55 protein-coding genes (1 of these 55 running past the window's edge) are annotated in these 55676 nt (G+C 65.2%); 28 read left to right on the top strand and 27 right to left on the bottom strand.

What is annotated here, in order from left to right:
* The 5 genes from ASE49_RS09625 to ASE49_RS09605 all read left to right on the top strand — a co-directional run.
* Positions 1–845, top strand: partial view of a glycosyl transferase family protein gene (locus ASE49_RS09625; RefSeq protein ID WP_235522920.1) — the 3' portion only. The gene continues 565 nt to the left of window position 1, outside the view; 845 of the gene's 1410 nt are visible here — the last part of the coding sequence; its start codon lies off the left edge, out of view; the stop codon is at positions 843–845.
* A complete protein-coding gene (locus ASE49_RS09620) occupies positions 842–1975 on the top strand; it encodes a hypothetical protein (RefSeq protein ID WP_056771212.1) in 1134 nt (377 codons plus the stop codon). The genes ASE49_RS09625 and ASE49_RS09620 overlap by 4 nt, the downstream gene beginning before the upstream one ends.
* Positions 1976–2023: 48 nt before the next feature.
* Complete coding sequence (locus tag ASE49_RS09615) at positions 2024–2938, top strand: sulfite exporter TauE/SafE family protein (protein ID WP_056771210.1); 915 nt, start codon at positions 2024–2026, stop codon at positions 2936–2938.
* 29 nt (positions 2939–2967) lie between these two features.
* A complete protein-coding gene (locus ASE49_RS09610) occupies positions 2968–3687 on the top strand; it encodes a TIGR02186 family protein (RefSeq protein ID WP_056772257.1) in 720 nt (239 codons plus the stop codon).
* Between the two features lie 103 nt (positions 3688–3790).
* A complete protein-coding gene (locus ASE49_RS09605; protein WP_056771207.1) occupies positions 3791–5449 on the top strand; it encodes an ATP-binding protein in 1659 nt (552 codons plus the stop codon).
* 6 nt (positions 5450–5455) lie between these two features.
* Here ASE49_RS09605 and ASE49_RS09600 read toward each other — a convergent pair whose 3' ends face one another.
* From ASE49_RS09600 to ASE49_RS09590, 3 genes are read right to left on the bottom strand one after another with little or no spacing between them, the layout of a single operon-like run.
* Positions 5456–6895: an MATE family efflux transporter gene (locus ASE49_RS09600; RefSeq protein ID WP_082456387.1), complete on the bottom strand. Its 1440-nt coding sequence runs from the start codon at positions 6893–6895 to the stop codon at positions 5456–5458.
* Positions 6892–7638, bottom strand: a complete 747-nt coding sequence (locus ASE49_RS09595; protein WP_056771204.1) for a 7-carboxy-7-deazaguanine synthase QueE — start codon at positions 7636–7638, stop codon at positions 6892–6894. Before ASE49_RS09595 ends, ASE49_RS09600 begins: the two co-directional genes overlap by 4 nt.
* A 28-nt stretch (positions 7639–7666) precedes the next feature.
* Positions 7667–10477, bottom strand: coding sequence for a valine--tRNA ligase (locus tag ASE49_RS09590; protein ID WP_082456426.1), 2811 nt, complete (start codon positions 10475–10477; stop codon positions 7667–7669).
* A gap of 151 nt (positions 10478–10628) precedes the next feature.
* Here ASE49_RS09590 and ASE49_RS09585 point away from each other — a divergent pair, with 151 nt between their 5' ends.
* From ASE49_RS09585 to ASE49_RS09570, 4 genes are read left to right on the top strand one after another with little or no spacing between them, the layout of a single operon-like run.
* On the top strand, positions 10629–11744 hold the full coding sequence (locus ASE49_RS09585) for an ABC transporter permease (protein WP_056771202.1): 1116 nt from the start codon (positions 10629–10631) through the stop codon (positions 11742–11744).
* Positions 11741–12631 (top strand): ABC transporter ATP-binding protein, encoded by an 891-nt coding sequence (locus ASE49_RS09580; RefSeq protein WP_056771199.1) that lies wholly within the window; start codon positions 11741–11743, stop codon positions 12629–12631. Before ASE49_RS09585 ends, ASE49_RS09580 begins: the two co-directional genes overlap by 4 nt.
* A gap of 10 nt (positions 12632–12641) precedes the next feature.
* Positions 12642–13580 carry an MlaD family protein gene (locus tag ASE49_RS09575; RefSeq protein ID WP_056771196.1) on the top strand — a complete coding sequence of 313 codons (939 nt, stop codon included), beginning with the start codon at positions 12642–12644 and terminating at the stop codon, positions 13578–13580.
* Positions 13581–13603: 23 nt separating this feature from the next.
* Positions 13604–14218, top strand: coding sequence for an ABC-type transport auxiliary lipoprotein family protein (locus tag ASE49_RS09570; RefSeq protein WP_235522919.1), 615 nt, complete (start codon positions 13604–13606; stop codon positions 14216–14218).
* A gap of 22 nt (positions 14219–14240) precedes the next feature.
* On the opposite strand, the gene ASE49_RS09565 is transcribed toward ASE49_RS09570, so the two are convergent.
* Genes ASE49_RS09565 through crcB form a run of 5 tightly spaced genes read right to left on the bottom strand, consistent with a single transcriptional unit; the run spans position 14241 to position 17515 of the window.
* Positions 14241–14933, bottom strand: a complete 693-nt coding sequence (locus ASE49_RS09565; protein ID WP_056772245.1) for an ATP12 family chaperone protein — start codon at positions 14931–14933, stop codon at positions 14241–14243.
* Positions 14930–15145, bottom strand: a complete 216-nt coding sequence (locus ASE49_RS09560; protein ID WP_056771194.1) for a hypothetical protein — start codon at positions 15143–15145, stop codon at positions 14930–14932. Before ASE49_RS09560 ends, ASE49_RS09565 begins: the two co-directional genes overlap by 4 nt.
* Positions 15142–15792 carry an HAD-IA family hydrolase gene (locus ASE49_RS09555; RefSeq protein ID WP_056771191.1) on the bottom strand — a complete coding sequence of 217 codons (651 nt, stop codon included), beginning with the start codon at positions 15790–15792 and terminating at the stop codon, positions 15142–15144. The genes ASE49_RS09560 and ASE49_RS09555 overlap by 4 nt, the downstream gene beginning before the upstream one ends.
* Positions 15789–17111, bottom strand: coding sequence for an RluA family pseudouridine synthase (locus ASE49_RS09550; protein ID WP_056771189.1), 1323 nt, complete (start codon positions 17109–17111; stop codon positions 15789–15791). The genes ASE49_RS09555 and ASE49_RS09550 overlap by 4 nt, the downstream gene beginning before the upstream one ends.
* The gene (gene crcB / locus ASE49_RS09545; RefSeq protein WP_056771187.1) at positions 17108–17515 is read right to left on the bottom strand and encodes a fluoride efflux transporter CrcB; all 408 of its coding nucleotides are present in this window, start codon (positions 17513–17515) and stop codon (positions 17108–17110) included. Before crcB ends, ASE49_RS09550 begins: the two co-directional genes overlap by 4 nt.
* Before the next feature lie 282 nt (positions 17516–17797).
* On the opposite strand from crcB, the gene rpsU reads away from it, so the two are divergent.
* The 6 genes from rpsU (at position 17798) to gatB (ending at position 22727) form a co-directional block, all read left to right on the top strand.
* A complete protein-coding gene (gene rpsU, locus ASE49_RS09540) occupies positions 17798–18004 on the top strand; it encodes a 30S ribosomal protein S21 (protein WP_028641935.1) in 207 nt (68 codons plus the stop codon).
* Positions 18005–18173: 169 nt separating this feature from the next.
* Positions 18174–18746 (top strand): FKBP-type peptidyl-prolyl cis-trans isomerase, encoded by a 573-nt coding sequence (locus ASE49_RS09535; protein ID WP_056771183.1) that lies wholly within the window; start codon positions 18174–18176, stop codon positions 18744–18746.
* A 2-nt stretch (positions 18747–18748) separates the two neighbouring features.
* Positions 18749–19273, top strand: coding sequence for an FKBP-type peptidyl-prolyl cis-trans isomerase (locus tag ASE49_RS09530; RefSeq protein WP_082456425.1), 525 nt, complete (start codon positions 18749–18751; stop codon positions 19271–19273).
* 101 nt (positions 19274–19374) lie between these two features.
* A complete protein-coding gene (gene gatC / locus ASE49_RS09525; RefSeq protein WP_056771181.1) occupies positions 19375–19677 on the top strand; it encodes an Asp-tRNA(Asn)/Glu-tRNA(Gln) amidotransferase subunit GatC in 303 nt (100 codons plus the stop codon).
* A gap of 67 nt (positions 19678–19744) precedes the next feature.
* Positions 19745–21229: an Asp-tRNA(Asn)/Glu-tRNA(Gln) amidotransferase subunit GatA gene (gene gatA, locus ASE49_RS09520; protein ID WP_056771178.1), complete on the top strand. Its 1485-nt coding sequence runs from the start codon at positions 19745–19747 to the stop codon at positions 21227–21229.
* Between the two features lies 1 nt (position 21230).
* A complete protein-coding gene (gene gatB, locus ASE49_RS09515) occupies positions 21231–22727 on the top strand; it encodes an Asp-tRNA(Asn)/Glu-tRNA(Gln) amidotransferase subunit GatB (RefSeq protein WP_056771175.1) in 1497 nt (498 codons plus the stop codon).
* Positions 22728–22950: 223 nt separating this feature from the next.
* Here gatB and ASE49_RS09510 read toward each other — a convergent pair whose 3' ends face one another.
* Entirely contained in the window at positions 22951–23256 is a 306-nt protein-coding gene (locus ASE49_RS09510; RefSeq protein WP_056771172.1) for a hypothetical protein, read from the bottom strand.
* Positions 23257–23271: 15 nt separating this feature from the next.
* Complete coding sequence (locus tag ASE49_RS09505; protein WP_056771169.1) at positions 23272–26154, bottom strand: M16 family metallopeptidase; 2883 nt, start codon at positions 26152–26154, stop codon at positions 23272–23274.
* Between the two features lie 229 nt (positions 26155–26383).
* On the opposite strand from ASE49_RS09505, the gene clpB reads away from it, so the two are divergent.
* Positions 26384–28963 carry an ATP-dependent chaperone ClpB gene (clpB, locus tag ASE49_RS09500; RefSeq protein ID WP_056771167.1) on the top strand — a complete coding sequence of 860 codons (2580 nt, stop codon included), beginning with the start codon at positions 26384–26386 and terminating at the stop codon, positions 28961–28963.
* A gap of 121 nt (positions 28964–29084) precedes the next feature.
* On the opposite strand, the gene ASE49_RS09495 is transcribed toward clpB, so the two are convergent.
* Positions 29085–32078 (bottom strand): TonB-dependent receptor plug domain-containing protein, encoded by a 2994-nt coding sequence (locus tag ASE49_RS09495; RefSeq protein WP_056771164.1) that lies wholly within the window; start codon positions 32076–32078, stop codon positions 29085–29087.
* Positions 32079–32537: 459 nt separating this feature from the next.
* Between ASE49_RS09495 and ASE49_RS09490 the strand changes: the two genes are divergently transcribed.
* From ASE49_RS09490 to ASE49_RS09475, 4 genes are all read left to right on the top strand, one after another.
* Complete coding sequence (locus ASE49_RS09490; RefSeq protein ID WP_056771161.1) at positions 32538–33323, top strand: SDR family NAD(P)-dependent oxidoreductase; 786 nt, start codon at positions 32538–32540, stop codon at positions 33321–33323.
* A gap of 10 nt (positions 33324–33333) precedes the next feature.
* Entirely contained in the window at positions 33334–33981 is a 648-nt protein-coding gene (locus ASE49_RS09485; RefSeq protein ID WP_056771159.1) for a TetR family transcriptional regulator, read from the top strand.
* A 7-nt stretch (positions 33982–33988) separates the two neighbouring features.
* Positions 33989–34249, top strand: coding sequence for a hypothetical protein (locus tag ASE49_RS09480; protein WP_056771156.1), 261 nt, complete (start codon positions 33989–33991; stop codon positions 34247–34249).
* 152 nt (positions 34250–34401) lie between these two features.
* On the top strand, positions 34402–34782 hold the full coding sequence (locus ASE49_RS09475; protein ID WP_056771153.1) for a hypothetical protein: 381 nt from the start codon (positions 34402–34404) through the stop codon (positions 34780–34782).
* Positions 34783–34807: 25 nt separating this feature from the next.
* Here ASE49_RS09475 and ASE49_RS09470 read toward each other — a convergent pair whose 3' ends face one another.
* The 6 genes from ASE49_RS09470 to ASE49_RS09445 are packed head-to-tail and all read right to left on the bottom strand — an operon-like array spanning position 34808 to position 38790.
* On the bottom strand, positions 34808–35425 hold the full coding sequence (locus ASE49_RS09470) for a riboflavin synthase (RefSeq protein WP_056771148.1): 618 nt from the start codon (positions 35423–35425) through the stop codon (positions 34808–34810).
* Positions 35426–35438: 13 nt separating this feature from the next.
* Positions 35439–36407, bottom strand: a complete 969-nt coding sequence (gene ribD / locus ASE49_RS09465) for a bifunctional diaminohydroxyphosphoribosylaminopyrimidine deaminase/5-amino-6-(5-phosphoribosylamino)uracil reductase RibD (RefSeq protein WP_056771145.1) — start codon at positions 36405–36407, stop codon at positions 35439–35441.
* Positions 36408–36417: 10 nt separating this feature from the next.
* Positions 36418–36909 carry a hypothetical protein gene (locus ASE49_RS09460; protein ID WP_056771143.1) on the bottom strand — a complete coding sequence of 164 codons (492 nt, stop codon included), beginning with the start codon at positions 36907–36909 and terminating at the stop codon, positions 36418–36420.
* 32 nt (positions 36910–36941) lie between these two features.
* On the bottom strand, positions 36942–37667 hold the full coding sequence (locus ASE49_RS09455; protein WP_056771140.1) for a M48 family metallopeptidase: 726 nt from the start codon (positions 37665–37667) through the stop codon (positions 36942–36944).
* On the bottom strand, positions 37667–38182 hold the full coding sequence (locus tag ASE49_RS09450) for a YcgN family cysteine cluster protein (RefSeq protein ID WP_056771137.1): 516 nt from the start codon (positions 38180–38182) through the stop codon (positions 37667–37669). The genes ASE49_RS09455 and ASE49_RS09450 overlap by 1 nt, the downstream gene beginning before the upstream one ends.
* Positions 38170–38790 (bottom strand): SCO family protein, encoded by a 621-nt coding sequence (locus tag ASE49_RS09445; RefSeq protein ID WP_056771136.1) that lies wholly within the window; start codon positions 38788–38790, stop codon positions 38170–38172. The genes ASE49_RS09450 and ASE49_RS09445 overlap by 13 nt, the downstream gene beginning before the upstream one ends.
* A gap of 75 nt (positions 38791–38865) precedes the next feature.
* On the opposite strand from ASE49_RS09445, the gene ASE49_RS09440 reads away from it, so the two are divergent.
* The 5 genes from ASE49_RS09440 (at position 38866) to ssb (ending at position 43028) form a co-directional block, all read left to right on the top strand.
* Complete coding sequence (locus tag ASE49_RS09440) at positions 38866–39510, top strand: ankyrin repeat domain-containing protein (RefSeq protein ID WP_082456424.1); 645 nt, start codon at positions 38866–38868, stop codon at positions 39508–39510.
* A 10-nt stretch (positions 39511–39520) separates the two neighbouring features.
* Positions 39521–40177, top strand: coding sequence for a COQ9 family protein (locus ASE49_RS09435; RefSeq protein WP_056771133.1), 657 nt, complete (start codon positions 39521–39523; stop codon positions 40175–40177).
* Positions 40178–40271: 94 nt separating this feature from the next.
* Positions 40272–40511, top strand: coding sequence for a FeoA family protein (locus tag ASE49_RS09430; RefSeq protein ID WP_056771130.1), 240 nt, complete (start codon positions 40272–40274; stop codon positions 40509–40511).
* Positions 40508–42352, top strand: coding sequence for a ferrous iron transporter B (gene feoB / locus ASE49_RS09425; protein WP_056771125.1), 1845 nt, complete (start codon positions 40508–40510; stop codon positions 42350–42352). The genes ASE49_RS09430 and feoB overlap by 4 nt, the downstream gene beginning before the upstream one ends.
* A gap of 88 nt (positions 42353–42440) precedes the next feature.
* The gene (gene ssb / locus ASE49_RS09420) at positions 42441–43028 is read left to right on the top strand and encodes a single-stranded DNA-binding protein (protein WP_056771122.1); all 588 of its coding nucleotides are present in this window, start codon (positions 42441–42443) and stop codon (positions 43026–43028) included.
* 76 nt (positions 43029–43104) lie between these two features.
* Here ssb and ASE49_RS09415 read toward each other — a convergent pair whose 3' ends face one another.
* From ASE49_RS09415 to ASE49_RS09390, 6 genes are all read right to left on the bottom strand, one after another.
* Entirely contained in the window at positions 43105–43305 is a 201-nt protein-coding gene (locus ASE49_RS09415) for a DUF1737 domain-containing protein (RefSeq protein WP_056771120.1), read from the bottom strand.
* A 22-nt stretch (positions 43306–43327) separates the two neighbouring features.
* Positions 43328–43876, bottom strand: coding sequence for a phytanoyl-CoA dioxygenase family protein (locus ASE49_RS09410; protein WP_156370251.1), 549 nt, complete (start codon positions 43874–43876; stop codon positions 43328–43330).
* Between the two features lie 143 nt (positions 43877–44019).
* On the bottom strand, positions 44020–44418 hold the full coding sequence (locus ASE49_RS09405; protein WP_056771116.1) for a GFA family protein: 399 nt from the start codon (positions 44416–44418) through the stop codon (positions 44020–44022).
* Between the two features lie 59 nt (positions 44419–44477).
* Complete coding sequence (gene hslU / locus ASE49_RS09400) at positions 44478–45776, bottom strand: ATP-dependent protease ATPase subunit HslU (RefSeq protein ID WP_056771113.1); 1299 nt, start codon at positions 45774–45776, stop codon at positions 44478–44480.
* A gap of 10 nt (positions 45777–45786) precedes the next feature.
* Complete coding sequence (gene hslV / locus ASE49_RS09395; RefSeq protein WP_056771112.1) at positions 45787–46347, bottom strand: ATP-dependent protease subunit HslV; 561 nt, start codon at positions 46345–46347, stop codon at positions 45787–45789.
* Between the two features lie 70 nt (positions 46348–46417).
* Positions 46418–46924, bottom strand: coding sequence for an outer membrane protein assembly factor BamE (locus tag ASE49_RS09390; protein WP_056771109.1), 507 nt, complete (start codon positions 46922–46924; stop codon positions 46418–46420).
* A gap of 167 nt (positions 46925–47091) precedes the next feature.
* Here ASE49_RS09390 and ASE49_RS09385 point away from each other — a divergent pair, with 167 nt between their 5' ends.
* From ASE49_RS09385 to ASE49_RS09375, 3 genes are all read left to right on the top strand, one after another.
* A complete protein-coding gene (locus ASE49_RS09385; RefSeq protein ID WP_056772232.1) occupies positions 47092–47619 on the top strand; it encodes a ubiquinol-cytochrome C chaperone family protein in 528 nt (175 codons plus the stop codon).
* Positions 47616–48143: a YceD family protein gene (locus ASE49_RS09380; protein WP_056771106.1), complete on the top strand. Its 528-nt coding sequence runs from the start codon at positions 47616–47618 to the stop codon at positions 48141–48143. Before ASE49_RS09385 ends, ASE49_RS09380 begins: the two co-directional genes overlap by 4 nt.
* Positions 48144–48233: 90 nt before the next feature.
* A complete protein-coding gene (locus tag ASE49_RS09375; protein ID WP_056771104.1) occupies positions 48234–49580 on the top strand; it encodes an Hsp70 family protein in 1347 nt (448 codons plus the stop codon).
* A 13-nt stretch (positions 49581–49593) separates the two neighbouring features.
* Here ASE49_RS09375 and ASE49_RS09370 read toward each other — a convergent pair whose 3' ends face one another.
* Genes ASE49_RS09370 through ASE49_RS09355 form a run of 4 tightly spaced genes read right to left on the bottom strand, consistent with a single transcriptional unit; the run spans position 49594 to position 55082 of the window.
* The gene (locus tag ASE49_RS09370) at positions 49594–51414 is read right to left on the bottom strand and encodes an ABCB family ABC transporter ATP-binding protein/permease (protein ID WP_056771100.1); all 1821 of its coding nucleotides are present in this window, start codon (positions 51412–51414) and stop codon (positions 49594–49596) included.
* Positions 51415–51454: 40 nt separating this feature from the next.
* On the bottom strand, positions 51455–52600 hold the full coding sequence (locus tag ASE49_RS09365) for a hypothetical protein (RefSeq protein WP_056771097.1): 1146 nt from the start codon (positions 52598–52600) through the stop codon (positions 51455–51457).
* Positions 52597–54090, bottom strand: a complete 1494-nt coding sequence (locus ASE49_RS09360; protein WP_235522918.1) for an oligosaccharide flippase family protein — start codon at positions 54088–54090, stop codon at positions 52597–52599. The genes ASE49_RS09365 and ASE49_RS09360 overlap by 4 nt, the downstream gene beginning before the upstream one ends.
* Complete coding sequence (locus ASE49_RS09355) at positions 54087–55082, bottom strand: glycosyltransferase (RefSeq protein ID WP_056771090.1); 996 nt, start codon at positions 55080–55082, stop codon at positions 54087–54089. The genes ASE49_RS09360 and ASE49_RS09355 overlap by 4 nt, the downstream gene beginning before the upstream one ends.
* Between the last annotated feature and the right edge of the window lie 594 nt (positions 55083–55676).

Below are 55676 nucleotides of genomic sequence, written 5' to 3'. Positions count from 1 at the left end.
ATTTCGTGCAACTGCCGGTGCGGCCCGAATTGCAGCCGGCCTCGCCGTGGGTGGGCAATCATTATGCCGATGAGTTCGCCGAATCGCATGGCAAGGGGCTTGTCGTGCGCGATGCGTTGGGGGCGGCGATCCCGGCGGCGGGGGTCGGCTGCGGTTTCTCGCGTGAGATGGTCGCGCGTATCGCCCGGCGGCGCGGGGGCGAAGGCGCACCGTTTTCCGCAGAGTGCCTGACCGAGGATTACGAACTGGGGCTGCTGGTCCGGCGCGAAGGTGGCAGCGCCCGGTTTCTGCGGGTCCGGGACGAGGCGGGGGCGCTGGTCGCGACGCGGGCCTATTTCCCCGCAAGCATCGACACTGCGGTGCGCCAGAAATCACGCTGGATCCATGGCATCGCCTTTCAGGGCTGGGACCGCATGGGGTGGGGCCGCGGATATGCCGACTTGTGGATGGCGCTGCGCGATCGGCGCGGGCCGCTCACCGCATTGGTGCTGACCTGTGGTTATCTGCTGGTGGTGATCGAGGGTATTCTGGCGCTCGCCGGGTTTGCTGGCGCCCATGCGCAACTGGCCGCATCGCCGGGTTTGCGCGCAATGGTGCATGCGTGCGCCGCCGCGCTGCTGTGGCGCTGCGTGATGCGCTTCGCTTTTACGACGCGGGACTACGGGGTAGTCGAAGGGCTTGGTGCGCTGATGCGCATCCCCGTCGCCAATTTCATCGCCATCCTGGCAGGCCGACGGGCCTTGTGGGGGTATCTGGCCACGTTGCGCGGCGATCCGGTCACCTGGGAGAAAACCCGGCACGATCATCACCCCGCGCAAGCGGCCAGCAGCGGCGGCGTGCGATGAGCGCAGGCGTCATCTCGCGCGGGCATCCCGTCGTCGCGCTGCTGGCGCTGATCCTGGGGTGGGCGGGCGGGCGTGCGGCCACCTGGGACGCGCCGCTGGCCGCTGTGCGCCCGGCCTTGGTGCAAAACGAGGGACCGCAATCGCTACCCGGATCGCAGCCGCTCGATACGGCAGACCTGTATGCTGAAGGGGTGACGATGGCGGGTGCCGCGCCACCGTTGTACGTGCGCGGGTCGCCGCCGCCTTACGGTCGATACCGACCCGCATATCGCCCTGCTCAATGGTGGGAGCCGCAGGCGGGATTTGCGGCACGCGATGCCGGCGGCCCTGCGGCGCGCTATGCGCCGCACCTTGCGGGCGAATTCGCGCCATACGGCAATGTCCCGCGCTTTTACGCGCCGGATGCCGCTCCGTCCGCCGTCGCCCCGGTATCGACCGGTGTGCCGAGCGCCGAGCGCCCGGCCCGGCTGCGGCGCTGGTCTATGGATGCCTGGGCGCTGCTGCGCCGGGATGATGCCGGCGCGCCCAATTCCGCTGGCCTGCTTCCCGCGACTTACGGCGCCAGCCAGACCGGCGCGGTGCTGCGGTACCGCATCAAGCCGTCGAGCCGTTATGGTCCCTCGATCTATCTGCGCGCCACGTCCTCGCAAAGCTATGCCGCCGAAACGGCGCTGGCGCTGGGCGTATCGGCGCGTCCGTTTCCCGATCTGCCCGTGATCGCAGCGGTGGAGGGACGGGTCACCGATCAAGGCGGTGAGCGGCGTTATCAGCCGGCGGTCATGGCCATCACCGAATTGCCCCCGTTCGCGCTGCCCGCCGGCTTGCGCGGTGAGTTTTACGGCCAGGCCGGCTATGTGGGCGGACGCTATGCCACGCTGTTCGCCGATGGCCAGTTGCGGGTGGACCGCCCGCTGTTCCGCTTCGGCAAGTTCGATGCGCGCGCCGGTGGCGGCTTGTGGGGCGGGGCGCAAAAGGGCGTGATGCGCATCGATGCCGGGCCTTCGGCGTCGATCTCGATGCCGCTGGGGCGCGGGCTGTTCGGACGGGCGGCGGTGGACTGGCGCTTTCGCATGGCCGGCGATGCGGTGCCGCGTTCCGGGCCGGCGCTGACGCTATCTGCAGGTTTTTGATTAGGCGCTTTTCGCGAACGCCTGCCTGCGGTAGCGAGCAAGGCAGCAATGGACGTTTATCTTCCTATCGCCAACCTTTCGGTCAACGGCATCATCATCGTCCTGCTGGGCGCGGTGACCGGGCTGCTGTCAGGCATGTTCGGCGTGGGCGGCGGGTTCCTGACCACGCCTCTGATGATCTTTTACGGCATCCCTCCCACGGTCGCCGCCGCATCTGCTGCCAGCCAGGTGACGGGCGCCAGCGTTTCCGGCGTCTTCGCACATACCCGGCGCGGCGGCGTGGATTACCAGATGGGCGGCGTGATGGTGGCCGGCGGCATCATCGGCACCGGATTGGGCGCGGTGCTGTTCAACCTGCTCGAACGGCTGGGCCAGATCGATACGGTAATCAACATCCTGTATGTTGTGCTGCTGGGCTCGATCGGATCGGTGATGGCCCGCGAAAGCATCCAGTCGATTCGGGCTGAGCGTTCGGGCGTACCTACTCCAGCGCGCAAACGGCGGCATCACCCGATGGTGGCCAGCCTGCCAATGCGCTGGCGGTTCTACCGCTCGGGCCTGTATATCTCGCCGCTCGCCCCGCTGCTGCTGGGCATCGGCACCGGCATCCTGACAATGCTGATGGGGATCGGCGGCGGCTTCATCCTGGTGCCCGCGATGCTGTATATCCTGGGCATGAGCGCGAACGTGGTGGTGGGCACATCGCTGTTCCAGATCCTGTTCGTGACGATGGCGACCACGATGATGCATGCGCTGACCACCCATGCAGTGGATCTGGTGTTGGCATCGCTGCTGCTGCTGGGCTCGGTCACCGGGGCGCAAGTGGGGGCGCAGTTCGCGCAGAAGGCCAGCCCGGTCAAGCTGCGCCTGCTGCTGGCGGTGATCGTGCTGCTGGTGGCGGGGCGCATGGCGCTGGGCCTCGGCTATCGCCCGGACGATATATACACCGTGGCGCCCCTGTGAGGGTGCTGCTGGCCCTGATCGCGTTGACGATGCTGACCGGCGCGCGCGATCCCATTCTGGTGCCCGAAGTCTCGCAGCACGAAGTCGCCCTCCAGCAGGGGTTTACCGGCACCGAACTGCTGCTGTTCGGCGCGATCCTCAGCCCCGAAGGCTCACGCGCGGCGCAGGATTACGACATCGTCGTGGTGCTGCGTGGGCCCACCCAGTCGGTGGTGCTGCGCGAAAAGCAGAAAGTCGCCGGCTTGTGGATCAACGCAGCCAGCACGCAGCTGCGCTCGGCGCCCGGATACTATGCCATCGCCTCCAGCCGCCCCATCGCTGACATCGTGGATGACAAGACGGCTGCCATCTACGAGCTGGGGCTCAAGTGGCTGCAACTCTCGCCCATCGGGGCGATCGACCCGGACGAACAGGCGCGCTTTGCCGCCGGGCTGGTCGATCTCAATCGCCGCAATGGCCTGTACCGTGAGGAGGAGGGCGGCGTTAAGATCAACGAGCAAGTGTTGTACCAGGCGCGGATCGGCCTGCCCTCGCGCGTGCCGACCGGCACGTACACCGCAGAGACATACGCCATTTCCAAGGGCCGGGTGGTCGCATCGGCCACCAGCCAGGTCGAAGTGCGCAAGCTGGGCGTGGAACGCGCCATCGCCGATTTCAGCGCCAACTACGGCTTCGCATACGGCTTGCTCGCCGTCGCCATTTCCGTGGCGATGGGCTGGCTGGCCGGCAGGCTTTTCGCACTGATCTAGCGGTGGCGGCACCCAGAACGGGTGCATCGGGAAACGCTTTTAGCCGGAAATTAACCGGATCGCCCTATCGCCGCGTATCGAAGGGGCAGCGGTTCAACACTCCATGCAGATCGAAGCAACAGGTCAGTTTCAGCCGTCGCAGTCGGCATCAGCGCCCCCGCCGCTGCCGATCGAGCCGATCGGCGTCGTATTGGAGATCAGCGGCGCCGGCAGCCGCATCGCCTTCGATCTTGAGCGCCTGAACGATATCGCCGGCGATGCCGATCCGTCTGTCGCGCTGTCCGGCCAGGTCAGCAGCCAGGTCAAGATCCGTGCGGGCACCGGCTGGCTGCTGGCAAGCATCCGCAACCAGAAGCAGGATGGCCGGGTCGCCGGGGTACTGTCGGACGCCGATTTTCTGGGGGAAGGGCTGGAGGAACGCGGCACCGGGCGCATCCACGGTTTCCGGCGCGGGGTCACCCGCTTCCCGATACCGGGCGCGCTGGTCTATCCCGCCACCAGCGACGACTTGCGCCAGATCTACGCCAGCGACGGCCGATCCGCGATTCAGGTCGGCAATGTCTATCCGACGCGTGACATTCGCGCCGGGCTTTACGTCGATGCGCTGCTGGGCAAGCATTTCGCGCTGCTGGGCTCCACCGGCACCGGCAAGTCCACCAGCGCGGCGCTGATCCTGCACCGTATCTGCGAGCATGCGCCCGAAGGCCATATCATCATGGTCGATCCGCACGGCGAGTATGCCGCCGCATTCCGCGACACCGGCGTCATCCTCGACGTATCGAATCTGCAGATGCCCTACTGGTTGATGAACTTCGAGGAACACTGCGAAATCCTGCTGACCTCGCGCGGGGACGAGCGCCAACTGGATGCCGAGATCCTGGGTCGGGCGCTGCTCGAAGCGCGCTCCAAGAACCGGCTGGCCGAGCAGATGGGCAGGATCACGGTGGATTCGCCGATCCCCTATCTGCTCTCGGACCTGGGCATGATCCTCAACAACGCGATGGGCAAGCTGGACAAGGGCCATACCAGTGCGCCGTACTTGCGCATCCGCAACAAGCTGGACGAGATGAAGTCCGACCCGCGCTACCAGTTCATGTTTTCAGGCATGCTGGTGGGCGATGTGATGGCCGATTTCATCTCGCGCATATTCCGCCTGCCATCGCGGGGCCGGCCGATCTCGATCATTGACGTGTCCGGCGTGCCGACGGAAATCACCTCCACCGTGGTGGCGGTTCTCAGCCGGATGGTGTTCGATTTTGCGATCTGGGCGCGCGAAGAACGCACCCGGCCGATCCTGTTGGTGTGCGAGGAAGCGCACCGCTACGTGCCCAACGAGAAGAACGCAGATGGCTCGTCGGTCGGGCGCATCCTGTCGCGCATCGCCAAGGAAGGGCGCAAGTACGGGATTTCGCTGGGCCTGATCACCCAGCGCCCGTCAGATCTTGCCGAAGGCGTGCTGTCGCAGTGCGGCACCATCATTTCCATGCGCCTCAATAACGAGCGCGATCAGGCCTTCGTGCGCGCGGCGATGCCTGAGGGCGCGCGCGGGTTTCTCGATTCGATTCCCGCCCTGCGTAACCGCGAATGCATCATCTGCGGCGAGGGCGTGGCCATTCCCATGCGCGTTTCGTTCGACGATCTGGAAGAGCGCAAGCGCCCCGCCTCCGCCGACCCTTCGTTCACCGAGCTGTGGAACGGTTCGGGCGGCGAGGAGGAAATGGTGCTGCGTACCGTCCAGCGCTGGCGGGCGCAGGGGCGGTAGTGCGAGTCACCGATGAAAGGCGGCGCGCCATTTCCCGAAGCGGTAGTACGCCAGGGTGATGATGACGGTCAGCACCGAGCCTACCGGATAGGCCCACCACACTGCTTCGCTGCCGATATGCGGCTCCGCCAGGGCGTAGAACCCCAGGCGGCCGGGATAAAGGCCTAGGAATAGGATAACCAGAGGCGCAATCACCGCCCCGTACGCCCGCATCGTGCCGGTGAGGATCATCGTAACGGACACGATCACGAACGAAGCGGTGCAGATCAACTGGATATGCTCGGCGATCGGCATGGCCGGGCTGGACCCTCCGAGGAACAGCGCCAGAAGCTGATGATCGAAGCCGACTATGGCTGCGGCAACACTGACGGACATCACCAGGTTGGCGCCCAGCCCGGTCATGGTGACTTTGGCCACGCGCCCGTGATCGCCGGCGCCGATGGATTGCGCCACCATCGCGCTGACCGCCGAGCCCACGGCAAAAGCAGGCATCTGCAGGTAGTTCCACAATTGCAGCGAAGCGCCATACGCGGCGGCGGCGTTCAGGCCTTCGCGATTGACCAGGCTGACCATGACCAGCCCGGCGGACGAGACGATCAGCATCTGCGCGCCCATCGGCAGGCCTTTGGACACCACATAGCGCAGCTCCACGCCGCGCGGCCGCAGGTAGCGCAGTTCCGCGCCGCGCAGGCGCAGCGGCAGATCCTTGCGGTAGATCACCCAGATCTGGAACAGCATGCCCGCGGTGTTGGCCAGCGCGGTAGACAAGGCCGAACCGGTAACGCCCAGCGCGGGCAGCGGACCGGGGCCGATGATCAGCAGCGGGTTGAGCGCGATGTCGATCACCACCGCCAGGATCATCGCATACAGCGGGGTCTTGGAATCGCCCGCGCCGCGCATGCCCATCGACACCATCATGTTCACGGTGGCGAGCGGGATGGTCACGAAGATCACCCGCAGATAGTCCAGTGCATCCACCCGGCTGGCCGCCGGGGTGCCGAGCGCATCGAGCAGGTGGCCTGCGCCAAACCAGCCGATCACGCCGGTGGCGATGGAGATCAGGATGCAAAAGCCAAGGCCGGTGCCGAACGTGCGGCGTGCCGCTTCGATGTCACGCGCGCCGAAATGCTGGCCTACCCGCACGGTGGTCGCCATGCCGAAGCCGAATACGGCGGCGAACACCAGGAACATCACGATATTGGCGTTCGCCGTGGCCGCCAGCGCCGCTTCACCCAGCAGCCGCCCCACCCAGATCGCGTTGACCGAGCCGTTCAACGTTTGCAGCACGTTGGACAGCAGCATAGGGATCGAAAACAGCAGCAGCGTTTTCAGGATCGGCCCGCGCGTAAGATCGCCGCGCATGGCGGGCCGGGCGGCGGCTTCGTCCTGCGGACGGTCCGCCGAAGCGGTGTCTTCGCACAGCGGGATAGGCGATGCTTCGTTCATGTGCCCCTCGTGTCCCCCCACAAGTGGATATGCAAGCGATCCGTGAACCGAAGCCCGTTCGCCGCGCAAGTATCCGCCAGCCAGCCAGACCGTTCCCGCAATACCGCGCTGGATCGCCCCTCCGGCATCAGGAACAGCCGTTCGCCGGCAATGCCGTAAGTGTCCTTCAGCGCCATGACTTCGGCAACGTCGGCGGGATCGGCGATCACGAACTTGAAGAACGCGCGCGGCTCATCGGCCCAGGCGGCCAGGCGACCGGGCACGAGGGCGAGCTCCGCTGGATTGCCGCTGTGGGCCAGCTTGGGGCTGACGTTGTACTGGTTCACGCGGGCATCGAGGGTGTGGTGCGGCGCGACGGTGCCGTTGGTTTCGATTTCTACGTGCATACCGGAGCGCACGGCGTCCAGCGCGGCGAGCATCCGGGCCAGCGCCGGTCCTTGCAGCAGCGGCTCGCCGCCGGTGATGACGAGGCGATCGGGCGCCAGCGCGGCGATGGCTTGCGCGACGCCTACCTCGTCCATCGTGACCTGGTTGGCCTCGCGTTCGAACGTCACGCCGTCACGGTGCGGGCGGTTGTCGCCATCAAAGCGCCAGGTGTAGGCGGTGTCGCACCACGCGCAGGCCAGGTTGCAGCGCGACAGGCGCACGAACGTGCTAGGCCGCCCGATGGACGGCCCTTCGCCCTGCAGGGACGCGAAAATCTCCGCCTCGCCGGGCGTGGTGGTGGCGAGGGTTATCGGCATGGTCGCCCCGCCGCCGGCTGGGTGCGCATCACCCCAACCGGGCCAGCGCCGCGCCCAGCCGCTCGGCTTCGGCGGCGTGCGCGGCGTGATCGGCGCGCGCCTTGTCTACCGCTTCGGGCTTGGCTTTCTGGGCGAACGCCGGGTTGTCCAGCCGCTTGGCGAGCGCATCGCGCTCCTTGATCGCGGCGGCTTGCGCTTTTTCCAGACGCGCCTTTTCGGCGGCTATGTCGATCACGCCGTCAAGCGGGATGGCCAGCATCGCATCACCCGCACCTACTTGCATCGCGGGGCCTGCGGGCGCCGGCTCGAAGCGGATCGCATCAAGGCGGGCAAGCCGGTCGATCGCGCGGGCGTTGCGCGCGATGATCGCGCTTGTAGCCTCGGACGGCTGGGCAAGGAACGCGGTCAGCCGGGCGCCGGGCGCAATGCCAAGTTCGGACTTGGCAGCGCGCAAATTGCCCACCAGCGCGATCAGCCATTCGACCTCGACCTTGGCCGCCGGGTCCACGCTGGCCTGAGGGTCGGGCCATGCCGAGACGATCAGTTCGCGTTCGCGTGTGCCGGTCTTGCTCCACAATTCTTCGGTGACGAAGGGCATGAAGGGGTGGAGCATCACCAGGATCTGGTCGAGCACCCAGCCGGCAACGGCTTTGGTTTCCGCGCCCAGGTCGGGATCGTCGAATTGGCCCTTGATCAGTTCGATGTACCAGTCGCAGAACTGGTTCCACACGAAGTGGTAGATTGCGTTGGCGGCGGCATCGAAGCGCAAGTCGGCCATCGCCTTGTCCAGCGCGACCACGGTTTCCACCACTTCGCCGATGATCCAGCGGTTGACGGCGGAGGTGGCGGCGGGCGCAGCGATCGACGTGCTGCCGACGCTGCCGTTGGCCTGGCAGAAGCGCGCGGCGTTCCACAGCTTCGTAGCGAAGTTGCGATACCCCTCGACGCGCTTTTCATCCATCTTCACATCGCGCCCCTGGCTTTCCATGGCGGTCATGAAAAAGCGCAGCGCGTCGGCGCCGTACTGGTCGATCAGGCCCAGCGGATCGACGACGTTGCCCTTGGACTTGGACATCTTCTGCCCGTCGGCAGCGCGCACCAGCCCATGCAGGTAGAGCCGCTTCCACGGCACCTCTTTCATGAAATGGATGCCCTGCATCGCCATGCGCGCATCCCAGAAGAACAGGATGTCGAAGCCGGACACGAGCAGGTCGTTGGGGTAGTGCTTGGCGAGCAGCGGCGCGTTCTCGTCCGGCCAACCGAGCGTGGCGAATGGCCAGAGGGCGGAGGAGAACCAGGTGTCTAGGACGTCGGGATCGCGCTCTAGAGTGACAATGTCAGGATCAAGTGACGGCAACTCATTGTTGAAGCATGAGCCCGTCTTCAAATTTCCATAATCTATAAATTCCACGTCTTTGATGGGGCGCCCAGCTGCCGTGTAGTGGTTGATGGCAACTTCACGGGCTTCTTCCTCTGTCTCGGCGACGAAGATCTGGCCATCGCCCGCAAACCACGCCGGAATACGGTGCCCCCACCACAGCTGGCGCGAAACGCACCAAGGCTGGATGTTCTCCAGCCAGTTGAAGAACGTCTTCTCCCAACTTTTGGGCACGATCTCGATCGCGCCGGAGCGCACCGCCTCCAGCGCCGGGCCGGCCAGCGTCTTGGCATCGACATACCACTGGTCGGTCAGCCACGGTTCGATCACCACGCCGCCCCGGTCGCCGTAAGGCGTGGCGATCACCCGGTCCTCGACTTTTTCGAGCAGGCCGTCCTCGTCCAGCAGTTCGATCACGCGGGCGCGCGCCTTGAAGCGGTCTAGCCCCAGAAATTCGTGCGGGATCAGGCCGTCCGCCGTCTGGCACACCTTCGCTTCGGCATCGAGCATGTTGAGCATGTCACGCGCCTCGATCCCGGCGCGCTTGCCCACCTCAAAGTCGTTGAAATCGTGCCCCGGCGTGATCTTCACGGCGCCCGAACCCAGTTCCGGGTCGGCGTGTTCGTCCGCGATGATCGGAATTTCGCGGCCGGTAATCGGCAGCGTCACGGTCGCCTTGCGATCCAGCAGCGACTTGTAGCGCTCGTCCGCCGGGTTCACCGCCACGGCCATATCGGCCAGCATCGTTTCGGGCCGCGTGGTAGCGACGCGGATGAAGCCCGAACCGTCAGACAGCGGATAGCGCAAGTGCCAGAAGTGCCCCTGCACCTCGCGCGTTTCCACTTCCAGATCGCTGATCGCGGTCTTGAGCTTGGGGTCCCAGTTCACCAGTCGCTTGTCGCGGTAGATCAGGCCCTGCTTGTGCAGTTCGACGAACACCTTGACCACCGCCGTGGTGAAGTGCGGGTCCATCGTGAACTGCTCGCGGCTCCAGTCCATCGAACAGCCCAGGCGGCGCAGCTGGCCGGTGATGGTGCCGCCGCTTTCCCGCTTCCAGTCCCACACCTTCTCGATGAAGCCTTCGCGCGTGTAGTTGCTGCGCTTGTCCTGAGACGCCTCAAGCTGGCGTTCCACCACCATCTGCGTGGCGATGCCGGCATGGTCGGTCCCCACCACCCACAGCGCATCCTTGCCGCGCAGCCGCTCATACCGGATCACCACGTCCTGCAGCGTATTGTCCAGCGCGTGGCCGATATGCAGGCTGCCCGTGACGTTAGGCGGCGGGTTGACGATGGTGAAGGGGGTGGCATCAGGCCGTTCGGGCCGGAACAGGCCGTTGCGTTCCCAATGCGAATACCACTGCGCCTCGATCCGCGCGGGGTCGAACGTCTTGTCGAGCGCGGGCTCGCCCGAAGGCGTGGTCGCGGGCGTAGCGGCGGGCTGGGATGCGGTGTCGGTCATGGCGCCGCGCCATGCCAGCGCGCGGGTTTTCACGCAAGGCGGTAGCGTGTCCCGCGCATCTCTGGCTGGTTGCGTTCTTTGCACGCATAACGGCCTGTCGCCATGTCGGAACATCTTGCCGATCCGTGTATTATCGCTCACACGAACGAATATGCGGGAATGGGCTGACTTCACCCTGTCGGAAAACGACCAAGGCGGCGACCATGTGCTCGCGCTGAAGGGGCCGTTGCGCGTTTACTCTCTTGGCGACATCGACAGGAAGATGGGCGCGCTGCACGGCAAGTTCGCCCGCATCGACATGTCCGGCGTCACGGACATCGACACCACCGGTGCCTGGCTGGTTTCCCACTATGCGCGGGAACGCGGGCTGGAAATTACCGGCGAGAGCGACAAGGCGCGCCGCCTGCTCGCCGCCGTCGAAGATATGGACGCCCATGAGGCAGAGCTGGAGCCGGAACCCGCGCTGGCCACCCGCACGCTGGGCGAACTGGGCGATCTGATTACGCAGTGGGGCCACGGCATCGTGCGCATCCTGGGTTTTCTGGGCGAACTGATCTCGGCATTCGGCCAGGTTATCCGCCACCCGTCGCGTCTGCGCGGCACGGCGCTGGTGTTCCACATGCAGTATGTGGGCATCAACTCGCTGTGGATCATCGGCCTGATGAGCTTCCTGATCGGCATTGTCATCGCGCAGCAAGGCGCCGTCCAGCTGGCGCAATTCGGCGCCGAAATTTACACGATCAACCTTACCGGCCGCTTGTCGATGCGCGAACTGGGCATCCTGATGACCGCGATCATGGTTGCCGGGCGTTCGGGTTCGGCGTTCGCGGCGCAGATCGGCACGATGAAGCTGACCGAGGAAGTGGACGCCATGCGCACGATCGGCGTCTCGCCGATGCAGGCGCTGGTGGTGCCGCGCGTGCTGGCCTCGATGCTGATGATGCCGCTGCTGGGCTTTTATTCCACCGCGCTGTCCATCGTGGGCGGGGCGACCATCGCGAATTTCGCGCTCGACATTCCGTTCTGGACGTTCCTGCAGCGCATCAAGGAAGTGGTGCCGATCACGGACGTGTGGGTGGGCCTGATCAAGGCGCCGGTGTTCGCGCTGATCGTCGCGCTTGCCGGGTGCTATCAGGGCATGCAGGTGACGGACAACGCCGAGGAAGTGGGCGCGCGCACCACGCAGGCGGTGGTGACGGCGATCTTCACGGTGATCGTGCTGGACGCGTTCTTCGCGATATTCTTTACGAAGATCGGTTGGGCATGACGGATCTTTCGAGCGATTATGACGGCGAATACCCGATCGTCGTCGAAGGCCTTCGCAACAGCTTTGGCGATCACGTGATCCACGAGGACTTGTCGCTCAAGGTGCGCAAGGGCGAAGTGCTGGGCGTGGTGGGCGGATCGGGCACCGGCAAGTCGGTGCTGATGCGTTCGATCATCGGGCTCCAGCAGCCCACCGCCGGCGAAATTACCGTGCTCGATCACAAGATGGGCGAATCGACTGAGGAAGACTCGATCGACCTGCGCTCGCGCTGGGGCGTGCTGTTCCAGGGCGGTGCGCTGTTTTCCACCCTCACGGTGGGGGAGAACGTCGAAGTGCCGCTGCGGCAGTTCTACCCGGAATTGTCCGACATGCTGCGAAGCGAAATCGCGCGGTTCAAGGTGCGCTTGTCCGGCTTGGCCGAAGAAGCTGCGTTCAAGTACCCCAGCGAGCTGTCGGGCGGCATGAAAAAGCGCGCCGGGCTTGCGCGCGCGCTTGCGCTGGACCCGGAGTTGCTGTTTCTGGACGAGCCGACCGCCGGCCTCGATCCGATAGGTGCGGCTGCGTTCGATGCCTTGACCCGTGAACTGAAGGAAACGCTGGGCCTGACCGTGTTTCTCATCACCCACGATCTCGATACGCTTTACGCGATCTGTGACCGGGTGGCCGTGCTGGCGGACAAGAAGGTGATTGCGGTGGGCACTATTCCCGAGCTTCTGGCGCTGGACCATCCGTGGATCCAAGAATATTTTAACGGCCCGCGTGGCCGGGCGGCGCTTGCCGCGAAAGACGACCCGGCGATCGCGCCGGAGCATGACACTGCGCCACAGGCTGAACGGCCGCTGGCGCCTCAAGGGTCCGGCATGGACACCAGCAGGACAGGGGCATAGGGCGCAGGCCATGGAAACAAGAGCCAATCACGTCTGGGTCGGGGCTGTAACCCTGCTGCTGCTGGCAGCGCTTGCCGCCTGTCTGCTGTGGATCGCCAAGCTAGGCGAGGGGGACCGCAAGGAGTACGACATCTTCTTCACCCAGTCGGTTGACGGTCTGGCGAAGGGATCCGAGGTCGGCTACGCGGGCGTGCCGTCCGGGCAGGTGACGCAGATCGAGCTGTGGCCCAAGGATCCCAGCTTCGTGCGCGTGCGCATCAAGATCGACGACAAGGTGCCGATTACCGTTGGCACCGTTGCCACCATCCAGGCCAGCTTTACCGGCGTATCGGACATCCAGCTGGAAGGCGCCGTGAAGGGCGCACCGCCGTTGACCGAACCCGGCCCCGAAGGCGTGCCGGTGATCCCCACCAAGCGTGGCGGTTTCGGCGAAATCCTGTCCAACGCGCCGTTGCTGCTGGAGCGGCTGGCGACGCTGACCGAAAACCTCAACCAGCTGATGAGCGATGAAAATCGCAAGTCCATCACCGGCATCCTGGCCAACACCAACAAGATGACCAAGGACATGTCGGACGCAACGCCGCAGCTGCGCGCCACGATGGCCGAGCTGCAGGTCACCTTGAAGCAGGGCACGCAGACGCTGGCCGCGTTTGAAGGGGTGGCGAAGAAGGCCGATAACCTCTTGGGTGACCAGGGTAATTCGCTGGCGGACCAGCTGCGCAAGACGCTGGCGTCTGCGCAGAAGTCAATGGACCAGCTGGACAAGACCATGCAGCACGCCCAGCCCGCGCTCGATCAGGTGTCGCAGCAGACGCTTCCGGCTGCCGATGCAGCGATCCGGGATCTGCGGGCCACCAGCAAGGCGCTGCGCAATCTGACCGAGCGTGTCGACGAGCAGGGCGCAGGCGCGCTGCTCAAGGGCCAGAAGCTGCCGGACTACAAGAAATGACAGTCGCGAAAAGGAACGACCGGATGCGCACGATGGTCAGGGGCCAAGCCTGCATCAGCCATGGCCTGCTAGCCGCAGTCGCGGCATTGGCCTTGTCGGGGTGCGTCAGTTTCGGGCCCAAGACGCCGAACGAACTGCTGCGCCTGACGCCGCAGGAAACCGCGCCGGCGGGTGCCACGACCAGCGGCAAGCTGGCAGATGCGATCGTCGTTCTCGATCCCGATGCCGATCGCGGTCTCGATGTGTTGCGCGTGCCGGTGTCGGTCGACAATTCCAGCGTGGCGTATCTGAAGAACGCACTGTGGATCGAAAAGCCCACGCGTCAATTCCGCTCGTTGCTGGCCGAAACGCTGCGTGCCCGCACCGGTCAGCTCGTGGTGGAAGGCGGCGATTTCGAAACGACGGGGCGCACGCTTGTCAGCGGTCGCCTGCTGCAAATGGGCTACGATGCGCAGCGCAGCGCGGTGGTGGTGCGCTTCGATGCCATGCAGACGCACCGCGGCGATGGCCCGGTTCAGACCAAGAGGTTCGAAGCGGTGGTAAACGGCGTAGCTGCCGAAGCCAAGCCGGTTGCTGCAGCACTGAACCAGGCGGCCAACGATGTGGCGCGGCAGGTATCGGACTGGGTGAAGGGCTGATTACGGCCCTTCATCGCGCCCGTTAGCGCGAAAGTTGCGCCAGGCTTATCGCCAGCTGGAAGGCTGAGAATCGCGTCGCGCGTAATTCCGCTGCTTCTGCGTCCTCACCCCACAATTCGACCTGCCAGTCCGCCTCAAGCTCGCAGGCTTGCCACAGGCCTTGCGCGTCTGCTGCCGGTCGGACCGCTTCCAGAGCGATGACGAGCGAAGCACTCAGGCTCGCCAGCATCTTCAACGCAGCGAGCTGGAAGGCATCAGCAGCGTCCAGCTCGCGCCGGAGGGCCACCAGCGTCGCATCGGGCTGCGGCTTGTGAATCACCCCGGATATCCGCACGAAGGTTACGCCCAGCCGCTGTTCTGCCGCTTGCAAAACCGGTTCCCAAACGGCCATCTGGCGCTTGTAGAGCGCCTCGTCCGGGTCGGCCCGGTAGCACAGCGTATCGGTTTCCGCATAAGGCAGCAGTTCGGTTACGGCTGTCTGCGGGGATGGGGTGATGGCATCGATCGCGAAGTCTACAAGGTCGCGGTACGGGAAGGTGGTCGGCGCGATCGTCTCGCCCTGCTGGTCCCATTCGTCCGCGAGCGCCTGGGCCAGAGCGCGTGTCGGCACCACTTGCGGCCGGCCGCCAGCAGTACGCACCGCCCGGCCATCAAGCGTTACCCGCCAGCCGTCGTCCGTCGCCTCTACTGCGACGGTCTTGTAAAAGCGCTTCATCGCGGCGTGCGCCACTTGCGCACCAGGATCGCGGGCAGCACGAGCGCGCCCACCAGCCCGGCGATGAGCAGGATGTAACCCGCCCAGGTGGGCAGGGCGGGCAGGATGCGATGAGTGGAAACCAGCATACCCACGATCACGGCAGCCACGCCGCCCAGGCGCACTGCATTGATCGCGGCAAACCGCGCTGCGGCCGGATCCCTGTCGCTCATGCTAGCAAATGCTCCAGAAGCTGCGCAGGCGTGTCGACCACGATCTCCGCCCCGGCTGCGGTGAGTTCGCTGGGCATGTGATAGCCCCATTCCACGCCGATGCCCCGCACATGGGCCGACTTGGCCATCTGCATGTCGTACACCGTGTCACCGATCATCACCGCCTCGGCAGCCGTCGCGCCGCCTTCGGCAAGCGCCTGCTCCAGCATGGCAGGATGCGGCTTGGACGGGTGGTCGTCAGCGGTTTGCAGGGTGACGAACACGTCGCCGACCCCGTTGGCCGCCAAACAGTGGGCGAGGCCGCGATTGGACATCCCCGTCGCGACGCCCAGCGTCCATCCGGCGGCATGGAGCGCGCGCAAGGTCTGTTCCATGCCCGGAAATAACGGCTGCGCTACGCGGCCCTGCTCGCGTGCGGTGCGGAACGCGGCCTTGTAAGCTTCGGCCATCGCGTTGTGTCGCACCGGGTCGGCGGACGGGAGCAGCTGTGCGATGGCTTGCGGCAATGACAGCCCCACCGCGCGCCGGATCGCCCCGCGTGAGGGTGCGGGGACCGAGAATGCCGCGAAAGCTGCCTCCATCGCCTCGCAGATGGACGCCTGCCCATCGACGAGTGTGCCGTCGCAATCGAAGACGGCCAGTTTCATCGCGCGCCGCCGCGCGGAGCGCCGCGGGGCGACCCAGCCGGCCTGCGCGCCGCGCCCGCCCCGGGACGAGGCCCTGACGGCTTACCGCTTGGCTTGCCAAACGTCTTCGCGGCGGGCTTGCCGAGTGGCTTGCCGCCCAGCTTGCCGGTGGCCTTGCTGCCCGGCTTGGCCGTGGGCTTGCCCGAACGGGTCTGGCCAGACGGGCTCTCGGTCCGCTTGCGGCGCTCGCCCCGGCGTTCCTTGCGGTATTCCTTGGCGTGCTGCTTGGCGGCCTTCTTGCGCTCCTCTTTCGAGAAATCGACCGGCGCCTCGTCGCGCGCTTCGCCTTCCGATTCCTCGAAGCCCAGCTGTTCCAGCGAGTTGGCGAAATGCTCGGGCAGCGGCGCGGTCACGTCCAGCGGCGCGCCGTCGGGATGCTCGATGATCAGGCGGCGGGCATGCAGGTGCATCTTGCGGCTGATCGACCCGGTCAGGAACGCTTCCTGACCACCGTATTTGCCATCGCCCACGATCGGGTGGCCGATCGCGGCCATGTGCACGCGCAGCTGATGGGTCCGCCCGGTCAGTGGATGCAGCTCCACCCAGGCGGCGCGGTTGCCGGCCCGGTCGATCACGCGATAGCGGGTGCGCGCGGTCTGGCCTTCCTTTTCATCGACATGCATCTTCTCGCCCCCGGTGCCGGGCTGCTTGGCCAGCGGCAGTTCGATCAGGCCTTCGTGGATGCCGGGCACGCCCACAACCAGCGCCCAGTAGATCTTGCGGGCGGTGCGCCCGGAGAAACGCTTGGAAAAGAATGCGGCGCTGCCGGGCGTGCGCGCGATCAGCAGGACGCCGGAGGTGTCCTTGTCCAGCCGGTGCACCAGGCGCGGGCGCGGGCCTTTATCCACATAGGCGTCGAGCAGCCCGTCGACATGCTCCTTCATACCCGAGCCGCCTTGCGTGGCAAGGCCGGGCGGCTTGTTGAGCACGATCGCGGCGCGGTCCTGCGTCAGCACCATCGAATCGGCCAGGGCGATCTCGGCCTCGCTCAGTTCGCGGCGCGCGATGATGCCGCCGATGCCGGGCTTGAGTTCGCCGCCCGGCGGCACGCGAAGGACCTGCCCGGTCGCCAGCCGGGTATCGACGTCGGCCCGCTTGCCGTCCACGCGCAGCTGCCCAGTGCGCGCCCAGCGTGACACCATGGCGAAGCTGACTTGCGGCAGGTGGCGCTTGAACCAGCGGTCCAGCCGCACCCCGTCATCATCGCTGCCCACGGTGAACTGGCGCACGGCATCGGCATTGCCGAACCCCGCGCCCTTGATGTGACTTTCAGTGCTCATGCGACGCTCCGCATCATGATAAGGCCCGCAAACAGGCTGGCGAAACCGGCAAGCAGGGTGAGGCCGGTATAGAACGCGGCGGTGCCGATCTGCCCGCGCTCCACCAGCATGGCGAAATCGAGGCCGAACGAGGAAAACGTGGTGAAGCCGCCCAGCACGCCCACGCCCAGCAGCAGGCGGATCGGCTCCCCGCCCGGGCCGAACCGCGCAAGCCAGCCGACGAGGAGGCCCATCGCCAGGCAGCCGAGTACATTGACGGTAAACGTGCCATACGGAAAGACGCCGGCGCGCACCGGGCCAAGCGCCGCGGTCCACGCCCATGCCACCACGAAGCGCAGCCACGAGCCCAGCGCGCCGCCCAGGCCCACGTAAAACGAGGCGGCAAGGAATGAAGGTTGAGGCATGGCGTTCGCCTTAGCCACGAATCGTCGGAAAATCCAACCGCGCGACACGGTAGACAGTGCGGTAGCAGATATATCGGGCAAATCGGCAGGGCGCGGCGTGGCGCGGGCAAACCAAATCGCACGCCAAGCCTTGTCTTGTGGCCATCCTTTTGCTAACGGGCCGGCCATTCGCGCTATTTGTCGCTTTCGGCGATGGCCTGTTCTTTTGAAGATTCGCGGTTCGCCTCGCCAGTCAGGGTGTGGGGCGGGCTTCGTTCGTTTTTTGTGAGGTGTGTCGGTTTTATGCAGATTCTCGTCCGCGACAACAACGTCGATCAGGCTCTTCGGGCGCTCAAGAAGAAGCTGCAGCGTGAAGGCGTGTACCGTGAGATGAAGCTGCGCCGTCACTTCGAGAAGCCGTCGGAAAAGCGCGCTCGCGAAAAGGCTGCTGCCGTGCGCCGCGCCCGCAAGCTTGAGCGCAAGCGCGTTGAGCGCGACGGCGGCAAGTAAGACTTCAGGTTCCTGCGCGATAGCGCAGGGATTTGCGCCAAACTTGCGGCTCGCGGCTTGAACGCTGCGCCGCCTTGAGCCATGAGGGCGTGGAAATTCGCTTTTCCGCGCTCTTCTTGCATCCGCCGTCCGCACGGTTCCTTACCTTTTGTCGAATACGAGGCCAACGATGACCGAGATCACCCGTGTCCCGCTTCAGCCCATCGCCAAGGGCGCCCTATCCAAGCTATGGATCGGCGTGGCTGCTGTTGCGCTGGTTGCCGGCGGCGTTGCCTACGCCGCGCTGCCTGCCACGCCGACCGTCCGCACGCTGACCGCGGGCACCGGCGAATCGCCGACGATGCAGGACGTGGTGCTGATCAACTACAAGGGCATGCTGGAAAACGGCGCGGTGTTCGATCAGAACAAGAACTATCCCAATCCGGTGGCGCAGTTCGTGCCCGGCTTTTCCAAGGCGCTGATGAAGATGCAGCGCGGCGGCAAGTACGATGTCACGATCCCCGCGTCGCTGGCTTATGGCGCCACGCCGCCGCCAGGATCGCCGATCCCCCCGAACGCCGATCTCAAGTTCGAGGTCGAACTGGTGGACTTCAAGAGCCTGGCCGAGATCCAGCAGCAGCAGCGTATTCTCCAGCAATTGCAGCAGATGCAGGCGCAGCAGGGTGGCGCACCGGGTGCGCCCGGTTCAATGCCTGGCGGCATGCCCGGTGAAGCGCCGGGCGCGGTTCCGGGTCAGCCGTGATCATGGTTCGCACGTTCGCGCCGCTGATCGCGCTGGCGGCTGCCGTGTCCGTGCCGGTGTTCGCCATCGTGCACGCCGCGCCGGCCACTGCGCCTGCCGCCCCCGCTATTGCCGAGCCGCAAGTCAAGGTTGAGGCCATCAAGGCCGGCACCGGGGGCAAGCCGCCTGAGCATTCGTATGTGCTGATCAATTACAAGGGCATGCTGCAGAACGGCACCGTCTTCGATCAGGCCGATCGCGTGCCGATGGCGCTGGACGAAGTGGTGCCCGGCTTTGCCAAGGGTCTGGTGCAGATGGAACGGGGCGGACGCTATCGCCTGACCATTCCGCCGCAGCTTGGCTACGGCGATAAGGTGACCGGGCCGATCCCCGCCAACTCCACGCTGGTGTTCGAGATCGACCTGATCGACTTCAAGACGCCGCAGGAACTGTCCGCAATGATGGCGCAGATGCGTGCCCAGCAGCAGGCGCAAGGGCAGGGCGCAGCCTCCGCCGCTCCTGCAACCCCCGCAACGCCCGCGCCCTAGCCGGCAACGCACGTGTGCGGCGCTTGAAGCCGCGCCGCGCCGATGCTAGCTGCGCGGCTGGATCAAGGCCCCGATTGCGGGCCCAATCATGAAGGAAAGCCATGTCGGTCGATACCGCAACCGTGGCGAAGATCGCCAGCCTCGCGCGCATCAAGGTGAGCGATGCCGAGCTTGAGGCGATGGTGCCCGAACTCAACGGCATCCTCGCCTGGGTTGAGCAACTGGGCGAGGTCGACGTGTCCGGCGTTGAGCCGATGACCGCGGTCATCCCCAACACGCTGCGCCTGCGGGACGATGTGATCGGGGCCGATCCGTTGACTGGCGGCGACAGGCGCGACGCGGTGCTGGCGAACGCTCCGGCGGCCGAGCACGGCTTCTTCGGGGTGCCCAAGGTCATCGAATGATCCCCGTAGCCGCGCGTGCCATACTGATTTGCGTTGTCCCCGCACATGCGGGCGAGGATGAAGAAACATGACTGATATCACCGAACTGGGCGTCGCCGCCATTCGCGACGGGGTTGCCGGGGGCACGTTCTCCGCCATCGAAGTGGCGGAGGCGTTCAACGCCAATGTCGCGGCGGCGCAGGATGCGCTGAACGCGTTCATCGTCGCCACGCCCGAAAAGGCGCTGGCAGCGGCCAAGACCACGGATGCGCGCCGTGCCGCCGGCGAACCGCTTGGGCCGATGGCCGGCGTGCCGATCGGCATGAAGGATCTGTTCGCCACCGCCGGCGTGCAGACCACGGCGGCCAGTCACATCCTGGAAGGGTTCGTCCCGCAGTACGAATCGACAGTGTCGCAGAAGTTGTGGGATGCCGGCGCGGGAATGCTGGGCAAGCTCAACCTTGACCAGTTCGCGATGGGGTCCTCCAACGAAACCAGCCATTTCGGCAACGTGATCTCGCCTTGGAAGCGCCCGGGCAGCAACGCGCAACTGGCGCCCGGCGGCTCATCAGGCGGCTCGTCCGCCGCGATCGCCGCGCGTCTTGCGCCTGCGGCCACCGGCACCGACACCGGCGGCTCGATCCGCCAGCCCGCCGCGTTCACCGGCATTAGCGGCATCAAGCCCACCTACGGGCGCTGTTCGCGCTGGGGCGTGGTGGCTTTCGCCAGCTCGCTTGATCAGGCCGGCGCGATGGCCCGCGACGTGACCGATTGCGCGATCATGCTTGAGGCGATGGCGGGCTTCGATCCCAAGGATTCCACCAGCCTCGACCTGCCGGTGCCGGCGTGGACGGCGGGGCTTTCTGCCAACATGAAGGGCAAGACGGTCGGCATCCCCAAGGAATACCGGGTCGATGGCATGCCGCCTGAGATCGACGCGATCTGGGAGCAGGGCATCGCTTGGCTCAAGGATGCTGGCGCGAACGTGGTCGAAGTGTCACTGCCGCATACGCGCTATGCGCTGCCGACGTATTACATCATCGCGCCCGCCGAAGCCTCGTCCAACCTCGCGCGGTATGACGGCGTGCGGTATGGCCTGCGCGATCTGCCCGATGGCGCGAACCTGCAGGACATGTACGCCGCCACCCGCGCCGCGGGTTTCGGGGCCGAGGTGAAGCGCCGCATCATGATCGGCACCTACGTGCTTTCCGCCGGGTTCTACGATGCGTATTACACGCAGGCGCAGAAAGTGCGCACGTTGATCTCCCAGGACTTTGCCAAGGCGTTCGAGCAGGTCGATGTCCTGCTGACCCCCACCGCGCCAAGTGCGGCCTTCGCGCTGGGCGAGAATGTGGACGATCCGCTGGCGATGTACCTCAACGACGTGTTCACCGTGCCGGCCAGCCTGGCCGGTCTGCCCGCGATGTCGGTGCCCGCAGGGCTGGATGCGCAAGGCTTGCCGCTGGGCCTGCAGATCATCGGCCGCCCGCTGGACGAGCAGGGCGTGCTCAACGCCGGGCTGGCGATAGAACGCCGCGCCGGGTTTACGGCCAAGCCAGAGAAGTGGTGGTAAGATGAGCGCACATCGCATCCAGGGCGCTACCGGGGACTGGGAGGTCGTGATCGGCCTTGAGGTCCATGCGCAGGTCACGTCCAATTCGAAGCTGTTTTCGGGTTCGGCGACGGCGTTCGGCGCGGAGCCGAATACGCAGGTATCGCTGGTCGACGCCGCAATGCCGGGCATGTTGCCCGTGCCAAACCGCGAATGCATCCGCCAGGCCGTGCGCACCGGCATGGCGATCGACGCGCAGATCAACACGTGGTCGCGGTTCGATCGCAAGAACTATTTCTACGCCGACTTGCCGCAGGGCTACCAGATCAGCCAGCTGTATCATCCGCTGGTGGGCGAAGGTTCGCTCACTATCGATGCTGATGAGAAGGCCGGCATCCCCGCCGACAAGGTGATCGGGATCGAGCGCATCCACGTTGAGCAGGATGCGGGCAAGCTGATGCATGATCAGCATCCCACAATGTCCTACGTCGATCTCAACCGGTCGGGCGTGGCGCTGATGGAAATCGTCAGTCGCCCCGACATGGCTTCTCCTGCCGAAGCAGGGGCTTACCTGGCAAAGCTGCGATCCATTCTGCGCTATGTCGGCTCGTGCGATGGCAACATGGATCAAGGCTCCATGCGCGCCGACGTAAACGTCTCCGTGCGCCGTGCCGGCGAGGAACTTGGCACCCGCACCGAAACCAAGAACGTCAATTCCGTGCGCTTCGTGATGCAGGCGATCGAGCATGAGGCCAGCCGGCAGGTGGATGTGCTGGAAAGCGGCGGCAAGATCGTGCAGGAAACGCGACTGTTCGATCCTACGACCGGGTCCACGCGTTCGATGCGATCGAAGGAAGACGCGCACGATTACCGCTACTTCCCCGATCCCGACTTGCTGCCGTTGGTGCTGGACGATGCGTTTCTGGCAGACTGCCGCGCATCGCTGCCGGAACTGCCTGACGCCAAGCGGGCGCGCTATGTCGGCGAACTAGGCCTTTCCACCTATAACGCGGCGGTGCTGACGGCGGACGTGGAAACCGCACGCTGGTTCGAAGCGCTGCTGGAGCAGGCCGCCTCGGCGCAGAACAAGCAGCCGGCTGACGTTGCCAAGCAGGCGGCTAACTGGCTGATCTCGGAATTTTTCGGCGCGCTGAACAAGCTGGGTAAGGGGCTGGAAAATTCGCCGGTCAGCCATGCGCAGGCCGCCGAACTCCTCGCCCTGATCGGCAAGGGCACCATCTCGGGGTCCATCGCCAAGCAGGTGCTGGAAATCATGCTGGATACCGGTGACAGCCCTGCTGCCATCGTTGAGCGTGAGGGACTGAAGCAGGAAAGCGACACCGGCGCGATCGAAGCGCGGGTGGATGAAATCCTGGCTGCCAACGCGGACAAGGTTGCGCAGTATCGGGACGGCAAGGTTGCCTTGTTCGGCTTCTTTGTGGGTCAGACCATGAAGGCGATGCAGGGCAAGGCCAACCCGCAGGTTGTGAACGAGATACTCAAGGCCAAACTCGGCTGAATGGCACAGATCGTCTTGGTGAACATCGCGTAAAGCAATAATCGCTTGTCAACGCGAAGCTCGGTGTTATTCCGATGCGTATATACCTTAGGGTATGCAGTAATTCCGGCACTCCGCTTTGACCGAGTGCCATTGCCAAGCTCACTGGGGGGTGAGGGGACCCGGCGCCGCGCTGCCGCTACGTGAGGCGTGCAGCGCCGGGTTTTTCCATCATCCCTGCTGATCAGGCCGCGCGGCGCGTTCCGGTCAGCGTCATGGTTCCGAACATGCCGGCCTTGATCGTGCCTTCCAGCCGATCACCCTCTACCGTGGCCTTGCAATCCAGATCCATCGGCATCGGCATGGTCATGCGCATGTTCCACGCCAGCGCGTTGCCGCTAAGGCGACCGTCCTTGATGGCCATCGACCCCAGATCGCCTGAGATGTTGCCAGTAAAGCTGTCCACGCCCTCAGGCGTGATCGTCAGCACGCCTTTCTGTCGGCCCAGCGGGGTGTCGGTCACGCAGTCGTAAGTTCCGGCAACGCTCATGGTCCTGATATTCCCTTATTCGCCCGGCGCGCCAGCGGCATCCGCGGATGCGGCCGCTTCGCGCACTTCCACGGGGAAACCCAGGTTCTTGAGCTGGGGTTCCACGATCTTGCGGTCCCCCACCACGACCCAGGTGAAATCCTTGGGCTGCAGATACTGCCCAGCGGCGGCGCCGATGCGCGCCGCGTCGATGCCGCGATAGGTCTGCGCCAGGCGCACATAGTAGTCTTCCGGCCGGCCCAGCCGTTCGTTGCGCACGATCGCGGCCAGCACTTGCGTGTTGGTTTCAAAGCTGTTGGGCAGCCCCCGGATCGCGCCTTCGGTTACGCGCTGATATTCTTCGGCCGAAACCGGCTGCTTGGCGGGAAAGGCGGTCATATCGGTCATGATCGCCCGGATCGTATCGCCGGTGCGGTCCGCTTGCACGGGCGCTGCCACTTCCAGCACGCGCGGGCCGGTGAACTGCGTGACGTGGGAGCTGACGCCGTAGCTCCAGCCCTTCTCCTCGCGGATATCGCTGTTGAGGCGCGACAGGAACCCGCCGCCTACCACATCATTCGCCAGCGCCAGTGGCTCCTGACCTTGCGAGCGGCCTGTCAGCGGCAGGATACGTCCGGCCAGGATGACCGACTGGGGCGAATTGGGCCGGTCTATCAGGACGATGCGGGCGGCAGGCACGGGTGTGGCGCTGGTGAGCGGCTTTACCGGCTTGGGCATGGCCGGCGCCTTCCAGCTTCCCAAGGCCTGTTCCAGTAACGGCTTGAGCTGCGCCATCGTCACATCGCCCACTACCGTGATGTGCGCCAGGTCGGGCCGCAGCCATTGCGCGTGCGCCGCCCGCAACGCCTGCGGCGTGAGCGCGGCGAGCGACGCTTGCGTGCCAAGGCCGTCCGATGGCTGCGCATAAGGGTGCGTGCCGAATAGCTCGATGCCCAACGTGCGCGAGGCGAGGGCGGACGGGTTCGATTGCACTTGCGCCAGCTGCGCCTCTGCCTGTCCGCGGGTGCGGGCAAAGTCTGCCGGAGCGAAGGCGGGGTGCAGCAGCACGTCGCTCATCAACGCCAGCGACGGCGCGAGATTGTCACTGAGCGCGCTCAGGGTCACGCTGCTGGTGTCGAGCGTGGCATTGGTGCCGATGTCTGCGCCCAACCGCTCCTGCGCTTCGGCGATCTGCTCGGCGGTGCGGGTGGTCGTGCCTTCTTCAAGCATGTCCAGCATCAGGCCCTGGGTACCTGGCGTATCCAGCGCATCGGCGGCATAGCCCGCATCGAAATCGACAGACAGGACCAGCTTGGGCACGGCGGTGCGGCGCGCCAGCGTGACCGGAATACCGTTGGACAGCGTGGTGTGTTCGATGGCGGGAAAGGCCAGCGCGCCGACCGGCGCTACCGGCGGCGCGGTGCGCTTGGGCGCGGTCAGTGCCGGAACTTTGGCGTGCGGATCTGCCGGGGGCGCGGGCCGGGTGTTTTCATCACCCCAGCCGCCAAGCGCATCGCCGTTGCCCGAACGCGGACCCGGCACGATGGCCAGTTTGTAAGCCGGCCGGCCAAGCCACTTGCGCACGGCGGCGTGCACCGCCTCGGGCGTCAGCGCGGCGATGGCGGCAAGGTCTGCCTTGTATTTCGCCGGATCGCCGGAATAGACTTCGCCTTCCGCCAGGGTCGCGCCCTTGCCGGAAAAGCCGCCGACCTGCTCAAGCCCGCCGATCTCACCCGACACCGTGCTGACAACTGCGCGGCGCACTTCGTCCGCGTTGGGGCCTTTAGCCACGAAATCGGCCAGTACTTTGTCGAACGCGGCTTCGGCGGCGGCGCGCGCGACGCCCGGCTTCACGTCCATGCTCGCTTCCAGAAAGCTGAGTTGCGCATGCTGTTCGGACGAGGCGGTGACGGCGACCGCGACCTGCGATCCGCGCACCAGCGCGTTGTCCAGCCGCGAACTGGCGAGGCCACCCAGGATATGCATGCCGATGCGCAGCGCCGGCGCGTCAGCATCGTTGAGACCGGGTCCGGTCCAGTCCCGCATCAGGCGTACCACGGGCACCTGATCGGTCATCTCGCGCGATCCGGGTGCCGGCAGGGTTACCGGTTCAGCCACTACGGGCGCGACCTGCGGGCCGCGCGGGATCGCGCCGAACCACTTTTCCACCTTGGGCCGGGCAGTGGCGGCGTCGATGTCTCCAGACACCACCAGCACCACGTTGTTCGGGCCGTAATGGTCGGTGAACCACTTGCGCACGTCAATCAGCGTGGCGGCATCAAGGTCGGCCATCGAACCGATTGTGGAATGGCGATAGGGATGCCCCACCGGCAACAGACCATCTGCAATCGCATATGGCGCCAGGCCATACGGCTGATTGTCGCCCTGACGCTTTTCGTTCTGGACTACGCCGCGCTGCTTATCCAGCTTGTCCTGCGTGACTGCAGGCAGCAGCGCACCCATCCGGTCGCTCTCCATGAAGAGCGCCAGATCGAGCGCGCCGGTCGGCACCGTCTCGACATAATTGGTGCGATCGTACCACGTCGAGCCGTTGGTCGAGGTGGAGCCGGCGGCTTCGAGGGGAATGTCGAAGTTGGGCACATTGGCCGAACCGCCGAAGAACAAATGCTCATACAAGTGCGCAAAGCCGGTATGGCCGCGCGGTTCGTTCTTGGAGCCGACCTTGTAGTACAGCGTCACCGCAACGATCGGGGCCTTCCGGTCAGTATGCACGATCGTGGTGAGGCCGTTGGGCAGCACGAACTTCTCGTACGGAATATCGACCTTGCCGACCAGTTCCTGCGGCGATGCGGGCGCGGGCGCGCGGTCGTTCGCCGCCGTTGCGGGCGTGGGTGCGAAGGCGGACAGAAGAAGGGCGGCGGAAAGAGCGGTCAGGCTCGTCGTCAAGGCAATGCGCATACACGGACGGTAGCAGCTTGCGCGGTGGTTGCCAGCGGCAAAGCACGTTCGGGCAGGCGCTTTACACCATACATTTGCGTGCGCTGCGCGCTCTGGCAATTCGCCTTCGCGGTCCCATCTTTCCTGCTGCCGGCATGGGCCGGACTGCTCAGAGCAACAATTTTGCGAAAGCCACTTGTGTTGTAAATGTGCAACACCATATCGACGGGATCAGGAGGCACGACTACCGATGAATCTCGAAAAGTTTACAGACCGGGCCAAGGGCTTTCTCCAGGCCGCGCAGACCGTAGCGATCCGGCTCAATCACCAGCGCATCGCGCCCGAGCATGTGCTCAAGGCGCTGCTGGACGATCCCGAGGGCATGGCGGCGGGCCTGATCAAGCGCGCCGGCGGCAACCCCGTGTTCGCGGTGGAGGAACTGGACAAGGCGCTGGCAAGGATCCCGGCGGTGTCCGGCAGCGGCGCGGCCAGCGCGCCGGGTCTCGATAACGATGCTGTGCGCGTGCTCGACGCCGCGGAACAGGCGGCTACCAAGTCCGGCGACAGCTTCGTCACGGTCGAGCGGATGCTGCTCGGCCTGGCGCTGGCGACGACGACACCGGCGGGGCAGGCTCTCAAGGCCGCCAATGTTACCGCGCAGGCGCTTGAGGCGGCGATCACCGAATTGCGCGGTGGCCGCACCGCCGATAGCGCGGGCGCAGAGAACGCCTACGATGCGATGAAGAAGTACGCGCGCGATCTCACGCAGGCGGCGAGGGATGGCAAACTTGATCCTGTGATCGGGCGCGACGAGGAAATCCGCCGCACCGTGCAGATCCTCGCGCGCCGTACCAAGAACAACCCGGTGCTGATCGGCGATCCTGGCGTTGGCAAGACCGCGATCGCCGAAGGGCTGGCGCTGCGCATCGCCAACGGCGACGTGCCTGACAGCCTCAAGGACCGCAGCCTGATGTCGCTCGACATGGGCTCGATGATCGCGGGCGCGAAGTACCGCGGCGAGTTCGAGGAACGGCTGAAAGCCGTGCTTGACGAGGTAAAGGGCGCGGACGGGCAGATCATCCTGTTCATCGACGAGATGCACACGCTGATCGGCGCGGGCGCGTCCGAAGGATCGATGGATGCGGGCAACCTGCTCAAGCCTGCCCTGGCACGCGGCGAACTGCACTGCATCGGCGCGACCACGCTGGATGAATACCAGAAGTACGTGGAAAAGGACGCGGCCCTGCAGCGCCGGTTCCAGCCGGTGTTCGTGGGCGAGCCAACCGTGGAGGACACGATTTCGATCCTGCGCGGGCTCAAGGAAAAGTACGAGTTGCACCACGGCGTGCGCATTACCGATGGTGCCCTGGTGGCGGCGGCGACCCTGTCCAACCGCTACATCACCAACCGCTTCCTGCCGGACAAGGCGATCGACCTGATGGACGAGGCCGCCAGCCGCATCCGCATGGAAGTGGAGAGCAAGCCCGAGGAGATCGAGAAGCTGGATCGCCGTATCATCCAGCTCAAGATCGAGGAGATGGCGCTTGGCAAGGAGACCGACGATGCCTCGCGCGATCGCCTGGCGACCTTGCGCGGCGAACTGGCCAACCTTGAGCAGCAGTCAAGCGAACTGACTACGCGCTGGCAGAACGAGCGTGACAAGATCGCCGCCGAGGGCAAGCTGAAGGAGCAACTGGACGCCGCGCGCAACGAACTGGAGCAGGCGCAGCGCAATGGCGATCTGGGCCGGGCGGGCGAGTTGTCCTACGGCACCATTCCGGCGCTGGAAAAGCAGTTGGCCGAAGCCCAGGCGCAGTCCGAAAACGCGCTGCTGCGCGAGGAAGTGACCGACGACGACATTGCCGGTGTCGTCAGCCGCTGGACCGGGGTGCCGGTGGACCGGATGCTGCAGGGTGAGCGGGAGAAGCTGCTGCGCATGGAAGAGGCGATCGGCGCGCGCGTGATCGGCCAGAAGAACGCGGTCGCTGCCGTATCCAAGGCAGTGCGCCGTGCCCGCGCAGGTCTGCAGGACCCCAATCGGCCGCTCGGCTCGTTCCTGTTCCTGGGCCCTACGGGTGTTGGCAAGACCGAGCTTACCAAGGCGCTGGCCGGGTTCCTGTTCGACGAGGACAGCGCGATGGTGCGCATCGACATGTCGGAGTTCATGGAGAAGCACGCGGTCGCTCGGCTGATCGGGGCGCCTCCGGGCTACGTGGGCTATGAGGAAGGCGGCGTGTTGACCGAAGCGGTCCGGCGCCGGCCCTATCAGGTGGTGCTGTTCGACGAGGTGGAAAAAGCGCACCCGGACGTGTTCAACGTGCTGCTGCAGGTGCTGGATGATGGACGCCTGACCGACGGACAGGGCCGGGTGGTGGACTTCACCAACACGCTGATCATCCTGACATCCAACCTGGGCAGCCAGTACCTTGCAGCGCTGGACGAGGATCACGATGTCGCCAGTGTGGAGCCGCAGGTGATGGAGATCGTGCGCGGGCATTTCCGGCCCGAGTTCCTGAACCGTCTGGACGAGATCGTGCTGTTCCACCGGCTGGGCCAGGAACACATGGCACCGATCGTCGATATCCAGGTGGCACGGGTGCAAAAGCTGCTCAAGGATCGCAAGATCGTGCTCGATCTGTCCGAAGCCGCGAAGCGCTGGCTGGGGCGCGTGGGCTACGATCCGGTCTACGGAGCAAGGCCGCTCAAACGCGCGGTGCAGCGCTATGTGCAGGATCCGCTCGCCGAAAAGCTGCTGGCGGGCGAAGTCCCGGACGGCGCGCATGTCCACATCGAGGATGGGGACGGTGCGCTGGTGATCGAGGTCACCTGAACGCGCGATAATGTGAAAAGGCCGGTGGGAGCGATCCTGCCGGCCTTTTCCATAGGACTCATACGAAAAGGGCGGCCTCCCCAAGGAGACCGCCCTTTCAGTTCAGGTGAGCCGGATCAGCTTAGAAGCCGAACTTTACGCCCGCCTTGAAGTAACGGCCCAGGATGCCTTCGCCGCCCTGGATCGGGTTGTAGGCGTGGGCACCGTAGGTGACGGTGTCGATCGGAGGCAGGCGATCGAAAACGTTCTGGCCAGTGAAGTAGAACGTGAACTTGTCGTTGATCTTGACCTGCAGGTTGAGATCGAAGGTGATGTAGCTCTTGACCCGGCAAGGCAGGCTGCCGTCGTCAAGACCGCAATCCTTGTAGCCAGTGCCCTGATCCATCGCCGACAGGTCGTACCCGTCGAAGAAGTTCAGCGTGCCTGCCAGGGTGAACTGGCGATAGGCAAGAGCCGTCGTCCAAGTGCCCTTCCACTTGGGCGTGCCGCTGCCGGCCGTCAGGTTGAAGTTACCCAGCGTGCCGTCGTAACGCTCCACCGTACCGTCAGGGAATACGGTTTCCAGCTTACGAATGTACGTGGCGTCAGCCATCGTGGTCAGCGACAGGTTGTCGGTGATCGGCAGGTTCAGTTCGGCGCTGAAGTCGAAACCATCCGTCTTCATCGTGTTGGCGTTGATGAAAGCCGACTGCACGAAAGCGATACGCGGGGTAGCGTTTTCGTTGTTCACGTCCGGAGCGTCCGCGATGACCTGATACCCGGCCGGGATTGCCTGACCCGAGTAGTACGCCGCGATTGCCGGAGCGTTGTTCGCGGTGGTGATCACGTTGGTCTTGCGGATGTTGTAGTAGTCAGCCGACAGCTTGACGCCGCGCATCGGACGCAGTTCGATACCTGCGGTGAAGCTGCGCGACTTTTCCGGCTTCAGGTTGGGGTTGGACACCGAGGTCGCACCATAGGTGGCGCTGGTGAGGTACGTCGGGCAGCTGGTGAAAGTCGCCTTGGAGCAGCCATACTGCGCAAGGAAACTGTCCGTGTATGTTGCTGCGTTCGCCGTCACGTAACCGGTGGTCGGGAACGTTGCGTTCGCTTCACCGAAGCTGGGGATGCGGAAACCGCGCGAGTAGGTGCCGCGAACGATGACCCGGTCGTCGGACAGCGGACGCAGGATGGCGCCGATCTTGGGCGAGAAGTTGTCGATCCCGTTCGGGTAACGGTCATACCGGCCCGAAGCGTTGACCGTCAGCTGGTCGACGATCGGCGCGTTCACTTCGGCGTAAGCCGAATAGACCGAGCGGCTGCCCTTCAGAGCGAAACCGTTGAGGCGGAAGTAGCGCTGGGTCGGACCATTGAAGTCTGAGTTGAGGCTCGGCGAATCGACGGCTTCGTAGCGGTAGGATACGCCAACTGCGACCTGCAGCGGACCACCGGGAAGGTCGGCCAGCTTGCCCGACACGTTGGCGTCGATCTGGGCCAGATCGGACGTCGACGTAGCGCGGGCCTCGGGCGCCAGATAGTCCAGGGTTTCCTGGGTGTTCGCCGAAGGATTACGGAAGTTGTAGCTGCCGTCCTTGATCACGTCCAGCAGGTGCTGGATGTACACATAGCCGTTGCTGCGACGCTGCAGGTCCATGTGCATCGCCGTGGCGTTGACGGTGTAGTTCCAGTCGTCGCTGATCTTGCCCTTGATACCGATTGCGCCGCGGAAGGCACGGGTACGGCTCTGGTCGTATTCCTGCAGATCGGGAAGACGACCGATGATCGCCGCAGTCTGACCCTGGGCAGCGTACGGGTTGTTGGGGTTCAGCGTGCCGTTAGCCGCAGTGCAGGCACCGATCGTGCTGCGTGCGCAGACATAGACGGGCAGTTGCAGAACGGTGTTGTTGCCATAAGCGGCAACGTTCGCCGAGGTGCTGTAACGCGGATAGTAGAACGGTGCCGGAGCATTGGCACGGATCGTTGCGGGTAGACCCGAATACTGCGTGGTCGCCTGCGTGAAGTTGAACGACGCATAGGCTTCAGTGTCATCGTTGACACGCGCAGTCATGCGTGCCGACAGACCATAGCGCTCGATCTCGGGGTTGATGACGCCATACAGGTTGGTGACGTCTTCCTGGCAGACCGGACCTGACGCAGGGGCCGATGCGTTGGCGCCAAGGGCCAGCTCTGCAGCGGTGGGCGTATAGGTCGGCAGACCCTGACAGCCGTTCAGGTAGGTGTAGCGCGAGGAAACGCCTGGGATCGCGCCGCCGGTCAGCGGATTGCGCGGACGCACGGCGAACGGGGTGGCAGCACCGAAACCGCCGGTGTAGCCGTCGGTCTGTACGCCGTTGACCACGCCGTTCACGCCGCAGGTGCCATCATTGCAGATCTGGCGGTAATCATCCGAGTTGTACGGATACGGACGCTGGCGGTTGTACAGCGGGTCCTGATGATAATAGAAGCCGCTGACGTATGCGTTCAGGCCGTTGGTTTCCAGATCGCCGAAGCCCGCGGTCAGCGAGAGGCGCTGGGTGGCGGCATCGCCGCGATCGGAAATGCCGGCTTCCGCGCGGCCCGAGATGCCCTGGATCTGCTTCTTGGTGATGATGTTCACAACACCGGCGATAGCGTCGGCACCGTAGGTTGCCGATGCGCCGTCACGCAGAACCTCAACCGATTCCACGATATCATCGGGGATCGTGTTAAGGTCGACGAAGTTGCGCGTGCCATCGTCTGCCAGCGGGTAGAACGCAGCGCGCATACCGTCGAACAGCGTCAGGGTGGAGTTCGTGGTCAGGCCGCGCAGCGACACGGCCGAGGCACCAGCGGCGAAAGCGCCGTTGGCGGAGAAGGAGTTGGTCAGCGCCGGACCGTTATTGGCCGAAAGACGCTGAATGCCTTCCTGCGTGGTGCTGATGCCGCGCTGGTCAAGGTTGTCGGTGGAGATCGAGGTGACGGGCGAGGTCAGGACCGGTGCGCGCAGCAGCGAGCCGGTTACGACGATAGTGTTGGCGTCGTCGGCAGTATCTGCCGCCTGGGGGGTGGCATCTTGTGCATAGGCAGTGCCGCACAGCAGGGCGACAGACAGGCTGGTCGCACCGCACAGCGCGGCCTTCTGGATGGTTGATTTCACTTTTGTGTCCCTTGTTGCTTCGTTCGCTTACAGGGAGCGTGACCAAACCCTGTAAGTGACCCGTTGCCGGCCCCCGCACGCTTTCACGCCACGACGCCATGCGATGGTTGTTGCGCCACCTGCGGCCGCTTTCAATGCAATTTGCCATGTTGCGCAAAATAGACGCTACGTTGTTGCAATGTCGCAACAGCCCGGTTGCGGTGTCGGCGCGAGGCATTGAACCTGCGCGCTTTTCGGGCTCGGAGCCGAAATGAAGCAAGTGTTGCACAACGATCATTCGGCATAGTCATTCTTTCGCAAAGTGAACCATTTGAGACAGTTTGTTACATCCTGCTATAGCTTCCAGTGCGCCATTGACGGCGTTCGATGCCCGCCTTAACCGCTTGCTTAAACGGGCTGTGTTCTTGCCACCGCAAGGTCCACAGAAGAAAAGTTTCAGGATCTAACAAGGACCCGCACATGAAGCTGGACAACACAATCGCTGCCATCGTCACCGGCGGGGCCTCGGGCCTGGGTGCGGCCACCGCGCGGGCGCTGGCGGGCAGGGGCGTCAAGGTGGCCATCTTCGATCGCAGCCTGGAGGCCGGCGAGGCCCTGGCGGGCGAGATCGGGGCCACGTTCTGCGAAGTGGACGTGACAGACGAAGACAGCGTGGTGTCCGGCTTTGCCAGGGCGCGGGCAGCGAACGGGCAGGAGCGGGTGCTGGTCAATTGCGCCGGCATCGCGCCCGCCGCGCGCACCGTGGGGCGGGACCGGGAAACCGGCGCCACGCGTGCACACGATATGGCGCTGTTCGAAAAGGCGATTGCGATCAATCTGGTCGGCACTTTCCGGTGCATCAGCAAAGCGGCAGCCGGCATGGCGACGACTGAAGCGCTTGACGCGGACGGCGCGCGCGGGGTGATCGTCAACACCGCCAGCGTTGCCGCGCAGGATGGGCAGATCGGCCAGGCGGCCTATGCGGCCTCCAAGGGCGGGGTGCTGGCGATGACGCTGCCGATCGCGCGCGACCTGATGAGCGACGGCATTCGCGTCAACACGATCCTGCCGGGCATCTTCGAAACCCCGATGATGGCTGGCATGCCGCAGAACGTGCAGGACGCGCTGGCGGCGGTCGTGCCGTTTCCCAAGCGCCTGGGCAAAGCCGACGAGTATGCAACGCTCGCGCTGTTCCTGATCGAGCATGACTATATGAACGGGGAAGCGGTCCGGCTTGACGGCGCGATCCGCATGGGTCCGAAATGACGGCCGAACGATGAAAGAGCGACTCAAGCCCGCCACCGTAGCCGCCGTCCCGGCCCCGCCGGCCGCCCGCGCGATCCTGTTGGATAATGCCAGCGCGATAATGCGCGAGGGCGACGTGATCGACATTTCTCTGTCCGAACTGTCGCTGCGGTCCGGCCTGAACTCGGCGCTGGTGAAATACTACTTCGGCAACAAGGCGGGTCTGCTCAAAGCGCTGCTGGACCGGGACTGGCAGTCCATCGTCAGCAGCGTGGGCGCGCTGGTCGCCAAAGACGGGTGGGAGCCGGAAGCAAAGTTGCGGCGGCATTTGTGGAAGGTCGTCGATACCTTTTACGCAGTGCCGTATCTCAATCGGCTGACGATGCGCATGGTGCGCGAAAGCGACGATGCCGAAGCGCGGCGCATCGCCGATTGTTACTTGTCGCCGATCTATCGTGCGTATGAGCAGTTGATCGGGGAAGGGGTGCGGGCGGGCGTGTTCCGTGAAATCGATCCGCAGATGTTCTATTTCACCGTGACGGGCGCGGTGGACCGGTTCTTTTCCGCGCGTCTCGTGCTCAAGCACTGCTTCGATCAGGATACGCTGACCGAGGAACTACGCGACCGGTATCGCGAACACACGCTCGATATCATCATGGCCGGCATTCTGGCGCGCTGATTCTCGCATGGCGCGCCGCAAACGTTACCTTACGGCGACGATGCCCGACGGCTACGTCAAGACCATCGGCCCTACGGCAGATACCTTCACCCACTACTGGCGGGTGGTGGCCACGCTTGCGGACGGCAAGACCGAGGTGTTTTGGGGGCATTCCCGCTCACTGGCCGAAGCCCGGAAGAAGCGTGCGCCGTTGGGCGATGCCGCGCGGATGCGGGGCTGGGCCAGCTTTGCGTTCGAGATCGCGGAACTGATTGAGACTCCGGCCTGAGGATCGATACGTCTCGGGATTGCGATGTATCGACCATGCCTGCCACGCCCTTTCGTCGATTGTGGGGGTGTGCGGGCTTGGCAGGGGCCGGCACCGCCCCCATCTACGCTGCGTCCCGAATAGCCCGTTCGCATTGTCCGGAAGAACGCCACATGAAATACACGACGCTTCTTATGGCCGCAGCCGTCACGCTCGGCGGGGCAGGATCACTTTCGGCGCAGCAGACGCCGGCAGCCCCGGTTTCCGCCGGATCGGCAGCGGGAGAGAAAGCGCTGGCCGACCCGGACGTCGTCACCGTGCGAAACGTCAACCGAGTGGAGTTGACGCAGGGCCTGCCGATCGTGGACGATAACGGCCAGCCGGTCGGCACCGTCTCGCGTTTGGCGGGCAATGACGTAATCCTGACGGACGGCACGGCGGAGTACCGCGTGCCCTTCACCAAGATCTATGCCTTCAACCGCGATGGCGCCGATTATTTCGCCAGCCGGTTGTCGCTCGCCACGTTGAAAGGCAAGAAGCCGCGCCGGCATTGAGCGGCGTGCTTGGCGGCGGCAGGGTTCAGCCGCGCAGGGACTGCATGCGCTGCAGGTAGCGGGCCAAGACGTCGATCTCCAGGTTCACCTGGTCACCTTCGCGCAGCCCTCCGAATGTCGTGACTTCGGCGGTGTGGGGAATGATGTTGAGCGTGAAACGGCAGCTGCCATCCGCCTCGTCCATGACCTTGTTCACTGTCAATGAAATGCCATCCACAGTGATGGATCCCTTGGGCGCAAGGTAGGGCGCAAGTTCGTGCGGGGCGGCGATGACGGTCCGGTGCGAATCGCCTACCGCCGCGATGCTGACGATTGTACCCACGCCATCGACGTGCCCTGTAACGATGTGTCCGCCCAGTTCATCGCCCAGCTTCAAGGCCGGCTCCAGGTTAAGCCGCTGGCCCACCTCCCACCGTCCGGGAACGGTTCGGGCCACCGATTCGCCGGAAATATCGACCGCAAACCAGGCGTCGCCGGCAACGCCGCCCTTGTCCACCACGGTCAGGCACACGCCCGAACAGGCTATGGAAGCGCCGATCGCCATGCCTGCCGGGTCGAACGGACAAGCGATCATGGCGCGCAAGTCTCCGCGCCGCGTCGCTTCGCGTATTGTGCCGATAGCGGTGACGATGCCGGTGAACATGAAAGCCAGGCCCTTATAGAAAATCGCGTGCGTCGTAGGCTTCGAGGGTGTCGTTGCCAAGTTGCCGCCGCTCCGTCAGTCGCCAGCGACCGTGCGCGCCGGCGAGATCGTGAAGCCCGAAGTCACCCAGCCCCTGGCGTCCACCCAGCAGGATCGGCGCGCGATAGATCAGCAGGCGATCGACGATGCCGCTGGCGAGGAACGCGCTGGCGGCCCCTGCGCCCCCTTCCACGAACACACGCAGCACGCCGTCCATGCCGGATACCGCTTGCGGCGAGGGCAGGGCGCGCCACCCGTCGGGAGCGCTGCCGCGCGTTAGTACCCAGCGCTGCGGGCTGCGATGTTCAAGACCGGGCAATCGTGCGTCGAGCCGGGGTGCGTCGGTGCGCAGGGTTGTGCCGCCCACCACGATCGCATCGGCACGGGCACGCATGGCATGGGTATGCGCGCGCGCTTCGGGCCCGGTGATCCACTGGCTTTCGCCGCTTGCCAGCGCGATGCAGCCATCGAGCGAGAGCGCCAGCTTGAGCACGACTTCCGGCCGGCCCTGTCGTTTGACCGTGAGATAGTCTGACAGGCTCCGGCGGCAGGGGGGCGACTCCACGAACTTAGCCGGGGTACCCGCGTCGCTGATCTTTTTCAGCCCCGCGCCCGCCGTGCGCGGATCAGGGTCCATGCAGCCGATCACAACCTGCGCCAGTCCTGAGGCCGCGACCAGATCGGCGCAGGCCGGGCCGCGCGGGGACGTGTGGGCGCACGGTTCCAGCGTTACATACAGCGTAGCCCCACCGGCTTGCTCACCAGCGGCGGCGAGGGCGACGGCTTCCGCGTGCGGACGGCCTCCAGCCTGCGTCCATCCGCGAGATACCACGCGCCTGTCCTTGACGATGATCGCGCCGACACCGGGGTTGGGGGCACTGGCCGGGCGCGCGCGGGCGGCAATGGCAGCTGCCGCTGCCAGCCAGCGCGCGTCAGCACTCACTGAAAAATGCTCACTGGCCGTCGATATCCGGCGCCAGTGTAGGGTTGGCGATGCCGCCGCGCTTTAGCGTGGCGATGACGCGCTCACGCTCCGCCTTCGCCTTGGCGGCGTCTTCGGCATCGGCTTCACGCGCGATCTTGTCCACGTCCATACCGGACATGCGACCGATGGATTTGTACAAGTCCCGCACGTTCTTGTCGCGCCGGGCCAGTTCGCGCGCGTTGGATTCTTTCGCTGCCTGGTTGGCCACGTTCTCCGCCTCGATCTCGGCGTCGCTGCGATGCGACTTGAGGATCGAAATGTAGGTGACCTTGGGCGGCGGGTGCGGTGCGCTCGCCTCCTGCGTGCTCATCAGATAGAACACCGCGAATGTGCAGGCGCCGGACACGGCGGCGATACGCCAGCGGTTCTGCCCAGCCTGCTTCCAGACCGCGATAAAGTCCGCCACCATGCCGGTGGGGCTGACGTCTTTCCAGTAGCCGGAGCGCTTGAACGGGGACATGATCGTTATCTAGGGGCTATCGCCGCGTAAAGCTACCCGAACGGCACATACAGCGACCGGCCATTGGCTTTCAGCCAGCGATTGGCCTCATGGACAGAGCCTTCGAACAGTGTCTTGAGGCAGTGGTGGAAGGCGGGCGAATGATCGAAGTGGAGCAGATGCGCCACTTCATGCGCCACGACCGAGCGGCGCACTGCGTCCGGCGCCATGATCAGCCGCCAGTTGATGCGGATTGTGCCGTCCTGCGCGCACGACCCCCACCGCCGCTGCGCGCTGGATAGCGACAGGGCGGGGCACGGTTGATCTGCACGGGCGCAGTAATGCGCCAGATCCTGCGCGACGTGCGCGCGTGCCTCCCCCTGCAGCCAGCGCAGCAGGCGCGGGGCAAGCGAAGCGGCAGGGCCGCCGACCCGCAATTCACCCGCCAACACCACAGGCTTGCGCGGCGTGGCGGCATCGTGCGCCAGCACCAGCGGTTCACCGTGAAAATGCACCACTGCCCCAGGGCCAAGCGGGGTTGGCGCGGGCAGCGCAGCCAGCTGGCGCGCCAGCCAGTCTTGCCGGCTTTGCGCGAAGCTGAGCGCCTCGTCCGTGCGGGTCCAGCGCGGGATCGAGATCCGCACTTCGCTGCCATCGGGGGCCAGCCGCATGGTCATGCGCCGCGCCCGGTCCAGTCGCCGCACCACGATCGGCAAGGTTCGTCCGGCGATTTCGACGGCGGGGTCTTGCCGGGGCGGGCGCAGCAGCCAGTCCAGCATCAGCGGCCCCGGTCGCCAGGCAGAACCTCCCACGGCGCGGGATCGTCCGTCTCTGGCGCGTCGTCCTCGTCGCCGTAAGGCCACACGATGTGATTTTCGAGCGGGCCTGCCACCGTTTCGGAAATGACCTTGCCCGCCACTGAGACGCCGGCGGCATGCACCGCGTTGCGATCGCCGCACACCAGGTAGTGCCATTCCGGCAGCGGATCGCCATCGGCGCGCAGGCGATAGGCGCAGCTGGGCGGCAGCCACGCCAGATTGCCGGCCGTTTTGGGGGTCAACTTCATGCAATCGGGCACGAAGCGGCGGCGGTGCGCGTAATCGCTGCACTGCGCGGTTTTGAGGTTGAGCAGCTTGCAGGCGACGTTGGTGTGATAGATCTCGCCGGTGTCCGCATCCTCCACCTTGTGCAGGCAGCACTGGCCGCAGCCATCGCACAGCGCTTCCCATTCGTCGCGGGTGAGGCGGTCCAGCGGCAGTTCCCAGAACGGCTTGGGTCCGCTCATTGCACCCATTTCGCCAGTTCTGTGGCCACCGCATCAGGGCCCTTGTCCACTGGCAGCATGGCAATCGGCTTGCCGTCCGGGTCCATCAGGTAGGCGATGCGGGTGTGGTCCATCAGATAGCCGCCGTCCGGCGTGACCGTGCCCTTGCGGTAATAGACGGCAAACGCCTTGGCGGCTTTGTCCACTTGCGCTTGCGTGCCGGTAAGCCCCAGCAGTCGGGGGCCGAATGCGCCGGTCCATTCGCCCACCACCTGCGGCGTATCGCGCGCCGGGTCGATGGAGATGAAGATCGGCTGCACTTTGGCCGCGAGCGCACCATGCGCTTTTTCGAACTTGGTAAAGCCCTGCATCAAGGCCTGGACGTCCATCGGGCAGGCGTCCGGGCAGTAGGTGTACCCGAAATAGACGATCCGCCAGCGGCCCTTGAACTGGTCCCACGTCACCGTCTTGCCGGCCTTGTCCACAAGCTGGAAAGGCCCGCCGATGGCCGCGCCTTCCAGCGGCGGCGGCTGGGTGTTTTGCGCCTGGTTGCACGCGGCAAGGGGCAGGCCCAGCGAAAGGCCCAGAAACAGGAAAGCGAAACGGCGTAAAAGGTAGGTCATGGCGCCGTGGGTCATGACCTGCTAGACGATTCCTTGCAAGGCGCGGAATGGCGGGGCCGCGCGAAAGTCGTGTTCCTGGAGGAAGTTGACGTGTTGAAGATTTCTGGCCGCGCTCTGCTGAATGGTGCGCGCGCACTGGTAAAGGCCGCCGTTCCCGCGCTTGCCCTCTCGCTGCTGTCCGCCACGCCTGCCCATGCGGACTTTTCGGAAGGCTACAAGTTCCTTGAAGCCGTGAAAAAGCGCGAGGGTGACAAAGTTGAAAAGGCGATCTTGGACTCCTCGCAGATCGTGAACGCCAAGGATGTGACGACGGGTGAAACCGCGCTGCACATCGTCGCTAGCCGGCGTGACATCACCTGGCTGGGCTACCTCATCGCCAAGGGTGCGAACGTGAACGCCACCGATGACCGGGGCCACACGCCGCTGGAAATCGCCGTGAACCTGGGCTGGCGCGAAGGCGTGCAAATGTTGCTCGACAATCGGGCCTCGCCCAACACCACCAACGATGCCGGCGAAACCCCGCTGATCTTTGCCGTCCATCGCAAGGACGCGGTCCTTGTAAAGTCGTTGCTGGATGCCGGCGCCAATCCCGACCGGGCCGACAATTCAGGCCGCAGCGCCCGCGATTACGCCAAGCTTGAGGGTGGCAGCGCAAACCTGGTCGCCACGATCGAGGGCTATGCCAAGAAGAGCCCGGCCAAGAGCACGGCACCTGTCTATGGCCCCACGTTCTGAGGCGCAAAGCATGACTGATGACACCGCCTCGCTGCACGACCTGCGCCGCCAATTGGCCCCCGCCATCGCCGATGCCGCCGTGTTCGACGGCTGGTCCAGTCAGGCTGTTGCCCAGGCGGCGGCCGCCAGCGGCATGGACGCAGACCTTGCCGCCTACGCTTTCCGTGATGGTCCAATGACCATGATCGCGGCGTGGATCGATCATGTCGATGCGGCGATGAACGACGCGCTGGCCGGCGGCGTGCTGTCGAACCTGGCGATCCGGGAGCGCATCCGGCGCTTGGTATGGGCGCGCCTGGATGCCGCCGCAGGGCGCGAGGAAGCGCTGTCGCGCGCTCTGTCGATCATGGCGATGCCGCAGAACCTCGTTGCCTCCGCCCGCCTGGGCTGGCGCAGCGCGGACCGCATGTGGCGCCTGGCGGGCGACACGGCGACCGATTACAACCACTATTCCAAGCGCGCGATCCTCGCCGCGATCTACGCCGCCACGCTGCAGGTCTATGCCAACGACACCAGCGTGGACAAGGCCGCCAGCCGCGCGTTCCTGGATCGCCGCATCGAAGGCATCATGCGGTTCGAAAAGGCAAAATCCCAACTGTTGCGTCAGCCCGACGAACGCTTCAGCATGACTCGGCTGCTGGGGCGGATACGCTACCCGGCCCGATAAGCGCGAGTCCTCCAGACGGCATACTTGGTATCTTCGTGTCGCGAGCTATTGCGAGCCAGTTGCAATTAATGACGTTATCTGGCAGCGCCGCCGCATGACCCTGGATACGCTCCCTGTCGGACAGCGCGCACGCATCGTGGCCGTGGACTGGACGGCGCTCGTTTCGGAAGAAGCGCGCCGTTTGCGCGCGCTGGGGCTGGAGGAAGGCGCGCGCATCGCCGTTGCCCATCGCGGCATCCTGATCTGGCGCGATCCCATCGCGATTACCGTGGGCCGCATGACGGTGGCCGTGCGCCGGGTGCATGCCGCGGCCATGCAGGTCGAACCGCTATGAGCCGGCAACGCAAGATCGCGCTCGTCGGCAATCCCAATGCCGGCAAAAGCGCGCTGTTCAATGCGCTCACCGGCGCACGGCAGAAGATCGCCAATTACCCGGGTGTTACGGTAGAGCGCAAATCGGGCCGCTTCGTGCTGCCGACCGGCGAACCGGTGGAGATGACCGACCTTCCCGGCGCCTATGGCCTGGATCCCACCAGCCCGGACGAGGAGGTGACATCCAAGGTCATCCGCGGGTCGTTCCCCGGCGAAGCGGCACCCGACGTGCTGGTCATCGTGCTTGACGCGTCCAACCTCGAACAGCATCTGGTGTTCGCGCAGGAACTGCTGGCGCTGGGCAAGCCCACGGTGGTTGCGCTCAACATGGTGGACCTGGCTGAGCGGGACGGGCTGATTCTGGACCCGGCGGTGCTGGCGCAGGAACTGGGCGTGCCGGTTATCCCCACGGTGGCTGTGCGGCGCCGGGGCCTGGCGGAACTGGGTGAGGCGATCGCCACGGCATCCAGCGGTCATCCGGGGCCGGGCATTACCGAGCTTGGGCAGACCGAGCGGCGCGTTGCGGCCCATGCCATGGCTGCGGCCACGATCCTGTCGGAATCGAGCCGCCACCGCCTGCATGCGCGGCTGGACCGGCTGCTCCTGCATCCCTGGCTGGGTTTCATTATCATGCTGGGCATCCTTTTCGTGGTGTTCCAGGCGGTGTTCGCCTGGGCCACGCCGTTCGCCGATGCGCTCGACGCCGGGGCGAAAGCCTTGCACGATGGCGTCAAAGGTGCGTTACCACCCAGCCTGCTGCGCGACCTGATCACCGAGGGCGTGATCGCCGGCGTCGGCGCCGTAGTGGTGTTCCTGCCGCAGATCGTGATCCTGTTTGGCTTCATCCTCGCGCTGGAGGCCTCGGGCTACATGGCGCGCGCAGCGTTCCTGATGGACCGGCTGATGGCGTTCGTGGGCCTTTCGGGACGCAGCTTCATCCCGCTTCTCTCCAGTTTCGCCTGCGCGATTCCGGGCATCATGGCCACGCGATCGATCAGCGATCCCAAGGACCGGCTGACCACGATCCTAATCGCCCCGATGATGACCTGCTCGGCGCGGCTGCCGGTCTATACGGTGATCATCGGTGCCTTCATTCCGGCCACAACCGTGGGGCCAGGCGTCGGCTTGCAGGGCCTCGTACTGTTCGCGCTGTTCCTCGCCGGCATCCTGGGGGCCGTCGTGGTGGCGCTGGTGCTGCGCATGACGGTGACGAAGGGCGATGCCTCGGGCTTCATCATGGAACTGCCCAAATATCAGCTGCCCCGGCTGAAAGACATGGCGATCGGCCTGTGGCAGCGCGCCTGGATCTTCCTGCGCCGGGCCGGCACGATCATCTTCATGGTCACCGTGGTGCTGTGGCTGCTGCTGAACTTTCCCAAGGCCGCGCCCGGCGAAAGCCAAGTCAACGCCTCGATCGCGGGCAGGGTGGCCAATGGCCTGGCCGTGGTGGTCAAGCCGATCGGATTCAACCGGGACATGGCGCTGGCGCTGATCCCGGCGATGGCGGCGCGCGAAGTGGCGGTGGCCTCGCTCGCCACGACATACGCGGTGGATGCGGGCGATAACGAGGATCTGCAGGCCGCCGAGCTGGGCGACCAGCTCAAGCGTCACTGGACGTTGCCGATGGCGCTGGCTTTCCTGGCGTGGTTCGTGTTCGCGCCGCAGTGCATGTCCACCATCGCGGTCACCCGGCGCGAGACGAACGGCTGGAAGTGGCCGGCGTTCATGCTGACGTACCTGTTCGGCCTGGCGTATATAGCGGCGGGCGCCACGTATTGGATCGCGGTGGCAGCGGGGCTGTAACGTTGCGGAAAAGCGCTGCGCGTGACTCGCAGGTGCGGGCACATTTCGCTACCGCTGCGCGCAAGTTTAAGAGGAAAGCGATTCCCGCATGGCAGGCAGCGTCAACAAGGTCATCATCGTCGGCAACCTGGGAGCAGACCCGGAGGTCAAATCCTTCCAGAACGGCGGGCGCATCGCGAACTTGCGCATCGCAACGTCGGAAACCTGGAAGGACCGCGCCACCGGTGAGCGCAAGGAGCGCACTGAATGGCACTCGGTCGTCCTGCAGTCCGATGGGCTGGTCGGCGTTGCCGAACGCTTCCTGCGCAAAGGCTCGAAGGTCTATATCGAAGGTCAGCTGCGCACCCGTAAATGGCAGGACCAGAACGGTAACGATCGCTACACCACCGAAGTGTCGGTTGGCGGCATCGGTGGGGTGCTGACCATGCTCGATGGCGCGCAAGGCGGCGGTAGCGGCGGCGGTGGCCAGCGCAGCGGCGGCGGCTGGAACGAAGGCGGCGCATCGGGCGGCGGCGGCGGCGGCGGCGCTCGCTCAGGCGGTGGCGACTGGGGTGGCGGCTCTGGCGGCGGTTCCGGCAGCAGCGCGGGCGGCAGCGAATGGGGCAAGACCGGCGGCGCATCGGGCGGCAGCTCCGGCGGCTACGGCGATGATCTGGACGACGACATCCCGTTCTGATCGCGCTTGTCGCTCATGCAACGGCAAACAAAAGCCGGGCCGGCGCATGTCGGCCCGGCTTTTGTTTGTGCTGACCTTATTTCACCACGTCAGCCTCGTGCCAGACCACGGCCTGCGCTGCCTTCATGCTATTTTCAGCAGTATCCCACGCCAAGGTGGGTGAACCATAGAGCCGCCAGCCCTGCGCAAGCGCTTCGGACACCCGCTCGCAAAATGCGCGGTCGTCGGTGCCCGTCAGCAGGCGATACACGGGGCGGTCTTCCGGGGTTTGAAACAAGGTCGCTCTCCATTCGGCAGGGTCAGATGCCTAGCCATTCCAGTCCGGCTGGCAAGTGCTGCGATGCATAGTCCACCTGCAACACCCGGCGCCGCCGGCCCGGCCTCGCCGCGCGGGAAGCATGCACGACCGGCGTGTGATAAATCCAGACATCGCCCGCATCTGCCAGGCAAGGACGGATCGTGCAGCGTTCGACAACCGCGCCCACGTCTGTCACGGCAATGCGGCCCAGGCGATGCGAACCCAATGCGACCAGCAGCGGCGCATTGTCTTCGTCAACGCGATCAATGTGGATGCGGACCGTCAGCATCGCGGCGATCACTGCGAACGGCGGTTCGACGTGCTGGATGCCCCGTTTTACGGACCAGGGGCCAAAGCCTGGCGTATCTACTCGTTGGCGCACGGCAATCGTGCGGTCCTGATGCCAGCCCAGCGCCCAGTTCATATCGCCGGCTTTGTTGAAAAGGACGGCGCGAACCGGGTGTGCCGGCACGCCGCCAAGATCGGTCACTTTTTGGCCGATCAGACTGTCAGGCCCCAGCATTCGAGCAAGTGGCGCGATACCGACCATCCGTAGGCCCGCCTGATGTGAAGGCTGGGATGTCAAAACCTCGGCGAGGGCGGGCAACAGTTCGGCGGCAAGCCCACCATAGTGACATGCCCCATCGGCGTGCAGATCCCAGTCTGCTCCCGGCGGTAAGCCCACCGCTTGCGTCAGCCTGGATAGCGTGCGAACGCGGGCAAAGCGTCCGCACTTTCCATCCAGCCGACGCGCTCCGCCGTCTGGATATGGACTTGCGGCGGCAAGGCATCGGGATCGTCCAGCGTGGCGACCTGAATGTCTACCAGTCCAGGCAGGACAGCCTCGTTCACGAAATACAGACCGGTGCCGCAAGTGGCGCAGAAATGCCGGATGGATGATCCGTTGGAACTGTACGCTGCAGGATCTCCGGCCAGCAGGGCGAAATCTGCGGCGGCGTAGGCCGCCCAGGCAGTGACCGGCGCGCCTGATGACTTGCGGCAATCAACGCAGTGGCACAGGGCCACGTGCGCCGGCTGCCCCTTCACCGCGTAGCGCACCGCGCCGCACTGGCATCCACCTTCCAACGTCATAGGTGATCTCCTTGGAATCCAAGGTAGCCCATCACGCGGAACGTTAAAAGAACAAAGCGTCAGAGGATATACTTGGAAAGGTCCGCATTGGCGGCAACACCTTCCAGTTTCTGGCGCACATAAGCCTCGTCGATCGTCACGGTCTCGCCCTTGCGGTCTTCGGCCTCGAAGCTAAGTTCCTCAAGCAGCTTTTCCATGACCGTCTGCAACCGGCGCGCGCCGATGTTCTCGACGCTTTCGTTCACTTGCGCAGCGATGCGGGCGACTTCGCGGATCGCATCCGGCGTAATTTCGACGGTCACCTGCTCGGTCGCCAGCAACGCCCGGTATTGCGCCACGAGATTGGCGCGCGTTTCCGACAGGATGCGCACGAAATCGTCTTCGGTCAGCGCCTTCAGTTCGACGCGGATCGGCAGGCGGCCCTGCAGTTCGGGCAGCATGTCGCTGGGCTTGGCAACGTGGAAGGCGCCGCTGGCGATGAACAGCACGTGGTCGGTCTTCATCGGTCCGTATTTGGTCGCCACCGTTGTGCCTTCGATCAGCGGCAGCAGATCGCGCTGCACGCCTTCGCGGCTGACTGAACCCCCGCGCACGTCGGACACCGCGATCTTGTCGATCTCATCTAGGAAGACGATGCCGTTGGCCTCCGCGTTCGCCAGTGCGACGCGCGCCACATCGTCCTGGTCCATGCGCTTGTCCGATTCCTCGTCGACGAGCTTGTCCCACGCGTCCGGCACTTTCATCTTGCGCCGCTTCATGCGCTGGCCGCCCATCTTGCCCATGATGTCGGACAAGTTGATCATGCCTACCGAGCCGCCCATACCGGGGATTTCCATCGCCGAGGACGGCGCTTCCTCGACCTCGATTTCCACCTCGGTGTCGTTCATCGCATTTTGCGTGATGCGCTGGTGGAAGGCTGCGCGGGTGGCTTCGGAAGCCCCGTCTCCGACCAGCGCGTTGAGCAGCCGGTCCATCGCCGCCTTGCTGGCCGCATCGCGCACGGATTCGCGGCGGCGTTCTTTTTCCAGCCGGATCGCTTCTTCCACCAGGTCGCGGGCGATCTGCTCCACGTCGCGCCCGACGTAGCCCACTTCGGTGAACTTGGTGGCTTCCACTTTGACGAACGGGGCATCGGCCAGCTTCGCCAGACGGCGGCTGATCTCGGTCTTGCCGCACCCGGTCGGCCCGATCATCAGGATGTTCTTGGGGGTGACCTCGTCGCGCAGATCCGCGTCAAGGTGCTGGCGCCGCCAGCGGTTGCGCAACGCGACCGCGACCGCCTTCTTGGCATCCGCCTGGCCGATGATGTGTGCGTCAAGCGCGGCGACGATCGCCTTGGGGGTAAGATTGTCGTTCATGGGTGTCCGATCAGACGGTCTCGACCGTCACGCGGTCGTTGGTGAAGACGCAGATGTCAGCGGCGACCTGCATGGCCTTGCGCGCGATCGTTTCCGCGTCCTGTTCGTAGGCATCGATGGCGCGGGCGGCGGCGAGCGCGTAATTGCCGCCGGAACCGATCGCAGTGATCCCGCCTTCGGGCTCCAGCACATCGCCGTTGCCGGTGAGCACCAGCAGCGTTTCGGTATCCGCCACGATCATCAGCGCTTCGAGATTGCGCAGGTATTTGTCCGTGCGCCAGTCCTTCGCGAGTTCGACGGCGGATCGCATCAGCTGGCCGCGATACTGCTCCAGCTTACGCTCCAGCCGTTCGAACAAGGTGAACGCGTCTGCGGTCGCACCAGCGAACCCGGCGATGACTTTTCCGCCTTCGCCGATCCGCCGGACCTTGCGCGCATTGGGCTTCATCACGGTGTTGCCCATGGAAACCTGGCCATCGCCGGCGATGACGGTCTTGCCGCCCTTGCGCACGCCGATGATGGTTGTTCCGTGCCACTGGATAAGGCCGTGGCTCGCCGCGTCGTTGTTCATGGGCGCGGATATATGACCGCGCCGGGCAGCTTCAAGCCACCCCCATCACACAGCGGCGTACCTTGGGCGATCAGCTGCCGTTCGGACCGGGGCCGGTGTTGCTGCCGTTGCCACCCGGGCTTGCGCCCATGCCGGCCGCACCGACCGATCCGATGTTGCCGAACAGGTCTTCCAGCAGGCTGCGATGGCGGCCCAGCGTTGGCGTGACATGGCCGTCAGGGCTCAGACGCGCGACCTGTTCCATGCCGCGCTTGTCAACCGCCACGACGTTGTTGGCGGCATCGAAGCGCACGCGCAGGATCGTCTGCTCGGTAGTGCGCGGCCCGCGGAACGGCGGGGTCTTCACCGTTTGCGAAATATAGTACCAGTCCTTCTGGCCGAACTGGCTTTCGAAGGTGGGACGCCCCAGCGTCTTTTCCACAGACTGGCGATTGTCGATCCCCGGCTGCACCGAATCGAGCAGCGTCTGATCGATCAGGTAGCCGCGATGATCGCGGATCGAGGTGCAGCCGCCAACCGACGCGGCCAAGGCCAGCGCCACCGCCGCTGTCTTCACCTTGATACCCACCTTGCGCATTTTCACACTCCAAACCGCAGGATCGTGCGCCGCAGCCATTGCCGCCGCGCCCGGTCCCCTATATCGCCTGAAGGCCTTACGGCCCCGATAGCGCCCGCGCAATGGGCGTTGGGATGCCGCGCTTGAATTGCCGCTTAACGATGCTCTCGTGCAAAGGTCTGCCTTCTGTGTCTCTGATTTCCCGCCTGTTCTCCCGGCACCCCGATCCGCGCGAAGCGGTGCGCCCCTTGTGGCACCGTATTGTCGAGATTGCGCGGGAACGGTTCTGGTATGCCGATTGCGGCATTGCGGACACGGTGCCGGGCCGCTTCGATGCGGTCACGCTGGTGCTGGTGCTGGTCCTGCTGCGGATGGAGCGGGACCGCGAGACCGACGATTCGCTCATCGCCCCGTCGGCTGCGCTGACCGAGCTGTTCGTCGACGACATGGACGGACAGCTGCGCCAGTCCGGCGTGGGCGATCTTGTGGTCGGCAAGCACATGGGCAAGCTGATGAGTGTGCTGGGCGGCCGCCTGGGGGCGTTCCGCACCGCGCTGGCGCAGGATGACGCGGCGCTGGGCGAAGCGCTGGATCGCAATGTCAGCCTCACCGATTCGCCGGACCGGGCGCTGCTGGTAAGCGCGGTGCGCCGGCTCGATGCGCAGATCGCCGCGCTGCCCGGCGATGACTTGCTTGCCGGCAGGATCGTGCGATGACGCCGGAGTTTTCCCGTCCCTTCGACGTGCGCCACGTGGAAGGCCTGCACGTGCGGCTGGAGCCTGATGCTGCTGAGCGCGCGGCGCTGGCGCGGCGTTTCGGACTTGTGTCGGTCGATAGCCTGGCCGCCGATCTCGATCTTGCCTGCAGGCAGCGGGCAGGGGGCTTCCAGATCGAGGCGAGCGGGGTTCTCACCGCGCAGATCGTGCAGTCCTGCGCGGTATCGGCGGAAGACCTGCCGGTAACGGTGAACGAGCCGCTGTTCTTCCGCTTCGTGCCGCAAAGCACCACCTACGCGGCGGACGAGGAAGTGGAGCTGACCGCCGAGGAACTTGACGAGATCGAATACGAGGGCACGCATTTCGATCTGGGCGAGGCGGTGGCGCAAAGTTTGGCGTTGGCGATCGACCCGTTCCTGGTGGGTCCGCAGGCAGAAGCGGCGAGGCGCGCTGCCGGCATCGGCATACCAGAGGATGCAAGCCCGTTCGCCGCGCTCAAGGGCCTGAAGCTGGGCAAGGACTGAAGTCTTACAACCCGGCAAGGGCGGTTGCATGGGCGGCGGCGCGTTGCCATAGGTGCGCCCCGCGAAGACAGGCGCTTTTCAAGGACGGTCATGACACCCGGCGCATCCCCGCCCCCAGCGCATATCGGTAGCGCCAGCATCCGCAGCGCCGGCATCGATTTTGGCACCACCAACTCCGTGGTCGCGCTTGGCGACGGGGATGGCGCTGCGCGGATGGTGGACTTCGCCGCGCCGGACGGCACCGGCTCGGTCTTCCGGTCGGCCCTGTGCTTCTGGCAGGACGACGGCCCGCGCGGCGCGCTTGCCCATGAGGCCGGTCCGTGGGCGATCGCGGAGTTCCTGGATTTTCCGCAGGGCAGCCGGTTCCTGCAGTCCTTCAAATCGGTGGCGGCCAATCCTCTGTTCGAAAGCGCGCCCTTGTTCGAGCGGCGCATGCGCTTCGAGGAACTGGGGCAGGTGTTTTTGCGCCATCTGATTGGCCACGGCGGTGAGGCGCTGGCGAACCTGCCCGAACGTATCGTGGTGGGCCGGCCCGTGCGCTACGTCGGTGCGCGGCCCGATCCCGCGCTGGCGCGCACCCGGTACGATGCGATGTTCGCGCTGCTGGAGCGCGAGGTGCACTACGTGTACGAGCCGATCGGCGCGGCCTACAGCTTCGCGGCGCGCCTGACGGAGCCTGCAACGCTGCTGGTTGCGGACTTCGGCGGCGGCACCAGCGACTTTTCGGTGGTGCGCGTGGCCGCGCCGGGATCGACGCCGCGCTGCACGCCGCTGGGTTCGGCCGGCGTTGGCATTGCCGGCGACCGATTCGATTTTCGCATCATGGACAAGCTGGTGCTGCCGATGCTGGGCAAGGGCGGCACCTATCGGTCGTTCGACAAGGTGCTGGAAATCCCCGATGGCCACTTCGCCGATTTTGCCGACTGGTCGCGGCTGGCGCTGCTGCGCAACCGCCGCACGCTGGAAGAACTGGCGCGTCTGCAGCGCGCCGCCACCGATACCGCCGCGATCGGCCGCATGATCGCGGTGGTTGAAAACGAACTGGGCTATCCGCTGTACGATGCGGTCGGCGGCCTGAAGCGCGCCTTGTCACAGGACGAGGTGGCCACGTTCCGGTTCGACAGCGCGGACTTGTCCATCGCGGCGGAAGTGACCCGTGCCGACTTCGAGAGCTGGATCGCCCCCGATCTGGCCCGGATCGCGCAAACCGTTGACCTGGCTCTGGCCCGTGCGGGGCTGGGTGCCGAGGCGATCGATCACGTCTTCCTGACGGGTGGCTCATCGTTGATCCCGGCGGTGCGGGCGCTGTTTACCCGGCGCTTTGGCGATGCCAGGATCGACAGTGGCGGGGAATTGACCTCGATCGCGCACGGCCTGGCATTGATCGGACAGGAGGATAACCTGGCGGCATGGACGGTCGAGGACGAGATGGCCTGAAGCGCGCGGCGGCTTACTCCGCCGCTTCGATCATCGCTTCGGCTTCGTCCGCCTGGCGCGCCCACATCTCTGCGTAAAGCCCGTCCTGCCGCAGCAACTGCGCGTGCGTGCCGCTTTCCGCCAATCGTCCTTCGTTGAGCACGAGGATACGGTCCGCATCCGAGATCGTGGACAAGCGGTGCGCGATGGACAGCGATGTGCGGTGTTCGGCAACGCGGTGCAGGGTGGCAAGGATGTCCTGCTCGGTGCGCGTATCCAGCGCGCTGGTCGCCTCGTCCAGAATCAGGATCGGCGGGTTCTTCACCAGCGTGCGGGCGATGGCCACGCGCTGCTTTTCACCGCCCGATAGCTTGAGCCCGCGCTCGCCCACCTCGGTGTCAAAACCGTGTGGCAGGCGGGCTATAAGGTCGCCCAGCGCGGCGCCGCGCGCGCCCTCGGCAATGTCTTCGGCGCCCGATCCTTCACGTCCGTAGCCGATATTGTAGCCGATGGTGTCGTTGAACAGCACCGAATCCTGCGGCACGATGCCGATCGCGGCGCGTAAGGACGCCTGCGTCACGTCGCGGATGTCCTGTCCGTCGATCAGGATGCGCCCTGCTTGCGGATCGTAGAAGCGGAACAACAACCGCGCGATGGTTGACTTGCCGGCGCCGGACGGGCCGACGATGGCGAAGGCCTGGCCCGCCGGCACGTGGAATGACAGGCCGTGCAGGATCGTGCGGTCCGGGTCATACCCGAACACCACGTTGTCGAAGGTGATCGACGGCTGTCGGATCGCCAGCGCGGGCGCGCCGGGCGCGTCGGGCACTTCGACTTCGGTGTCGAGCAGGCGGAACATTTCCGCCATGTCGATCAGGCCCTGCCGGATCGTGCGATAGACCATGCCCAGCATGTCAAGCGGGCGGAACAGCTGCGTCAAATAGGTCTGCACGAACACCAGCTGGCCAGCGGTGTATTGCCCGCGCCACCAGCCGTAAACGGTCCACGCCAGCGCGCCGGCCATCAGCAGGTTCACCACGATGCCTTGCGCGATGTTGAGCAGGCCGAGCGAGTTTTCGCTTTTCACCGCAGCATTGGCATACGCGCTGGTGGCCTGGGCATAGCGCGCTTCCTCGCGCTTTTCAGCGGAGAAGTATTTGACCGTCTCGTAGTTCAGCAGCGAATCCACCGCGCGCGACAGGGCTTGCCCGTCCAGCCGGTTCATCTGCTCGCGCAGCTTTGTGCGCCATTCGGTGATCGTGCGCGTCACCCAGATGTAGGCCGCCACGGCCACGCCGGTGGCGATCACCAGACCGACGCCGAAATTGACGTAGAAGATCACTGCCACCACCAGCAATTGCAGGATCGTGGGGGCGATGTTGAACAGCATGAAATACAGCATCGTATCGATGCTTTTGGTGCCGCGCTCGATCGTCTTGGTCACTTCGCCGGTGCGGCGCGCCAGGTGGAAGCGCAGCGACAGACGGTGCAGCTGTCCGAACACGTTTTGCGCCAGATCGCGCGTTGCGTCCTGTCCGACCCGCTCGAACACGATGTTGCGCAAGTTGTCGAACCCGGTCTGGATGAACCGGCCTGCGGCGTAACCCAGCACCATCAGCATCGTCAGCTGGATCATCCGGGGTCCGGTGGCGCCCATCAGGTCCACCGCCCATTTCATCAGATAAGGCAGGACCAGCTGCGTGGCGGTGGATAGCACGATGAACACGCAGGCCCATACGATCCGCCAGCGCAGGCCCGGATTATCGCGGGGCCACAGATACGGCATGAAGCGCAAAAGCGTGCGCCAGCCGTCGTGGCGCGCCTTGGGATCGTTGATTGCGGTGTCTGGCGGCATCGGCGCTATTTAGGGACGTGCGCGCCAGAAACAATCGCGATCACCGGCATCCGGGATGGTCGGGCATCATCCCGGCAGCGGCGAACGCGTCTTGCAAGGGCGCATCGGGCGTGAAGCGCTGCGGATCGAAAGCCACCGCGTCCCACCGGTTTTCCTTCCAACCATGCGAAATGCCGCGCATGTGACGGTATGCAAACTCCTGCGAAATGCGCCGATTACGCCGCGTGCCGAACAGGTTGTGGACCGACCAGCAATGCCGGGTGCGGCTGGTTTTCGATGGCACCACGCACCACTTGGGCGGGCAAGTGTCCGTTTCCAGCGCGTCTTTCAGCCAGAAGTCGGCGTGCCGGCCCTGACCCGGCGCGATGCCGTGGGGCGTGGTCGCGCTGATCCAGTTTCCTGCGAACTTGATGAACCCGCCCCGCGACCGCTCCGTGGCATCGAAGATTGCGCGCCCTTTATCCGACAAGACCAGTTCGTCGATATCGACGTTGAGCACGCTGCGGGCCTTGCCCAGAAAACGGAATCGGGCGTGCTGGAGCGACCCGGTCTGGCAGAAATCAGAATCCCACGGCGTTTCGCGCCCATTCACCGCGCCGGCCATGCCCCCTTGCGGGCCGTAGGGAAACGGCCAGTCCACCACTTCGCTGACGATGGCGGGAAAGGTTTGGGCCAGCGCCGCGCGCAGATCATCGGTGCTGTAGGCGTCGGAAGCGTTGTCATACAGAAGCACCGCATCCGCGCCATGCACGGCCACGTAGAAGCGCACCCAATCCAGGATCCAGGCGATGTCGTTGTTGCGCGAGAGGGTATGCAGCACCCGCCGCCCGGCGAATGTCGCCACGCCACTGGGCTGGACCGTGACTGCCGCATCGCCCATCGCCCCGCCCAGCACGACCGTATCGGCATCGTCCCGCACCCAGTATTCGCTCGACCGGTTGCGTTCGATGAGGCGTGCCTTGGGGAACAGGCCGCCAAGATGCTGCGCGAAATAGTCGCACTGCTCCGCCATGTCCCGCAAGTTGAGCAGGGGCGGCCCCTGGAACACGATGTGCGGGCCTGCCCGGTAGACATCGTAGAACAGCGTCTCCCAATCGAAGTGTGCGCCATACGTCGCGTTGCGCTGTTCCGGCGGGCGCGGCGGTTCGCGCCGGACGGGGCTATGCACGGTGGACAGCGGCGTCATGCGGCGCGGCCAAGGCGGGCGGCGAGCGGGCGCAAAGGCGGCACCGCCGATGCCATCGCCAACAGTTCGTCCAACGCGGGATGGCGCAGCAGCGCCAGCGCCGCCAGCCAGCAGCCGGCGCCGAGCGCCACGGCCAGCAGCAGCGCGGGGATGCCGATGGTCGCCGGCCCCGCCCAGCACAGGTACGCGATCGCCAGCGGACCTATCGCCGCCGCCGTCGCTACCGCGCTGCGCAGGTAGATGGACAGCAGCCCGCGCCGGTCGAACCCGACCAGACGGTGCATGAACCCGGCATACAGCGCCAGCCACGCTACGGCATAGATAATTCGCGATGCCGCCGCGCCTTCCACGCCGCCCCACCATGCCCCCAGCGCCAGCAAGATCAGCGACATGGCGGTATCGACCGCGTTGTAAGCCAGCAGCCGGTTCATCCGCCCCATCAGGATCGGAATGTCGCTCACCAAAGGCAACGAGACCAGCCCAATCTCCGCCACCGAGATCATCAGCAGCAGCGGCGCCACGCCCATCCACTTGTCTCCGTACAGAACGCGCACGATCGGCTCGGACGCCAGCGCAAGCCCGGCCATGCCCGGCCACACGACGGCGGAATAGCCGGCGCATACCCGCAGGTATGGTGGCCCCAGATCCTCACCCCGATCGCGGATCCGGGCAAAGGCGGGAAAGAACACGCTGCCGATCGCGCCAGAAATCAGGGTGCGAAACTGATCGGACAGGCTGGAAGCGCGGCTGTACAGACCGACCGAGGTCAGCGTCACCAGCTTGCCCAGGATAAGGTCGGGGGTGCGGGTGCCCAGCGCACCGGTCAGGTACAATACGCTCGATCGGGTGCCAAAACCAATCACGGTGCGCAGCCCGTCAAGCCGTGGCGGCCAGGGCAGGGAGGGGCGCAAAACCTGGGCGATAAGCCCGCGCGCCAGCCCGGCGGCCACCGTCGCCCACGCCAGCGCGAAGGCGGAGTAGCCCATCGCCGCCAAGGTGATCGCCACCCCGCCTTGCGCCGCTGCGCCGCCAACGTTGATCAGGAAATGCCGGTCGAAGCGCATCTCGCGCGCCATCAGCGCCATCGGCACCACGGCCAGCGGCAGGAACAGATAGCTCGACGCGATGATCGTCAGCAGCGGCGTCAACGCGGGCAGATGGTATAGCTGCGCCAGCGGCCACGCCAGCGCGGCGATCATGGCGGCGACCAGCAGCGAAAACAGCAGCGCCACCGAGCTGCACCGGCGCACTTCGCCGTCGTCTATATCCCGCAAGCCCGAAATATAGCGCGACAGTCCGAAGTCCTGCAGGATCGCCACCAGCAGCGCGGCGGCGAGCGCGATCGAAAACAGCCCGACTTCGCCCGGCGAGAGGAACAGCCGCGAGATCACCACCGAGCTTGCGAATTGTATGGCGAACGACAGGTACTGGCCCGCCATCGCCCACACCGCGGCACCGCGAACGCTCATCGGCGGGCGGGGCACGCTCATCGGTGCGCCACGAGCGTGGCGGCCAGCTTGGCGGCGCGCACCGGCTCGCCGAAGCGGACCAGCCGGGCGACCACGCGCCACATCCCGTCGCGCCCACCGCCCTCGCGCAGGTGACGACGCAGCAGGTCGAACCCTTCGTCGCGCAGGCCGATGCGGGAATAGAGCAACTGCGGGGCGACGCGTGCCCGCACATCGCGTGCCACGCCGTCGCGCCCGAACAGCGCATCGAGGCCATCAACCGGAGGCAGCCGATCCAGCGTTGCGGTGGGGTCGGGCCGTCCGGCACGGCGCTCACGGTACGCAAGGTAGGATACTGCCGCGCCGATCTGCTGTTCGGTGGCGTGCCGGCTCGACACCTGATTGGGATAATGGCGATAGCGCAGCAGGCGCTCGGGGATGCTTGCCAGCCGGGTTACAGAGGCCAGCCGCAGCCACAAGTCGTAGTCTTCGCAATGGCGAAACGCGCCGTGATAGCCGCCTACCGATTGGACCACGTCTTTGCGAAACATCGCAGCCGGATGGCAGAGCAGGGGCCAGCCGTTCTCGATCGCCTCCAGGAAAGCCTCGTGCGTCGGCGGATGGTCCTTGCCGGTGATGTGGTAGGGTTTGTCGAACGCGTCGATGTCCGCAGTCCAACTGCCTACCACGCCATAGTCCGGGTTCTCTGACAGGAAACGCAGCTGCTTGCCGAAGCGATCGGCGCGGCAGATGTCGTCCGCGTCCATGCGCGCCACGATGGGCGCGCGGGCAGCGTCGATCAGTTCGTTGAGACTGGCGACGAGCCCGCGATTCTCGCGCACGATGGGCCGGATACGCGCGTCGTTCGCAGCATAGCCGCGCACGATCGCCGCCGTGGCGTCGGTCGATCCATCGTCGAGAATCAGGAATTCGAAATCGGTAAAGTCCTGCGCCAGCACGCTCTCGATGGCGGCCGCCAGAAATCGCTCGCCATTGTAGACGCTCATCGCAACGCTGATGGCCGGTGTCGGCATGAAAAATCCTGATTATGGCCTGCGCCGAGGGGGCACGCATTCATACGCGCACTAGCCGCCGCGTGGTAAACAAAGCGTGTGGGGCAGGCGAGAGGATTACCGCGCTGCCAATCTTTGGCCGATTTTTCGCCTTGGTTCCCGGGCATGAAAGTTTTTATGAAAAGGGGAGTTGACCGACTCGGTTTGTGGTTTTAGAGGGCGTTTCACCACGAGGGACTGGACGGTTTGACCGGGTTTTGGTGGTCGCAGACACGACGGGCATAAGGCGTATCCCCAAATCGCGAGAGGNGCATACGCGAAGATCAGCGAGTTGGCGTGCGCTGTGGATGGTATGATTGAGTGGTGTCATTTTTCTTTCATTGGGGAGTTGACCGACTCGGTTTGTGGTTTTAGAGGGCGTTTCACCACGAGGGACTGGACGGTYTGACCGGGTTTTGGTGGTCGCAGACACGACGGGCATAAGGCGTATCCCCAAATCGCGAGAGGYGGGGGTTGYCTGGTTGTCCGGGTTTTTTGTCTGTTGGTTCTTTGACATTGTTGGAAATTGATGAAGGGACATGTGGGCGACGGCGCCTGGTCCGGGGGTCTTTGGGC

This window comes from Novosphingobium sp. Leaf2, assembly GCF_001421325.1.
Classification (GTDB): domain Bacteria; phylum Pseudomonadota; class Alphaproteobacteria; order Sphingomonadales; family Sphingomonadaceae; genus Novosphingobium.
Note: the sequence above shows the minus strand (reverse complement) of the source record. Positions and strands in the feature narration are given on the sequence as shown.

What these genes read in the sequence shown, in the direction of transcription:
- hslV (WP_056771112.1), bottom strand. Translation starts at nt 46,347, where the DNA reads ATGAACAACGACGCGGCGAGCCACGGCCTTATCCAGTGGCACGGAACA.
- ASE49_RS09480 (WP_056771156.1), top strand. Translation starts at nt 33,989, where the DNA reads ATGGCGCGCCGCAAACGTTACCTTACGGCGACGATGCCCGACGGCTAC.
- ASE49_RS09535 (WP_056771183.1), top strand. Translation starts at nt 18,174, where the DNA reads ATGACCGAGATCACCCGTGTCCCGCTTCAGCCCATCGCCAAGGGCGCC.
- ssb (WP_056771122.1), top strand. Translation starts at nt 42,441, where the DNA reads ATGGCAGGCAGCGTCAACAAGGTCATCATCGTCGGCAACCTGGGAGCA.
- ASE49_RS09590 (WP_082456426.1), bottom strand. Translation starts at nt 10,477, where the DNA reads ATGACCGACACCGCATCCCAGCCCGCCGCTACGCCCGCGACCACGCCT.
- ASE49_RS09550 (WP_056771189.1), bottom strand. Translation starts at nt 17,111, where the DNA reads ATGAGCACTGAAAGTCACATCAAGGGCGCGGGGTTCGGCAATGCCGAT.
- gatA (WP_056771178.1), top strand. Translation starts at nt 19,745, where the DNA reads ATGACTGATATCACCGAACTGGGCGTCGCCGCCATTCGCGACGGGGTT.
- ASE49_RS09460 (WP_056771143.1), bottom strand. Translation starts at nt 36,909, where the DNA reads ATGTCCCCGTTCAAGCGCTCCGGCTACTGGAAAGACGTCAGCCCCACC.
- gatC (WP_056771181.1), top strand. Translation starts at nt 19,375, where the DNA reads ATGTCGGTCGATACCGCAACCGTGGCGAAGATCGCCAGCCTCGCGCGC.
- ASE49_RS09560 (WP_056771194.1), bottom strand. Translation starts at nt 15,145, where the DNA reads ATGAGCGACAGGGATCCGGCCGCAGCGCGGTTTGCCGCGATCAATGCA.
- ASE49_RS09360 (WP_235522918.1), bottom strand. Translation starts at nt 54,090, where the DNA reads ATGAGCGTGCCCCGCCCGCCGATGAGCGTTCGCGGTGCCGCGGTGTGG.
- ASE49_RS09565 (WP_056772245.1), bottom strand. Translation starts at nt 14,933, where the DNA reads ATGAAGCGCTTTTACAAGACCGTCGCAGTAGAGGCGACGGACGACGGC.
- ASE49_RS09510 (WP_056771172.1), bottom strand. Translation starts at nt 23,256, where the DNA reads ATGAGCGTTGCCGGAACTTACGACTGCGTGACCGACACCCCGCTGGGC.
- ASE49_RS09430 (WP_056771130.1), top strand. Translation starts at nt 40,272, where the DNA reads ATGACCCTGGATACGCTCCCTGTCGGACAGCGCGCACGCATCGTGGCC.
- ASE49_RS09530 (WP_082456425.1), top strand. Translation starts at nt 18,749, where the DNA reads ATGGTTCGCACGTTCGCGCCGCTGATCGCGCTGGCGGCTGCCGTGTCC.
- ASE49_RS09410 (WP_156370251.1), bottom strand. Translation starts at nt 43,876, where the DNA reads ATGGTCGGTATCGCGCCACTTGCTCGAATGCTGGGGCCTGACAGTCTG.
- rpsU (WP_028641935.1), top strand. Translation starts at nt 17,798, where the DNA reads ATGCAGATTCTCGTCCGCGACAACAACGTCGATCAGGCTCTTCGGGCG.
- ASE49_RS09450 (WP_056771137.1), bottom strand. Translation starts at nt 38,182, where the DNA reads ATGGGTGCAATGAGCGGACCCAAGCCGTTCTGGGAACTGCCGCTGGAC.
- feoB (WP_056771125.1), top strand. Translation starts at nt 40,508, where the DNA reads ATGAGCCGGCAACGCAAGATCGCGCTCGTCGGCAATCCCAATGCCGGC.
- ASE49_RS09575 (WP_056771196.1), top strand. Translation starts at nt 12,642, where the DNA reads ATGGAAACAAGAGCCAATCACGTCTGGGTCGGGGCTGTAACCCTGCTG.
- ASE49_RS09600 (WP_082456387.1), bottom strand. Translation starts at nt 6,895, where the DNA reads ATGAACGAAGCATCGCCTATCCCGCTGTGCGAAGACACCGCTTCGGCG.
- ASE49_RS09370 (WP_056771100.1), bottom strand. Translation starts at nt 51,414, where the DNA reads ATGCCGCCAGACACCGCAATCAACGATCCCAAGGCGCGCCACGACGGC.
- clpB (WP_056771167.1), top strand. Translation starts at nt 26,384, where the DNA reads ATGAATCTCGAAAAGTTTACAGACCGGGCCAAGGGCTTTCTCCAGGCC.
- ASE49_RS09365 (WP_056771097.1), bottom strand. Translation starts at nt 52,600, where the DNA reads ATGACGCCGCTGTCCACCGTGCATAGCCCCGTCCGGCGCGAACCGCCG.
- ASE49_RS09390 (WP_056771109.1), bottom strand. Translation starts at nt 46,924, where the DNA reads ATGCGCAAGGTGGGTATCAAGGTGAAGACAGCGGCGGTGGCGCTGGCC.
- ASE49_RS09610 (WP_056772257.1), top strand. Translation starts at nt 2,968, where the DNA reads ATGCTGACCGGCGCGCGCGATCCCATTCTGGTGCCCGAAGTCTCGCAG.
- ASE49_RS09490 (WP_056771161.1), top strand. Translation starts at nt 32,538, where the DNA reads ATGAAGCTGGACAACACAATCGCTGCCATCGTCACCGGCGGGGCCTCG.
- crcB (WP_056771187.1), bottom strand. Translation starts at nt 17,515, where the DNA reads ATGCCTCAACCTTCATTCCTTGCCGCCTCGTTTTACGTGGGCCTGGGC.
- ASE49_RS09620 (WP_056771212.1), top strand. Translation starts at nt 842, where the DNA reads ATGAGCGCAGGCGTCATCTCGCGCGGGCATCCCGTCGTCGCGCTGCTG.
- ASE49_RS09470 (WP_056771148.1), bottom strand. Translation starts at nt 35,425, where the DNA reads ATGTTCACCGGCATCGTCACCGCTATCGGCACAATACGCGAAGCGACG.
- ASE49_RS09435 (WP_056771133.1), top strand. Translation starts at nt 39,521, where the DNA reads ATGACTGATGACACCGCCTCGCTGCACGACCTGCGCCGCCAATTGGCC.
- ASE49_RS09585 (WP_056771202.1), top strand. Translation starts at nt 10,629, where the DNA reads ATGCGGGAATGGGCTGACTTCACCCTGTCGGAAAACGACCAAGGCGGC.
- ASE49_RS09615 (WP_056771210.1), top strand. Translation starts at nt 2,024, where the DNA reads ATGGACGTTTATCTTCCTATCGCCAACCTTTCGGTCAACGGCATCATC.
- ASE49_RS09485 (WP_056771159.1), top strand. Translation starts at nt 33,334, where the DNA reads ATGAAAGAGCGACTCAAGCCCGCCACCGTAGCCGCCGTCCCGGCCCCG.
- hslU (WP_056771113.1), bottom strand. Translation starts at nt 45,776, where the DNA reads ATGAACGACAATCTTACCCCCAAGGCGATCGTCGCCGCGCTTGACGCA.
- ASE49_RS09570 (WP_235522919.1), top strand. Translation starts at nt 13,604, where the DNA reads ATGCGCACGATGGTCAGGGGCCAAGCCTGCATCAGCCATGGCCTGCTA.
- ASE49_RS09455 (WP_056771140.1), bottom strand. Translation starts at nt 37,667, where the DNA reads ATGCTGGACTGGCTGCTGCGCCCGCCCCGGCAAGACCCCGCCGTCGAA.
- ASE49_RS09580 (WP_056771199.1), top strand. Translation starts at nt 11,741, where the DNA reads ATGACGGATCTTTCGAGCGATTATGACGGCGAATACCCGATCGTCGTC.
- ASE49_RS09595 (WP_056771204.1), bottom strand. Translation starts at nt 7,638, where the DNA reads ATGCCGATAACCCTCGCCACCACCACGCCCGGCGAGGCGGAGATTTTC.
- ASE49_RS09555 (WP_056771191.1), bottom strand. Translation starts at nt 15,792, where the DNA reads ATGAAACTGGCCGTCTTCGATTGCGACGGCACACTCGTCGATGGGCAG.
- ASE49_RS09380 (WP_056771106.1), top strand. Translation starts at nt 47,616, where the DNA reads ATGACGCCGGAGTTTTCCCGTCCCTTCGACGTGCGCCACGTGGAAGGC.
- ASE49_RS09355 (WP_056771090.1), bottom strand. Translation starts at nt 55,082, where the DNA reads ATGCCGACACCGGCCATCAGCGTTGCGATGAGCGTCTACAATGGCGAG.
- ASE49_RS09475 (WP_056771153.1), top strand. Translation starts at nt 34,402, where the DNA reads ATGAAATACACGACGCTTCTTATGGCCGCAGCCGTCACGCTCGGCGGG.
- ASE49_RS09505 (WP_056771169.1), bottom strand. Translation starts at nt 26,154, where the DNA reads ATGCGCATTGCCTTGACGACGAGCCTGACCGCTCTTTCCGCCGCCCTT.
- gatB (WP_056771175.1), top strand. Translation starts at nt 21,231, where the DNA reads ATGAGCGCACATCGCATCCAGGGCGCTACCGGGGACTGGGAGGTCGTG.
- ASE49_RS09605 (WP_056771207.1), top strand. Translation starts at nt 3,791, where the DNA reads ATGCAGATCGAAGCAACAGGTCAGTTTCAGCCGTCGCAGTCGGCATCA.
- ASE49_RS09375 (WP_056771104.1), top strand. Translation starts at nt 48,234, where the DNA reads ATGACACCCGGCGCATCCCCGCCCCCAGCGCATATCGGTAGCGCCAGC.
- ASE49_RS09405 (WP_056771116.1), bottom strand. Translation starts at nt 44,418, where the DNA reads ATGACGTTGGAAGGTGGATGCCAGTGCGGCGCGGTGCGCTACGCGGTG.
- ASE49_RS09445 (WP_056771136.1), bottom strand. Translation starts at nt 38,790, where the DNA reads ATGACCCACGGCGCCATGACCTACCTTTTACGCCGTTTCGCTTTCCTG.